Annotated in this window: 60 protein-coding genes, 1 riboswitch and 1 other annotated feature (2 of these 62 only partly in view); of the genes, 42 read left to right on the top strand and 18 right to left on the bottom strand. The window is 37.4% G+C overall.

The window, feature by feature from the left end; translation table 11 throughout:
• The 8 genes in view from ACMGGO_RS20310 to ACMGGO_RS20275 are tightly spaced (at most 18 nt apart) and all read left to right on the top strand, a layout consistent with a single transcriptional unit that may run on beyond the window.
• Window positions 1–568: the 3' portion of an ABC transporter ATP-binding protein gene (locus ACMGGO_RS20310; protein WP_319839889.1), read on the top strand. The gene continues 425 nt to the left of window position 1, outside the view; only the last 568 of its 993 coding nucleotides appear in the window; its start codon lies off the left edge, out of view; the stop codon is at window positions 566–568.
• On the top strand, window positions 561–1,526 hold the full coding sequence (locus ACMGGO_RS20305; RefSeq protein WP_048393399.1) for an ABC transporter ATP-binding protein: 966 nt from the start codon (window positions 561–563) through the stop codon (window positions 1,524–1,526). The genes ACMGGO_RS20310 and ACMGGO_RS20305 overlap by 8 nt, the downstream gene beginning before the upstream one ends.
• A gap of 18 nt (window positions 1,527–1,544) precedes the next feature.
• On the top strand, window positions 1,545–2,423 hold the full coding sequence (locus ACMGGO_RS20300) for a sugar phosphate isomerase/epimerase family protein (RefSeq protein WP_112117293.1): 879 nt from the start codon (window positions 1,545–1,547) through the stop codon (window positions 2,421–2,423).
• Window positions 2,424–2,436: 13 nt separating this feature from the next.
• The gene (locus tag ACMGGO_RS20295) at window positions 2,437–3,495 is read left to right on the top strand and encodes a Gfo/Idh/MocA family protein (RefSeq protein WP_048393404.1); all 1,059 of its coding nucleotides are present in this window, start codon (window positions 2,437–2,439) and stop codon (window positions 3,493–3,495) included.
• A gap of 1 nt (window position 3,496) precedes the next feature.
• A complete protein-coding gene (locus ACMGGO_RS20290; RefSeq protein ID WP_112117295.1) occupies window positions 3,497–4,378 on the top strand; it encodes a sugar phosphate isomerase/epimerase family protein in 882 nt (293 codons plus the stop codon).
• Between the two features lie 14 nt (window positions 4,379–4,392).
• Window positions 4,393–5,544, top strand: a complete 1,152-nt coding sequence (locus ACMGGO_RS20285; RefSeq protein ID WP_054549117.1) for an ROK family transcriptional regulator — start codon at window positions 4,393–4,395, stop codon at window positions 5,542–5,544.
• An 18-nt stretch (window positions 5,545–5,562) separates the two neighbouring features.
• Window positions 5,563–6,564 (top strand): asparaginase, encoded by a 1,002-nt coding sequence (locus tag ACMGGO_RS20280; protein WP_112117296.1) that lies wholly within the window; start codon window positions 5,563–5,565, stop codon window positions 6,562–6,564.
• Between the two features lie 12 nt (window positions 6,565–6,576).
• On the top strand, window positions 6,577–7,557 hold the full coding sequence (locus ACMGGO_RS20275) for an N-acetylglucosamine kinase (RefSeq protein ID WP_420282185.1): 981 nt from the start codon (window positions 6,577–6,579) through the stop codon (window positions 7,555–7,557).
• A 57-nt stretch (window positions 7,558–7,614) separates the two neighbouring features.
• Here ACMGGO_RS20275 and ACMGGO_RS20270 read toward each other — a convergent pair whose 3' ends face one another.
• Entirely contained in the window at window positions 7,615–8,790 is a 1,176-nt protein-coding gene (locus ACMGGO_RS20270) for an FtsW/RodA/SpoVE family cell cycle protein (protein ID WP_257961638.1), read from the bottom strand.
• A gap of 234 nt (window positions 8,791–9,024) precedes the next feature.
• Between ACMGGO_RS20270 and ACMGGO_RS20265 the strand changes: the two genes are divergently transcribed.
• The 3 genes from ACMGGO_RS20265 to ACMGGO_RS20255 all read left to right on the top strand — a co-directional run bounded on the left by ACMGGO_RS20265 (window position 9,025) and on the right by ACMGGO_RS20255 (window position 13,808).
• Complete coding sequence (locus ACMGGO_RS20265) at window positions 9,025–10,695, top strand: methyl-accepting chemotaxis protein (RefSeq protein ID WP_048393415.1); 1,671 nt, start codon at window positions 9,025–9,027, stop codon at window positions 10,693–10,695.
• Between the two features lie 351 nt (window positions 10,696–11,046).
• Window positions 11,047–12,000 carry an L-threonine 3-dehydrogenase gene (locus ACMGGO_RS20260; RefSeq protein WP_004225462.1) on the top strand — a complete coding sequence of 318 codons (954 nt, stop codon included), beginning with the start codon at window positions 11,047–11,049 and terminating at the stop codon, window positions 11,998–12,000.
• A gap of 188 nt (window positions 12,001–12,188) precedes the next feature.
• Window positions 12,189–13,808: a long-chain fatty acid--CoA ligase gene (locus tag ACMGGO_RS20255; protein ID WP_420282184.1), complete on the top strand. Its 1,620-nt coding sequence runs from the start codon at window positions 12,189–12,191 to the stop codon at window positions 13,806–13,808.
• A 43-nt stretch (window positions 13,809–13,851) separates the two neighbouring features.
• On the opposite strand, the gene trpB is transcribed toward ACMGGO_RS20255, so the two are convergent.
• Together trpB and ACMGGO_RS20245 are read right to left on the bottom strand one after the other, a co-directional pair.
• Window positions 13,852–15,015: a tryptophan synthase subunit beta gene (trpB, locus tag ACMGGO_RS20250; RefSeq protein ID WP_048393416.1), complete on the bottom strand. Its 1,164-nt coding sequence runs from the start codon at window positions 15,013–15,015 to the stop codon at window positions 13,852–13,854.
• A 58-nt stretch (window positions 15,016–15,073) separates the two neighbouring features.
• Window positions 15,074–15,273, bottom strand: a binding site (T-box leader).
• Between the two features lie 68 nt (window positions 15,274–15,341).
• Window positions 15,342–15,824 carry a QueT transporter family protein gene (locus ACMGGO_RS20245; RefSeq protein WP_048393417.1) on the bottom strand — a complete coding sequence of 161 codons (483 nt, stop codon included), beginning with the start codon at window positions 15,822–15,824 and terminating at the stop codon, window positions 15,342–15,344.
• 6 nt (window positions 15,825–15,830) lie between these two features.
• Window positions 15,831–15,875: riboswitch (PreQ1 riboswitch) on the bottom strand.
• A gap of 321 nt (window positions 15,876–16,196) precedes the next feature.
• Between ACMGGO_RS20245 and ACMGGO_RS20240 the strand changes: the two genes are divergently transcribed.
• From ACMGGO_RS20240 to ACMGGO_RS20230, 3 genes are all read left to right on the top strand, one after another.
• Window positions 16,197–17,213: an ABC transporter substrate-binding protein gene (locus ACMGGO_RS20240; protein WP_420282183.1), complete on the top strand. Its 1,017-nt coding sequence runs from the start codon at window positions 16,197–16,199 to the stop codon at window positions 17,211–17,213.
• A gap of 84 nt (window positions 17,214–17,297) precedes the next feature.
• On the top strand, window positions 17,298–18,326 hold the full coding sequence (locus tag ACMGGO_RS20235; protein ID WP_420282182.1) for an ABC transporter permease: 1,029 nt from the start codon (window positions 17,298–17,300) through the stop codon (window positions 18,324–18,326).
• A complete protein-coding gene (locus ACMGGO_RS20230; RefSeq protein ID WP_420282181.1) occupies window positions 18,319–19,113 on the top strand; it encodes an ABC transporter ATP-binding protein in 795 nt (264 codons plus the stop codon). Before ACMGGO_RS20235 ends, ACMGGO_RS20230 begins: the two co-directional genes overlap by 8 nt.
• A gap of 642 nt (window positions 19,114–19,755) precedes the next feature.
• Here the strand turns inward: ACMGGO_RS20230 and ACMGGO_RS20225 are convergent.
• Both ACMGGO_RS20225 and ilvA read right to left on the bottom strand, forming a co-directional pair.
• A complete protein-coding gene (locus ACMGGO_RS20225) occupies window positions 19,756–21,063 on the bottom strand; it encodes an IS1182 family transposase (RefSeq protein WP_420282180.1) in 1,308 nt (435 codons plus the stop codon).
• Between the two features lie 340 nt (window positions 21,064–21,403).
• A complete protein-coding gene (gene ilvA, locus ACMGGO_RS20220; protein ID WP_054549125.1) occupies window positions 21,404–22,666 on the bottom strand; it encodes a threonine ammonia-lyase IlvA in 1,263 nt (420 codons plus the stop codon).
• Window positions 22,667–22,955: 289 nt separating this feature from the next.
• On the opposite strand from ilvA, the gene ACMGGO_RS20215 reads away from it, so the two are divergent.
• On the top strand, window positions 22,956–23,699 hold the full coding sequence (locus ACMGGO_RS20215) for a TerC family protein (RefSeq protein WP_131520759.1): 744 nt from the start codon (window positions 22,956–22,958) through the stop codon (window positions 23,697–23,699).
• A gap of 41 nt (window positions 23,700–23,740) precedes the next feature.
• On the opposite strand, the gene bshB2 is transcribed toward ACMGGO_RS20215, so the two are convergent.
• The 3 genes from bshB2 to ACMGGO_RS20200 all read right to left on the bottom strand — a co-directional run bounded on the left by bshB2 (window position 23,741) and on the right by ACMGGO_RS20200 (window position 25,634).
• Window positions 23,741–24,430 (bottom strand): bacillithiol biosynthesis deacetylase BshB2, encoded by a 690-nt coding sequence (bshB2, locus tag ACMGGO_RS20210; RefSeq protein ID WP_115674186.1) that lies wholly within the window; start codon window positions 24,428–24,430, stop codon window positions 23,741–23,743.
• 13 nt (window positions 24,431–24,443) lie between these two features.
• Entirely contained in the window at window positions 24,444–24,794 is a 351-nt protein-coding gene (locus ACMGGO_RS20205) for a YojF family protein (protein WP_004225428.1), read from the bottom strand.
• 558 nt (window positions 24,795–25,352) lie between these two features.
• Window positions 25,353–25,634 (bottom strand): hypothetical protein, encoded by a 282-nt coding sequence (locus ACMGGO_RS20200; RefSeq protein WP_048393429.1) that lies wholly within the window; start codon window positions 25,632–25,634, stop codon window positions 25,353–25,355.
• 196 nt (window positions 25,635–25,830) lie between these two features.
• On the opposite strand from ACMGGO_RS20200, the gene ACMGGO_RS20195 reads away from it, so the two are divergent.
• On the top strand, window positions 25,831–26,379 hold the full coding sequence (locus tag ACMGGO_RS20195) for an acyl-CoA thioesterase (protein ID WP_420282179.1): 549 nt from the start codon (window positions 25,831–25,833) through the stop codon (window positions 26,377–26,379).
• Between the two features lie 44 nt (window positions 26,380–26,423).
• On the opposite strand, the gene thiD is transcribed toward ACMGGO_RS20195, so the two are convergent.
• Window positions 26,424–27,254: a bifunctional hydroxymethylpyrimidine kinase/phosphomethylpyrimidine kinase gene (gene thiD, locus ACMGGO_RS20190; protein ID WP_420282178.1), complete on the bottom strand. Its 831-nt coding sequence runs from the start codon at window positions 27,252–27,254 to the stop codon at window positions 26,424–26,426.
• A 175-nt stretch (window positions 27,255–27,429) separates the two neighbouring features.
• On the opposite strand from thiD, the gene ACMGGO_RS20185 reads away from it, so the two are divergent.
• The 5 genes from ACMGGO_RS20185 (at window position 27,430) to ACMGGO_RS20165 (ending at window position 30,371) form a co-directional block, all read left to right on the top strand.
• Window positions 27,430–28,107 carry a uracil-DNA glycosylase gene (locus ACMGGO_RS20185; RefSeq protein WP_281216979.1) on the top strand — a complete coding sequence of 226 codons (678 nt, stop codon included), beginning with the start codon at window positions 27,430–27,432 and terminating at the stop codon, window positions 28,105–28,107.
• Between the two features lie 75 nt (window positions 28,108–28,182).
• On the top strand, window positions 28,183–28,359 hold the full coding sequence (locus ACMGGO_RS20180; protein ID WP_048393435.1) for a hypothetical protein: 177 nt from the start codon (window positions 28,183–28,185) through the stop codon (window positions 28,357–28,359).
• A complete protein-coding gene (locus tag ACMGGO_RS20175) occupies window positions 28,359–28,625 on the top strand; it encodes a YwdI family protein (protein WP_420282177.1) in 267 nt (88 codons plus the stop codon). Before ACMGGO_RS20180 ends, ACMGGO_RS20175 begins: the two co-directional genes overlap by 1 nt.
• Before the next feature lie 26 nt (window positions 28,626–28,651).
• Window positions 28,652–29,032, top strand: a complete 381-nt coding sequence (locus ACMGGO_RS20170; protein WP_259949403.1) for a DUF423 domain-containing protein — start codon at window positions 28,652–28,654, stop codon at window positions 29,030–29,032.
• 163 nt (window positions 29,033–29,195) lie between these two features.
• On the top strand, window positions 29,196–30,371 hold the full coding sequence (locus ACMGGO_RS20165; RefSeq protein ID WP_311198640.1) for a M20 family metallopeptidase: 1,176 nt from the start codon (window positions 29,196–29,198) through the stop codon (window positions 30,369–30,371).
• Between the two features lie 82 nt (window positions 30,372–30,453).
• On the opposite strand, the gene gerQ is transcribed toward ACMGGO_RS20165, so the two are convergent.
• Together gerQ and ACMGGO_RS20155 are read right to left on the bottom strand one after the other, a co-directional pair.
• Window positions 30,454–30,789 carry a spore coat protein GerQ gene (gene gerQ / locus ACMGGO_RS20160; protein ID WP_004227629.1) on the bottom strand — a complete coding sequence of 112 codons (336 nt, stop codon included), beginning with the start codon at window positions 30,787–30,789 and terminating at the stop codon, window positions 30,454–30,456.
• Between the two features lie 22 nt (window positions 30,790–30,811).
• Complete coding sequence (locus ACMGGO_RS20155; protein WP_004227631.1) at window positions 30,812–31,237, bottom strand: cell wall hydrolase; 426 nt, start codon at window positions 31,235–31,237, stop codon at window positions 30,812–30,814.
• Window positions 31,238–31,482: 245 nt separating this feature from the next.
• Between ACMGGO_RS20155 and ACMGGO_RS20150 the strand changes: the two genes are divergently transcribed.
• Together ACMGGO_RS20150 and ACMGGO_RS20145 are read left to right on the top strand one after the other, a co-directional pair.
• Complete coding sequence (locus tag ACMGGO_RS20150) at window positions 31,483–31,653, top strand: hypothetical protein (protein ID WP_004227634.1); 171 nt, start codon at window positions 31,483–31,485, stop codon at window positions 31,651–31,653.
• A 236-nt stretch (window positions 31,654–31,889) separates the two neighbouring features.
• Window positions 31,890–32,072, top strand: a complete 183-nt coding sequence (locus tag ACMGGO_RS20145) for a hypothetical protein (protein WP_004227636.1) — start codon at window positions 31,890–31,892, stop codon at window positions 32,070–32,072.
• 43 nt (window positions 32,073–32,115) lie between these two features.
• Here the strand turns inward: ACMGGO_RS20145 and hemQ are convergent, their stop codons facing one another.
• Complete coding sequence (gene hemQ / locus ACMGGO_RS20140; RefSeq protein ID WP_004227638.1) at window positions 32,116–32,865, bottom strand: hydrogen peroxide-dependent heme synthase; 750 nt, start codon at window positions 32,863–32,865, stop codon at window positions 32,116–32,118.
• Window positions 32,866–33,021: 156 nt separating this feature from the next.
• Here hemQ and ACMGGO_RS20135 point away from each other — a divergent pair, with 156 nt between their 5' ends.
• Window positions 33,022–33,855 carry a lipoate--protein ligase family protein gene (locus ACMGGO_RS20135; RefSeq protein ID WP_259949409.1) on the top strand — a complete coding sequence of 278 codons (834 nt, stop codon included), beginning with the start codon at window positions 33,022–33,024 and terminating at the stop codon, window positions 33,853–33,855.
• A gap of 36 nt (window positions 33,856–33,891) precedes the next feature.
• On the opposite strand, the gene ACMGGO_RS20130 is transcribed toward ACMGGO_RS20135, so the two are convergent.
• A complete protein-coding gene (locus tag ACMGGO_RS20130) occupies window positions 33,892–34,542 on the bottom strand; it encodes an RsfA family transcriptional regulator (protein WP_004227650.1) in 651 nt (216 codons plus the stop codon).
• A 235-nt stretch (window positions 34,543–34,777) separates the two neighbouring features.
• Between ACMGGO_RS20130 and ACMGGO_RS20125 the strand changes: the two genes are divergently transcribed.
• The 3 genes from ACMGGO_RS20125 to ACMGGO_RS20115 all read left to right on the top strand — a co-directional run bounded on the left by ACMGGO_RS20125 (window position 34,778) and on the right by ACMGGO_RS20115 (window position 42,317).
• Window positions 34,778–35,002, top strand: a complete 225-nt coding sequence (locus ACMGGO_RS20125; protein WP_004227652.1) for a DUF1450 domain-containing protein — start codon at window positions 34,778–34,780, stop codon at window positions 35,000–35,002.
• A 202-nt stretch (window positions 35,003–35,204) separates the two neighbouring features.
• Complete coding sequence (locus tag ACMGGO_RS20120; protein WP_004227654.1) at window positions 35,205–36,512, top strand: HD domain-containing protein; 1,308 nt, start codon at window positions 35,205–35,207, stop codon at window positions 36,510–36,512.
• A gap of 369 nt (window positions 36,513–36,881) precedes the next feature.
• Window positions 36,882–42,317 carry a collagen binding domain-containing protein gene (locus ACMGGO_RS20115; RefSeq protein WP_420282176.1) on the top strand — a complete coding sequence of 1,812 codons (5,436 nt, stop codon included), beginning with the start codon at window positions 36,882–36,884 and terminating at the stop codon, window positions 42,315–42,317.
• A 55-nt stretch (window positions 42,318–42,372) separates the two neighbouring features.
• Here the strand turns inward: ACMGGO_RS20115 and ACMGGO_RS20110 are convergent, their stop codons facing one another.
• Together ACMGGO_RS20110 and ACMGGO_RS20105 are read right to left on the bottom strand one after the other, a co-directional pair.
• Window positions 42,373–43,041, bottom strand: coding sequence for a class A sortase (locus tag ACMGGO_RS20110; protein ID WP_054548575.1), 669 nt, complete (start codon window positions 43,039–43,041; stop codon window positions 42,373–42,375).
• A 101-nt stretch (window positions 43,042–43,142) separates the two neighbouring features.
• Window positions 43,143–43,328, bottom strand: a complete 186-nt coding sequence (locus tag ACMGGO_RS20105; protein WP_004231516.1) for a 2-hydroxymuconate tautomerase — start codon at window positions 43,326–43,328, stop codon at window positions 43,143–43,145.
• Between the two features lie 166 nt (window positions 43,329–43,494).
• Between ACMGGO_RS20105 and ACMGGO_RS20100 the strand changes: the two genes are divergently transcribed.
• The gene (locus tag ACMGGO_RS20100; protein WP_066036952.1) at window positions 43,495–44,013 is read left to right on the top strand and encodes a YwhD family protein; all 519 of its coding nucleotides are present in this window, start codon (window positions 43,495–43,497) and stop codon (window positions 44,011–44,013) included.
• 354 nt (window positions 44,014–44,367) lie between these two features.
• On the opposite strand, the gene ACMGGO_RS20095 is transcribed toward ACMGGO_RS20100, so the two are convergent.
• Entirely contained in the window at window positions 44,368–46,422 is a 2,055-nt protein-coding gene (locus ACMGGO_RS20095; RefSeq protein WP_048393764.1) for a transglycosylase domain-containing protein, read from the bottom strand.
• Between the two features lie 301 nt (window positions 46,423–46,723).
• On the opposite strand from ACMGGO_RS20095, the gene speB reads away from it, so the two are divergent.
• Entirely contained in the window at window positions 46,724–47,596 is an 873-nt protein-coding gene (speB, locus tag ACMGGO_RS20090; RefSeq protein WP_004231519.1) for an agmatinase, read from the top strand.
• A gap of 47 nt (window positions 47,597–47,643) precedes the next feature.
• Here the strand turns inward: speB and ACMGGO_RS20085 are convergent, their stop codons facing one another.
• Both ACMGGO_RS20085 and ACMGGO_RS20080 read right to left on the bottom strand, forming a co-directional pair.
• The gene (locus tag ACMGGO_RS20085) at window positions 47,644–48,849 is read right to left on the bottom strand and encodes a tyrosine-type recombinase/integrase (protein WP_420282175.1); all 1,206 of its coding nucleotides are present in this window, start codon (window positions 48,847–48,849) and stop codon (window positions 47,644–47,646) included.
• 50 nt (window positions 48,850–48,899) lie between these two features.
• The gene (locus ACMGGO_RS20080; RefSeq protein ID WP_420282174.1) at window positions 48,900–49,781 is read right to left on the bottom strand and encodes a helix-turn-helix transcriptional regulator; all 882 of its coding nucleotides are present in this window, start codon (window positions 49,779–49,781) and stop codon (window positions 48,900–48,902) included.
• A 117-nt stretch (window positions 49,782–49,898) separates the two neighbouring features.
• On the opposite strand from ACMGGO_RS20080, the gene ACMGGO_RS20075 reads away from it, so the two are divergent.
• The 13 genes from ACMGGO_RS20075 to ACMGGO_RS20015 all read left to right on the top strand — a co-directional run.
• Window positions 49,899–50,114 (top strand): helix-turn-helix domain-containing protein, encoded by a 216-nt coding sequence (locus ACMGGO_RS20075; protein ID WP_420282173.1) that lies wholly within the window; start codon window positions 49,899–49,901, stop codon window positions 50,112–50,114.
• A 53-nt stretch (window positions 50,115–50,167) separates the two neighbouring features.
• Window positions 50,168–50,437, top strand: coding sequence for a hypothetical protein (locus ACMGGO_RS20070; protein ID WP_420282172.1), 270 nt, complete (start codon window positions 50,168–50,170; stop codon window positions 50,435–50,437).
• A 58-nt stretch (window positions 50,438–50,495) separates the two neighbouring features.
• Window positions 50,496–50,813, top strand: a complete 318-nt coding sequence (locus ACMGGO_RS20065; protein ID WP_420282171.1) for a hypothetical protein — start codon at window positions 50,496–50,498, stop codon at window positions 50,811–50,813.
• Between the two features lie 39 nt (window positions 50,814–50,852).
• Entirely contained in the window at window positions 50,853–51,809 is a 957-nt protein-coding gene (locus ACMGGO_RS20060; protein WP_420282170.1) for a hypothetical protein, read from the top strand.
• Window positions 51,810–51,852: 43 nt separating this feature from the next.
• A complete protein-coding gene (locus ACMGGO_RS20055) occupies window positions 51,853–52,470 on the top strand; it encodes a hypothetical protein (protein WP_420282169.1) in 618 nt (205 codons plus the stop codon).
• A 58-nt stretch (window positions 52,471–52,528) separates the two neighbouring features.
• The gene (locus ACMGGO_RS20050; RefSeq protein ID WP_420282331.1) at window positions 52,529–52,996 is read left to right on the top strand and encodes an ERCC4 domain-containing protein; all 468 of its coding nucleotides are present in this window, start codon (window positions 52,529–52,531) and stop codon (window positions 52,994–52,996) included.
• Between the two features lie 298 nt (window positions 52,997–53,294).
• Complete coding sequence (locus ACMGGO_RS20045; protein ID WP_420282168.1) at window positions 53,295–53,591, top strand: hypothetical protein; 297 nt, start codon at window positions 53,295–53,297, stop codon at window positions 53,589–53,591.
• Window positions 53,592–54,119: 528 nt separating this feature from the next.
• Entirely contained in the window at window positions 54,120–54,434 is a 315-nt protein-coding gene (locus tag ACMGGO_RS20040; RefSeq protein ID WP_420282167.1) for a hypothetical protein, read from the top strand.
• Window positions 54,435–54,440: 6 nt separating this feature from the next.
• Window positions 54,441–54,872, top strand: coding sequence for a hypothetical protein (locus ACMGGO_RS20035; protein WP_420282166.1), 432 nt, complete (start codon window positions 54,441–54,443; stop codon window positions 54,870–54,872).
• Window positions 54,873–54,876: 4 nt separating this feature from the next.
• Window positions 54,877–55,506, top strand: a complete 630-nt coding sequence (locus ACMGGO_RS20030) for a hypothetical protein (protein ID WP_420282165.1) — start codon at window positions 54,877–54,879, stop codon at window positions 55,504–55,506.
• Between the two features lie 55 nt (window positions 55,507–55,561).
• Window positions 55,562–56,380, top strand: a complete 819-nt coding sequence (locus tag ACMGGO_RS20025) for a hypothetical protein (RefSeq protein ID WP_420282164.1) — start codon at window positions 55,562–55,564, stop codon at window positions 56,378–56,380.
• A gap of 134 nt (window positions 56,381–56,514) precedes the next feature.
• Window positions 56,515–57,360, top strand: a complete 846-nt coding sequence (locus ACMGGO_RS20020) for a MerR family transcriptional regulator (protein ID WP_420282163.1) — start codon at window positions 56,515–56,517, stop codon at window positions 57,358–57,360.
• A gap of 93 nt (window positions 57,361–57,453) precedes the next feature.
• Window positions 57,454–57,671: the beginning of a C45 family autoproteolytic acyltransferase/hydolase gene (locus ACMGGO_RS20015; RefSeq protein ID WP_008179078.1), read on the top strand. 766 nt of this gene lie beyond the right edge of the window; only the first 218 of its 984 coding nucleotides appear in the window; the start codon lies at window positions 57,454–57,456; its stop codon lies off the right edge, out of view.

Here is a 57,671-nt window from a genome sequence, read left to right as displayed (position 1 = left end):
CATAGGAAGAGCCGAGGAAATCATTTATGAATATCCACATCAGCTCTCAGGAGGAATGCGCCAACGGGTAATGATTGCAATGGCTATGGCCTGCCACCCTAATTTACTTATTGCCGACGAACCAACCACTGCGCTTGATGTCACGATACAAGCTCAAATTTTAGAGCTAATGAAAAAGCTAAAGGAAGAAAATGAGACAGCTATTTTATTAATTACACATGATTTAGGTGTTGTGGCGGAAATGTGTGATAGGGTAGTGGTCATGTATGCAGGGCAGGTTGTAGAGGAAGCGGATGTCTTTGAATTATTTGCTAGCCCCAAGCATCCCTATACAAAAGGTTTAATTGCATCTGTACCGAAAATTGGTGATAACAAAGAAGTATTAGATTCTATCAATGGTCAAGTACCATCCCCACAAAATATGCCGAATGGTTGTAAATTTGCTCCACGTTGTAATCAAGCGATGTCTATATGCCATCAGGAGAGTCCACCGACAGTAAAAATTTCGGCTACACGCCAATGTAGCTGCTGGCTATATGTGAAAAAGGATGTGGAAGTAAATGCCTAACAGTATATTAAAAGTGGAGAATTTAAAAAAGAGCTTTCAAATAGCCGGAGGGTTATTTCAAAAAAAGCAATATGTTAACGCAGTTATAGATGTCTCCTTTGAAATAGAAGAAGGTACGACATTTAGTTTAGTTGGGGAAAGTGGTTGTGGGAAATCTACTACGGGCAGATTAATTACTAGATTGATAGCACCAACGAATGGAAGTATCGTTGTGGATGGGAAAGAAGTAGCTACTGCAAAGCCATCTGAATTAAGGCACTTAAGGCAAACTGTTCAAATGATTTTTCAAGATCCATATGCCTCATTGAATCCAAGAATGAAGGTCAAGGAGCTTGTTGGAGAGCCTTTAGAAATTCATACAAAACTTTCGAAAGTAGAGCGTGAAAAACTAGTGCTTGAAATGCTGGAAGTCGTTGGATTAAATGCTGAACATGCTGATCGCTATGCACATGAGTTCAGTGGTGGACAAAGACAGCGTTTGGGTATTGCTCGTGCTTTAATAACAAAGCCAAAATTAATTATTGCTGATGAGCCTGTGTCTGCGTTGGATGTATCTATACAGTCACAAATATTGAATCTATTAAAGCAATTGCAGCAAGAATATAAAATATCTTATCTCTTTATTTCTCACGATTTAAGTGTTGTAGAACATATTAGCCATTATATTGGGGTTATGTATTTAGGATCCATTGTAGAAATTGGGCGTAAAGAAACCATATTTAATGAACCAAAGCATCCCTATACACAAGCGCTCATTGCTTCCGTACCGATTGCAGACCCAACATTACGAAAAAAGAAGATCGTTTTAACTGGTGATATTCCAAATCCTAAAAATCCGCCGAGTGGTTGTACCTTCCACACAAGGTGCCCCTTTGCATCAGATATATGTAAGCAAGCTATACCAGAAATGAGGAAAATTAACGAAGAGCAAAGTGTTGCATGTCACTTTGTTAACTAATGGAGAGGATGTTTATAAATGAAAATAGGGTTAAGCACATACAGCATGGTTAAAAAAATGAGACAGGGAGAGATGGATGTTCTAGATGTTTTACAATGGGTAGCAGACAACGGTGGTCAGCATGTAGAATTAGTGCCCTATGAATTTACGGTTGTAGATAACTATGAACTTGCAACTGAAATTAAAGATAAAGCAGCAGAGCTAGGATTAGAGTTATCTGCCTATTCGTTACCTGCTAACTTTATTCAGGATACGGAGGAAGCTTTTTTAGAAGAAGTTGAACGTTTAAAGAAACATATTGATGTAGTACATCATATGGGTATTCACATTATGCGCCATGACGTTACTCTCTTTACCTTACCAAAGGAGCAAACATCCATTCATTATTACAACGAGCATTTTGAAGAAATGGTTAGAGGCTGTCAGTTAATTGCAGATTACGCAAAACAATTTAATATTACGACAACGATTGAAAATCATGGCTTTAATGTTCAAACAAGTGATCGTGTACAACAATTAATTCATGCGGTAAACAGAGACAACTTTAAAACAACTTTAGATATCGGTAATTTTTTATGTATTGATGAAGAGCCTCTCATTGGTGTTATGAAAAACATTCCTTATGCTGCTACAGTGCATTTCAAAGATTTTTATATTCGTCCTTATTATGAAAATCCAGGTGAGGGCGAGTGGTTCCGAACAGTTCATAACAACTACATCAGAGGTGCTATTGTCGGGCATGGTGATATAAATATTCGAGAAATTATTAAACTCGTAAAAGGTAGTGGATATGATGGCTATCTTACTATTGAGTTTGAAGGGATGGAAGATTGCCAAGTTGGTTCAAAAATAGGGATGGATAATGTACGTCGTTTATGGAATGAATGCAAGCTCTAAAGGAGGAAAGCACATGGACAAATTAAAAGTTTGTGTCATTGGCACAGGTTCTATTTCAGATTTTCACTTAGGTTCCTATACGAATAATCCATACGTTGAATTATATGGCGTGTATGATGCCTCCATTGAACGAGGCAAAGCAAAAGCAGCCCAATTTGGAGCAACACATGTTTTTTCTTCAAAAGAAGAGCTATTCGCAGATAAAAATGTGGATGCTGTCAGTATTTGTACATGGAATAATACGCATGCAGAATTGGCGATTTTTGCTTTGGAAAATGACTTACATGTTCTAATAGAAAAGCCGCTATCTATGACTTATGCAGAGGCTCTAAATATCCAAAAGGTTGCAGAAAAGCATCAGAAAGTATTTCAAGTGGGCTATGTAAGACGATTTGCAACAAATACCAAAGTACTGAAAAGCTTCATCGACGATAACAAATTGGGCGATATTTATTATGCCAAAGCTTCCTGCCTAAGAAGATTAGGGAATCCAGGAGGCTGGTTTGCTGAAATTGATAAGTCTGGCGGCGGACCTTTAATTGATCTAGGGGTACATGTAATTGATATATGCTGGTACTTAATGGGTAGACCAAAGGTGAAACGTATAACAGGTCATACTTACAATCAATTAGGAAATCGAAATCATATAGAAAATTTATCCTTCTATAAGGCTGCAGACTATGATGCAACGAAAAACACAGTAGAAGACTTAGCAAATGCCCTCATTACATTTGAGAATGGAGCATCGCTAATGGTAGACGTTTCCTATACACTACATGCTTTAAAAGATGAAATAAGTATTAAGCTATATGGCACGAACGGTGGAGCAGAGCTAGAGCCTGAATTAAAAATTGTAAGTGAAGAGCATAATACGATTTTAAATATTCATCCTCAAATTAACGATCTAACTTTTGATTTTGCAACTGCCTTTCAAAATGAAATTAATTCATTTGTTGATTGTTGCCTTCATCATTATGATTCAGTTGCACCTGTGGAGGATGGGGTAGAAATTATGAAAATCTTAGAAGGTATTTATATTTCTGCAACTGAAGGAAAGGAGGTTGTTTATTAAAATGGTGAAATTGGATAATAAAATCGGTGTGATAGTAGACAGCTTTCGTTTACCTATTCGTGAAGGTTTGTTAAAGGCGAAAGAAGTTGGGGCACAGGGGGTACAAATGTATGCCGTTTCAGGTGAGTTGGACCCCGATAACCTAAATGCTGAACAAAGAGCAGAATTGAAGGCGTATATTTTAGGGTTAGGTCTAGAAATCTCCGCCTTATGTGGAGATTTAGGAGGACATGGCTTCCAAAATAAAGCAGAAAATGCCTGGAAAATCAAGAAATCGAAAGAAATACTGCAATTAGCCAAGGACCTAGGAACATCCATTGTTACAACCCATATCGGTATTATTCCTGAAGATGAAAATGACCCAATCTATCAAACAATGCTGGAAGCTTGTGAAGAATTAGGACAATATGCTACATCATTAGATGCTTATTTTGCGATTGAAACAGGGCCAGAAACGAGTAAAACATTAAAAGAGTTTTTAGATAAGCTATCAACGAACGGTGTATCGGTTAATTTTGATCCAGCCAATATGGTGATGGTAACAAAAGATGATCCTGTAGCTGGAGTCAAACTATTAAAGAAATATATTGTACATACACATGTAAAGGATGGTATTCAACTGCAGTCAACGAATCCTAAAGATGTGTACGGGTACTTAGGATACGATTCTGGAACATCTCATGATAAAATAGAAGAAATGGTGGAAAATGGAGAGTTTTTCAGAGAACTTCCATTAGGTCATGGAGATGTCAATTTCGAGCTTTATTTTTCAGCTTTACAAGAAATCGGATACAATGGCTATTTAACTATTGAACGAGAAGTGAGATCAAATCCCGAAAAAGACATCAAAGAAGCTGTACAATTCATAGAAAAGTTTAAATAGGGGTTGAATCTAATTTGAAAAAGCAAGATCAAGTACAAATGCGAAGACAAAATAAATATATTGTGCTTGACGCAATAAGGCAGATGGCGCCAATTTCAAGAATTCAATTATCAAAATATACAAAAATGAGCCCTACAACCATTACGCGTATTGTGCAAGAACTAGAAGCTGAAGGCTTTATTCTTGAAGGGGTATCGGAAGAAACAGCCATTGGTAGACGTCCTACGTTAATTCATATGCGCGAAGATGCTTTATATACGATTGGTATAGAAATTGACTGTTTTACTATTCGAATAGGTATATTAGATTTCTTAGGGAAGCTTATTGCCTTTCAGGAAGTCAAATGTAGCATCAAGCATCAATACGAAGAAGCTATATATCTACTTAAACGATCTATAGAAAATATCATGACAGAATATCAGATTGCTCAGGATAAATTACTAGGCATTGGGATAGGAATTCCAGGAGTAATCAATAACGAGGAAGGAATTATCGTTTCCTCTGAGCAATTGAAGTGGGAAAACTGCCATATAAGAGAAGATTTAAATGGTGTTTTTGGTTGTGAAGTCATCGTAGATAATGAATTAAAAATGCAAATCATTGCTGAAATTGGTGATATCTATACCCCACAGTATTCAAATTGTATTTTAGTGGGAATTGGAACGGGAATAGGAGCATCCATATTATTAAATGGAGAAGTGTATCGTGGCATTCAAAATAAAGCTGGAGAAATAAGTCATATAACGATTAATCCCTTTGGTGAAATGTGTCACTGTGGTAAAAGAGGATGCTTATCGATGTATGTTTCTGAAGTTACGCTGTTAAAAAGAACACCTAAAAATCTTAATATTCAATCAATAGAAGAGATTTTGCAGTGTGTTGATCAAGGTGAGCAATGGGCAATCGATATTCAACAAGATGTAGCTACTTTTCTAGCTATAGCCATCAATAATCTAGTTTGTTTATACGAACCAGAGGCTGTCATCGTCAGTGGAGAAATTATTGAGCACAATGTGACATTTCAAAAACTACTTAGTGAAAAGTGTAAACAGTATATATGGAAGGAATTACAACCCTACTTTGATTTGCAGTTTTCCAATCAATTAAAAGAAGGGGTTGTTAAAGGAGCGGCATTACAAGCACAAAAGCAGTTGCTGTCTGTTTAAAGAAAGGTTGGTTGATTCGTGGCTTACTCAGAATTTTTAAAGGAGTATCGTTCAGGATTAATGGAAAATGTGCATTATGGACAAATGAGTGCTGTGAATCTAACGAAGGAAGAATTCGTCTCTGTAGGTCAAGACTATGAGCCTGTGTATTTTCGTTCTGCAGCAAAACCATTTCAAGCCATTCCCATTTTTATGACTGATTTTATAGAAAAATACGGGATTACTTCAAATGAAAGTGCATTATTTCTGGCTTCGCAAAGAGGTGAAATTTATCATCAAGAGGCATTAGTCTCTTTGCTGGAAAAACTCCCTATTAATGAAAATGATTTAATTTGTGCAGCATCCTATCCATTAAATGAGGAACCTAAAACACAGTATATTCAACAGGGATTTGAAAAGAGGAAACTCTTTCATAATTGCGCGGGCAAGCATTTAGGATTTTTAACTGCATGTTTAGCAAATGGCTATGATGTCAAGCAATATTGTCATCCAGAACATCCACTGCAACAGATGATAAAAAAATATATTGCTTATTTAAGTGAATATGAGATAGAGAGAATTCGTACAGGGATTGATGGCTGTGGTGCGCCTGTCTTTGCGATTCCGCTAAAAAACATGGCCATTGCCTATTTAAAGTTAGCACGACCAGAATTGATTGATGATGAACTAATTCGTGAAGCAGTAATAAAACTTACAGCAGTAATGAATCAAGAGAGTCATATCATTGCAGCGCAAAACTTTATTTGTACGGCATTATTAAAGGACCCTAATATTGTGGCGAAGGGCGGAGCACAGGGTGTATACTGTTTTGCTCTAAGAAATGAAGGAGTAAGTTTTGCCTTGAAAATTATGAATGGCTCCGAAAGTCCGTGGCCCAATGTAATTGCTTCTGTATTGGAACAAATGCAGTATACAAATCAAGAAACAATTGAGCGTATTAAAGCATTGTCTCCTGCATTTGTGCGTAATGATGCAGGGGTAGAGGTAGGAGAAATTGTATCTACAATTAAAATTGTATAGAGGTGAAGGCACTTGCATGTTTTGGCAATAGATGGTGGTGGAACGAAAACGATTGCAACAATCTCAACATGTCATGGGCAAATTATGGCGCTAGCAGAAACAGGCAAAAGTAATCCCACATCCATGAGCTTCGAGCATTTTACAGAGACGATAACAGAATTAATAAATAATTTAAAAAGACAACAGCCTCACGAATTTCAACACATTACAAAGTGCCATGCGGGCCTGTCTGGTGTAACAGAAAATAATAATGAGAAAATTACCTATGCATTATTAACTTCGCTTTTACCGAAAGACTGTCAACTATCACTATCGAATGATGGAATGAACGCGCTGTATGCGGGAACCTTGGGGCAGCCAGGCATTGTACAAATTTCTGGTACGGGTGCGATTACACTCAGTATAGATGCATCTGGAAGAATTGAGCGTACAGCAGGATGGGGTTATATTTTTGATGATGAGGGCAGTGGCTATGATATTGGCATTCGCACATTAAAAGCGGTATTTAAAGCATTCGACAAAAGAGGTCCTGAAACGCTTCTAACAGCAGCGGTATTAGAATATTTTCGATTACAATCCGTTCCGCAGATAATTGAAGTGGTATATGGCGAAGGACATCCGCGGGATACCATATCACCTTTAAGTAAGGTTGCAATTGAATGCGCTAAACGTGGTGATGGAGAAGCCAATACAATTATTGATCAAGTGTGCCATGTTTTTTATCAAAGTATAGACGCTTGTTACAAAAAAAAACCGTTTGCACATAAGCAAGTCAAAGTAGTGCTAGCTGGTGGCGTTTTTAATGAATTGGAGCTATTTACTAAAAAATTAATCGCTATTGATAAAAAGAATAGTAATCAATATGACTTCGTGGGTGCTTATAGCTTACCGGTAGGTGGTGCCGCTTTAGCTGCTTTAAGATTACCATATAATGAGGCAAAGCTATTTATCGATCAATATAATGCAAGTATGAAGAAGTTTTTAACGAATTAATCCCCCCTTAACTTAGCAAGTAGAGAATAGCATATACATGTCTCTACTTGCATTTTGTCAGTCTCCTACTTTAAACATATACCCCTTATATGAATGATGAATGATCATGACGATTCCGATAAGCATAAAATTGGATAATAACGAACTTCCACCATAGCTTAAAAAGGGTAGGGTGACACCTGTGACAGGTAAAAGCCCAATGGTCATGCCGATATTTTGAGTAATTTGAAAGGCTAGTAAGCTTGAAATACCTGCCCCCATTAAAGTCATAAAGGGGTCTCGCGCTACTACCGTAATAACGACAATACGATAGATAACAAAAAAAAGTAGCGCGATTACAAATGCTCCTCCAATAAAACCTAGCTCTTCTGCAATAGCAGAGAATATAAAATCGGTATGTTTTTCTGGTACATAGACATTGTTATGTAGATAGCCCTTGCCCACAAATTCTCCTGACCCGATAGCCATAAAGCCTTGGCGTACTTGAAAAGAAGAATCTGTATATTCATAAGGCTGAAGCCATCCATAAATTCTAGAAATCTGATGTCCTGATAGAGCACCTAAAACCTTCTCTGTAAAAAATTCATTAAATCTGACATAGAGCACTACCAGCGTACTGATGATAACTAGAGGAACAGTCGTAAATACGACAAGAAGCTTTCTATGAATACCTGAAAAGAAAATCATCGGTAAAATCATTGCCATATACAACATGACCATACCTGTATCGGGTTGTCTATAAACAAGTAGCGTAGGAGGAAGGACAATTAGCCCGATTTTTATAAGTAACCAAAAATCTGCTAGATAGGAGGGGCGGACATTTTTCTCTTGATGAGCAATAATGACCTTACTCACAACTATTAAAAAAGCAAACTTTAAAAATTCCGAGGGTTGGAGAGAACCTAAAAACGGGATTTGATACCATGATTTTGCCTGATTGATCGTTCGAGCAATGCTTTCAGGAGCAACAATAAGACCAGCCGTTAAAGCAACTATTAGGAAGTAAAATGGCCATCCAATCTTCTTCAACTGTTCAATATCAAGCAAGGATATTCCAAGCATGATGGTTAATCCGATGACATAAAATAAAAACTGTTTGATAATAAAGGAGCTTGCATACTGTTCAAAATTTACACTACTAGAATGGACAAAAAGGCAACTAATAGCGCCGAGTAAAAGAAGACTTATTACTAAACTCCAATCTAACTTCTTGAATTGCGTCAAATGTAACACCTCCATTCTCTAGTATGAACGCTTACAATGTATGGAAGGTTGCGAATGTTTTTCTAAAAATAGTATGAATAAGTAGCGATAATCTGGCTAATTTAGCGAGTTAAATTACCTAAATAAAACTAAATGATGGGTATAAATTCTTAATATTTCGATTAAAATTTACAAAAATATAACACTGGCTTTATATCTCTATACTATCATTATTGGTAAGAGTTGGAGGAGGAGCCAAGGATCATGCATTTTTTCCGTTTCATTAAGGTGAAGGACAAGTTACTTGTACTCATGATTGTTTGTGTATTATCGAATGTATTGCTAGGTGTATTCAGTGTAGATTATTTAAGGAAAATGTCGTGGCATGCAAGTGAGAGTTACACACAGGGACTTGTCCCAATTGGATGGCTAAATGAGCTAGAAGAATCACAGCGTCGATTAGATTTTATAGTAGATTCGAAGGGTGACGATAAAGAAATGACAGCCATTTTACAAAACATGGCGCAGCCTTTAGATCATCTAGATAGCCAAGAAATTGACAAGAAGATGAGTCATCAAATTAAGAAGTATAAGTCATTGCTTAAGAAGCAGGAAGAAGCCATTGAGAACTTTAAGCAATTGAACCATGGTGAGCTAGATCAGTTTTATGTGCAAACATTTTTACCAATTAGTCAGGAGAGTCATGCATTATTAGAAGACACGCAAAATTATTTGGTTCAACGAGCAAAAGACCAACAGCAGGCTTATCAAAAAGATGTACAATTTGGCTACTGGTTACTAGGTGGCGTATGCTTAGCGGTTGTCTTGCTTGTTATCCTTATCGGCTTTATTGCAACGAAGGCAGTCAATGTGCCAACCCGTCAACTAAAGTCATTATTAAAACGAGCAGAACAAGGTGATTTCACTGCCAATGCAAGTTATGTAGCTCATGATGAGCTTGGTGAAGTAGTTCTGTCATACAATCAAATGGTAACAGAGGTGAAACGACTACTACATACTGTCACAGACAGTGCTTATGAAGTAGAAGAAATGACAGGCAAATTGCAGAAATCCTCTGAGCAATCATCAACAACGACATTAAAAATAGCGAAGGATGTACAATCTATTTCAGAGTCAACGTCTGCTTCTTCTAGTAAACTAGCTTCGAATACTGCTTCCTTAGAGGAGGTTTTAAATGATGTACAGGTTATTTTAGAAAAGGTTCAGGTTGTAGAAAGTTTTGCACAAAAAACGGCCAGAGATGCAGAAAGTGGAACTGAAATTGTACAGGCTAATTTAACACAAATGCAAGCTATTAAGCAGGCGGTTGAAAAATCTAATACAGCTATCTTTAATTTAGTAGAGCGGGCTGCATCGATTGATCAAATGATTGAAGTAATAGAAAGAATAACAGCGCAAACTAATTTACTGGCTTTAAACGCTTCCATTGAAGCCGCTAGAGCAGGAGAGCATGGTAAAGGCTTTGCAGTAGTGGCTAATGAGGTTCGTAAGCTTGCAGAGCAAACTGTTCAATCGACACAAACGATTACATCCATTGTACAAAACATCCATCTAGATTCGAGTTATGCGGTACAAATGATGGAAGGGGTTTTAGTAGCGACTGAAAAAGGTGTAGCTGTTACAGGACAAACTGCGTCAAGTTTTGATCAAATTTTAGAAAAAGTACATACTATTAAGCCATATATTATGGAAGTATCTGCTACGGTTCAAGAGATTGCCAATCACACGCAGAAGGTAAGTGAGGATGCGGGTATGCTGACAGCCTTATCCGATACGAATGCCGTGTCTACTAAGCATGTTGCTACGTTAACAGCTGATCAATTAAAAGCTCAGCAACAGTTCCATAATTATATTAAGGAATTGCGCAAAGTATCAAAAGTTTTGCAAATAGCTGTCAAACGTTTTTCGATATAATTTAATATTAAAGAATAATATTCAAAAAGGGTCTTCTTTGCAAAAAATAGCAAAGAAGATTCTTTTTTTGCATGGTTACAAAACTAGCTTATGAAAGTGTAAATGATTTGTGTTTTTGAGATGTACAAATGTGTTTTGTGTATTTTTGTAGCACAATATTTTTCTTGTTCTCATATACTGTGAATAAGGGATTGTATGTTCTTTGTAAGGAATATTATTAATATAATTGTTGTATTTTCAAAACGAACACATTATAATGAATTTCATTGAAAGTGTTATTAAATCAATGTTTATTAATGTATTTTTGTACTTTCAGAAAGTACAATTGTTCACATGTGGAGGTTTTGGGAAATGAAAAAGATTATTGTTACTGGAGCACTTGGTCAAATTGGTTCTGAGCTAGTAGAAAAACTTCGTGGTATTTATGGAGAGGACAATATACTTGCTACAGACATTAGAAAGCTTGAACATACTAAGGGCCCATTTGAAATATTGGACGTGACAGATGGACAAAGAATGCATGATTTAGCAAAGGACTTCGGTGCAGATACGATGATGCATTTAGCAGCATTATTATCAGCTACAGCAGAGAGAAATCCATTGTTAGCTTGGAATTTAAATATGGGTGGATTAATGAATGCGTTAGAAGTTTCACGTGAGTTAAATATGCAATTTTTCACGCCAAGCTCAATTGGTGCGTTTGGTCCGTCTACACCTAAGGAAGATACACCACAGGATACTTTGCAAAGACCAACAACTATGTATGGGGTAAATAAGGTAGCGGGTGAGTTATTATGCGATTATTACTTTAATCGTTTTGGTGTTGATACACGCGGAGTACGCTTCCCGGGGCTAATTTCTTATGTAACACCTCCAGGTGGTGGTACAACAGATTATGCTGTAGAAATTTTCTATGAAGCCATCGAACAAGGCAAATATACATCGTATATTCAGGAAGGTACATTTATGGATATGATGTACATGCCAGATGCCTTACAAGCTATTGTAGATTTAATGGAAGCAGACGGTAGTAAGCTTGTTCATCGCAATGCTTTTAATATTACAGCCATGAGCTTCGAACCTTCGCAAATCGCGGCTGAAATCAAGAAACACTTACCAAATTTCACAATGAGCTATCAGGTAGATCCTGTTCGTCAAGCCATTGCAGATAGCTGGCCAAACTCTTTAAATATTGAAGCGGCTCAAAAAGAGTGGGGCTTCAAAGCAGAATATGATTTAGCTAAAATGACGGTAGATATGTTAGAAAAATTGAAAATTAAACTGCATAAAAAAGCAATTTCATAATAGATAGGCAACGGGTGAAGACTAGACTTCATCCGTTTTTTTATATATAAAAGAAAATTATTGGAATATATAGATTAAATTATGAAATTAAAATATAATAATATTCGGAATATTAATAGTATTCAGTTAAATTGATGCTATGATAATTTCACAAGGGGAAATTCACAAATGAAGGGATGATGGGTTTTATGATGCAAGCACCATTAGTTTTAACTAGTTTTTTTAAACGAGCAGAGAGCTATTTTGCAAGAAAATCAATTATTTCACGGACAAGCCCACACAAAATACATCGTTTAACATATGGGCAGTGGGCAAAAAGAACGCGTCGTTTAGCAGATGCCCTTACGAAGCTTGGGATGACAAGAGGAACAAAAGTCGGCTCCTTTGCGTGGAATCAGCATCGACATTTAGAAGCTTATTTTGCTGTGCCTTGCTCAGGGGCAATCTTACACATGGTAAATATTCGTTTATCAGAAGAGCATTTGATCTATATTATTAATCATGCAGAAGATGAGATTTTAATGGTCGATGTAGATTTATTACCGATCATTGAAAATATTGCGCCAAAACTTGAGACAGTGAAACATTATATCATTATGACGGATGAACCAGCTTTGCCAAAGACTACATTACAAAATGTTTTATCCTATGAGGACATATTAGCTACTGCTGATGAAGAATTTCAATTTCCAGAGGATATTGATGAAGAAGCACCTGCTGGTATGTGCTATACAAGCGCCACAACAGGGAATCCAAAGGGGGTTGTCTATTCCCATCGGGGTTTAGTATTACACAGTATCATGCTGAGTATGTCTGACTCTATGGGAATTGCGGAAAGAGATGTCGTGATGCCGATTGTACCCATGTTTCATGCAAATGCATGGGGCTTGCCTTTTGCTAGTGTCAATGTGGGTGCTACACAAGTTCTACCAGGTCCGCAATTTACTTCAGCATTAATAATGGATTTAATCGAACAAGAAAAGGTTACATTAACTGCTGGTGTTCCAACCATTTGGATAGGTGCCCTACAGGAGCAGGAAAAGAAAGAACGAGATATTAGTTCTTTAAGAGCGATATGCTGTGGTGGATCGGCTTCACCAACTCGACTCATTCGGACATTTGAAGAAAAATATGGGATTCCTTATATTGTTGTCTACGGCATGACGGAAACTACACCAATCGTGGCATTGTCTAATTATATGTCATGGATGGAAGATTGGCCGATTGATAAACGTATTGAAGCTCGAGCGATGCAAGGGATGACAATGGCAGGTATCGAATCTAGTATTATTAATGAGGCGGGTGAGGTACCTTGGGATGGCGAAACAATGGGGGAATTACGTTTAAAAGGCCCATGGATTTCCAACGAATACTATCGTGATGAGCGAACAGCAGATGCCTATCGAGATGGTTGGTTATATACTGGTGATATTGCTGTACGAACAGCAGATGGCTTTATTAAAATTACTGACCGTACGAAGGATCTTATTAAATCAGGTGGGGAATGGATTTCCTCTGTTGATTTGGAAAATGCGCTGATGACTCATGATGCCGTTTTAGAAGCGGCTGTCATTGCCATGCCCCATGCTAAATGGCAGGAGCGTCCATTAGCTTGTGTTGTATTGAAAGAGGGACAATCAGTAACTGAACCAGAGCTTCTTGCTTTTTTAGAAAATCAATTTGCCAAATGGTGGGTACCAGATGCAGTCGTCTTTCTAGAAGAAATTCCAAAGACATCTGTCGGAAAATTCCTGAAAGCGAAGCTGCGAGATAATGTAGCAGAAATTTATCCTAAATCATTGGTATAGGTAAAAGAGCGATTTCCGTAAATGGAAGTCGCTCTTTTTTGAGTTATTTAGTTAGCATGTGGAAGACTTGTTCAACGTCTTTATCGCCACGACCAGAGATATTAATAATAATGCTTTCCTCAGATGATAAAGTTGGTGCTAATTTTAGAGCATGTGCGACTGCATGTGAGCTTTCAAGAGCAGGAATAATACCTTCAACCTTAGAAAGTACTTGGAAGGCATCTAAAACTTCTTCATTTGTCACGGTCACATATTCAGCACGACCGATTGTTTTCAAATGGCTATGCTCAGGCCCCGCACCTGGATAATCTAAACCAGCTGCTATTGAATAGGTAGGGAGTGGGTTGCCTTCTGCGTCCTGAAGTACTAAACATTTGAAGCCGTGTAGCTCTCCTGGTGTTCCTTCGTTTAAGGTAGCAGCTTTGTCTGGCTCTATTCCAATAAGACGAACATCTTCGTCTGCAATATAATCAGCAAATGCCCCAATGGCATTACTACCGCCTCCTACACAGGCAAGAACAGCTGTCGGCAGCTTTCCTTCCTTTTCTAAAATCTGTTCACGACTTTCGCGGCTAATCACTGATTGAAAATGTTTAACCATTGATGGGAAGGGGTGTGGTCCAACTGCTGAGCCTAATAAATAGAAGGTTGTTTCATAGTTTTCTACTAAGTCAGCGAATGCCTCATCTACTGCATCCTTTAAGCGTCCTTGCCCTTTATCGACAGCTACAACTTTCGCTCCGAGAAGTTCCATGCGAAATACGTTCAATGCCTGACGTTTTGTATCTTCCAAGCCCATATAAATCGTGCAATCCATTCCAAACATGGCACACGCTGTAGCTGTTGCTACACCATGTTGACCTGCCCCTGTTTCGGCAATCACGCGATTTGCTCCCATACGTTTAGCTAGTAAGATTTGTCCTAATACATTATTGATTTTATGGGAGCCTGTGTGGTTAAGGTCTTCACGTTTTAAATAGATTTTTGCGCCACCTAATTGCTTTGTTAAATTCTCTGCAAAATAAAGAGGGGATTTACGACCGACATATTCACGGAAATAGTAATCTAATTCTTGCTTAAAATCATCATCCTCTTTATACTTTTGAAAATTCTCATCTAGTCTATTTAAAACATTTTGAAGCTCCTTTGGAACAAAGCTTCCACCAAATTCACCGAAATATCCCTTTTTTTCTACTACTGTACTCATCTTAACTCGACTCCTCTATGCTAATTTTTCCAAAAAAAAAGCCACTCCAATCCCTCATAAAAAGGACGAGTAACCGTGGTGCCACCTTCATTCGCAATTTTTGCGCGCTTTCCTGCTCCGGTAACGGGGAGCGAAACGGCCTTACATTTGATAAGGCTGCTCTGAAGTCCATTCACAAGTCTGTACTACTGGTTTGCACCAACCACCAGCTCTCTAAAAGTAACAATGCTTGCTACTACTCTTCTTCCTTGCATTTATTAGAAAGAATTGTAGAGTATTTTCAGAATAGTGTCAAGAAAAAAGACGAATCTAAAAAGATCCGTCAGTTAAATCAAATTTTTAAAGTGAAGGCGTTTGTTTAATACATACATAATCGGTGCACCTACAGCTAATACAACAAATTCACCCGCCGCGACTGTTAGCCAAGTCCAGAAAAATGGCAACTCTAAAGCCAAGTTCAGCTCAAAGGCAATGATAAACATAGTACATGTAAAGAGCAATGTATTAATAATTAAACGTGCCCAAATATTTTTGACAAATTTACAGATTAAAATAAACAGGCCAAGTGTAATCATTGAATGACCTACACCAAAAACTAAATCGTAAATGCCAAGTGGTGAAAAGAGATTAGAGATCAATACACCAATAATAATCCCTACGGCAAAGCGTGGATTAAAGGCCACTAAATGGTTAAACATCTCAGATACTCGGAACTGTACCTCTGTAAAACCAAATGGGGCAACAAGCATGGTTACAGCTATATATAGAGCTGCAATGATACCACTTGCTGCTAAAAATTTTATCTTCATATTCATTTCTCCTTAGTTTTTTTTCGTGGGATGGTTACGAACCACGGTGCTTTCACACAAGTAAATATTCTATTATAGATATCTAGTAGAAGTCAAATGTCAGACTTTGTCTATAATGTCCTATCGTCGCAAAATTGTCATAAATATTTTTTACTATGTTGAAAAAAGAAATCGAATAACTAAAACAGCGTAGTTTAGCGGTTTAAAGCGCCGAATTAAATGAAAAACTAAAATATTTTGTCACTTTTAAAAGTCAGAACATTCATAATGTTGTTGACGGAGCTCGATAATAACGATAATATAGCGATACATTCACACTTTGTTTGGATAAAGTGCGATAGATATTCGAGAATATAATCGGGGGGATTATTTGTGAAAAGCAATGTAAAGAAGTTGTCATTCCTTCTTTTTGGATTAGTGTTGCTTCTTGCTGCTTGTGGTAGCAGTGGCTCAGGTACAACAGATTCAAAAGGAAATGAATCAAACAATGCAAGTGAGAGTGGAAATGATAAAACATATAAAATCGGGATTACTCAAATTGTTGAGCATCCATCGTTAAACGCAGCAACGGAAGGCTTTAAAAAAGCAATTGAAGATGCAGGCTTAAAAGTTGACTACGATCCACAAATTGCACAGGGAGATAATAGCCTTAACACAACGATTGCTAACAATCTAGTAAGTGCAAACGTAGATTTAATTTTTGCAAACTCTACACCTTCTGCACAAGCCGCTGCTACAGCAACAAGTGATATTCCAATTATTTTTACATCGGTTACAGATGCTGTTGGTGCACAGTTAATTGACTCAATGGAAAAGCCAGGGAAAAATATTACAGGCACAATCGATTTACATCCTGAAACGATTTCTAAAACAGTAGCATTCCTAAAAGAACTTGGGGCGAAAAAAGTAGGGATGGTCTACAATGCAGGTGAGCAAAACTCAGTTGCACAAGTTTCAGAAGTGAAAAAGGTTATGGATGAACAAGGTTTAACGGTGGTAGAAGCATCAGCATCCACTTCCGCAGATGTAAAACAAGCGACAGAATCTCTAATTGGTAAGGTAGATGCTTTCTATATTATTACTGATAACACAGTAGTTTCTGCATTAGAATCGGTAATTGATGTTGCCAATACGAATAAACTACCATTAATCGTAGGAGAACTGGATTCTGTGGCACGTGGCGGTTTAGCCGCTTATGGTTTTGAATATTTCGATATCGGCTATGAAGCGGGTCAAATGGCTGTGAAAATTTTAAAAGGTGAAGCTACACCTGCCGATACACCAGCACAATACCCACAAAATCTGAAACTATTAATCAATAAAAAAGTTGCAGATGATTTAGGCATCGAAATTAAAGATTCTTGGGGTGCCGAAATTCTAGAACAGTAAAACGAAGCGGGGTGCACTATCCCCGCTTTATCTTCATTTTACAAGTGATATAAATAATAAAGAGATTTAGGAGATGATTCAACGATGTTTTTAGCATTATTTGGCGCAGTGGAGCAAGGAATCATCTATGCAATTATGGCACTTGGTGTATATTTAACATTTCGGGTGTTAGATTTTCCGGATTTAACGGTTGATGGAAGCTTTGTAACAGGGGCGGCAACTGCAGCAACAATGGTTTTGCTTGGCTACCACCCAATCTTAGCGACTTTAGTGGCAATTGTTGCTGGATTTATTGCTGGATGTATGACAGGAATTCTTCACACGAAAGGAAAGATTAATCCGCTTTTATCAGGAATTTTAATGATGATCGCTTTATATTCGATTAATCTACGTATCATGGGGTTAACTGCAGAAAATACGATAGGTCGCCCGAATATTCCACTACTAAACTCTGAAACAATCTTTTCAAAGTTTCAATCTTTTTGGAGTAATTTAGGGATCGATGATGCTATCAATAACCTATTAAAAAGCATAGGCTTTCAGCATGTACCAGGTACATGGAGTGTGCTGATTGTTGTATTAATCATCACGATTTTAATTAAGTTAATAGCAGACTGGTTCTTAAAGACAGAGGTTGGGCTAGCTATCCGAGCAACTGGTGATAATAAACGAATGATTCGCAGCTTCTCTGCAAATACAGATACACTTATCATTTTGGGGCTAGGTCTTTCTAATGCGCTTGTCGCATTTTCTGGAGCTTTAATCGCACAATACTCGAAGTTCTCTGATGTTAGTATGGGGATTGGTATGATTGTGATCGGTCTCGCATCCGTTATTATTGGTGAAGCTATTTTTGGGACTAAAACTATTATCCGTACAACGTTTGCAGTTATTGCAGGAGCCATCATTTATCGTATTATATTAGCTTTAGCATTACGTGTAGATTTCCTTGATTCAGGAGACATGAAATTAATTACAGCGATCATCGTTATTTTGGCGCTGATCTTACCGCAATTTATAAATAAGAGTAAAGAACGTAAACGTAAAGCTAAACGTGCTGCAGAACTTTCACAAATAAAAAAAGTAGAGCAGGGAGGTAATGGCCTTGCTTAAATTACATGGTATTAATAAGGTATTTAATGAAGGAACACCTGATGAGAAGATTGCACTTGCGGAGATAAACCTACATTTAAAGCCCGGTGATTTTGTGACAATTATAGGTAGTAATGGTGCAGGTAAATCAACGATGATGAATATGATTTCAGGTGCTTTAACACCCGATTTCGGTACAGTATTGATTGATGGTAATGATGTGACAAGTTTGCCTGAATATAAACGCTCTCAATACATTGGGCGTGTCTTCCAGGACCCAATGGCAGGAACTGCACCTACGATGACAATTGAAGAAAATCTAGCATTAGCATACTCTCGAAATAAGCATAGAGGGCTACGCAATGGTGTGGACAAAAAGCGTCGTGAATTTTTTAAAGAATCGCTAGCGATGCTTGGTTTGAATCTTGAGAATCGTCTTTCTGCTAAGGTAGGCTTACTTTCAGGTGGGGAACGTCAAGCTTTGTCGCTCTTAATGGCTACCTTTACAAAGCCATCTATTTTATTACTGGATGAGCATACGGCTGCACTTGATCCATCACGTGCAGAGTTAATTACTCGTATTACGAAGTATTTAGTGGAAAAAGATAATTTAACGACATTAATGGTAACGCACAATATGCAGCAAGCATTAGATTTAGGGAATCGTCTTATTATGATGGACAATGGCCAAATCATTTTAGAAGTTGGTGAAGATCGCAAACATGAATTAACAATTCCTGATTTAATGTCCGAGTTTGAACGTATTCGTGGGGAAAAAATGAATTCAGACCGTGCTCTATTAGGTTAATATCGAAACGCTCATACACTTGTATGGGCGTTTTTTATAGTGTAAAAAATTTCATCAATAGTGTTTTTATGAATGGTGTAAATGAATGACCGTTGCAGGTTCCCTAATTTCACGTGTGGGGGGTGCCGATCTATCTTATGGGAGTCTAGTAGCCTTTCAATCCAGCACATTAATTTAGCAAAGGTCCTCACTACTCTTTATGGAGGAGCGTTGTCACACATCGTTTTTCCGCATTGTTAGTATGATAGAAAATGAAAGGAACAGTTTTAAAAGGGTTGATTGGAGAGGAGTTGCCCCTTAGGGGATTTAGCGGCTCATCAGACGCCACCTGGACGCTGGCGGAACAGATATCAATCCCTCGCCTTGCCAGAATGTCTCTTTCCGCAGACAATATTGTTTTTTCAACATCATATAAAACGCTCATGCACTAGTTTGAATAATTTTATTTAGGGAAATTAAACGATCAATAAACTTTATGCATAAAAAAGCCTCACTTTCAGAGAAGTGAGGCTCAGACTGTAGACAAAAGCCCATCGAGAAGTTCACTTTCGATGGGCTTTTGTCATTTTTCTTCCTATTTTATCTTTAACATTTGGTAATATACTACCAAATTCAACATACTCTTCGAGCATAGATACCTTCTTAAGCTGCCTGCCACGTCCAAGTAGCCAGTTTCTTTAAATTCATGGCAGCAAAAGTAAGCATCGCCTGCATGGACAATTTTTTCAGACCTCTTAAGGTTGTCCATCGCATACCATGCTTTTCTTTTGCATCGGCAAAGACACGCTCAATCGTTTCTTTGCGCTTTGCATAAATTTGTTTGATGTCATAGGAATGGCGTAAATGTTCAGCTTCCTCCACATACGACTCCCAGATATGGCGTTGAATGAGTTTTTGATGATGCTTACTTTCTGTACATTGGGAAAGGCTTGGACACTTCGCACAAATCAAAGGATTCGATTTATATTGCCGATATCCTTCTTTCGTCGTAGTTGCATACTTCAATATCTGCCCTTGTGGGCAAAGATAACAATTATAATGCTCGTCATATATATACTCATGCTTTCGGAAGAATCCATCTTTCGTTTTAGGTCGTGTATACGGAAGAACAGGCAACATTTGATTCTCTAATAAAAAGTTCGTAATCGCTGGTGTTTTATAGGCTGCATCTGCCGCAACAGCGATTGGTTTTTGAACGTTTTGAATGACTCTTTCAACAAGTGGCTGCAATACATGGCTATCGTGCACATTTCCCGGAGTCACAATGGCACCTAAGACAAAGCCCTTTTCATCTGTCGCTGCATGAAAAGAATACGCAAACTGTTTCGTACGTTCATCCTTCACGTAATATCCACTTTCAGGATCTGTCGTGCTTTCCTTTATTTCTTTCCATTCTTCTTTTTCAAATTTCTCCGGGGAAAAGGGCTTTTTTCCGTGTTCCTCACGATCAATATTTAACTCTAATTGAAGTTTCTCTTCATAAGCCCGTGTTTCTTTTCGCACAACTTTTTTATCATACTTTCGTTTATTCGCACTCGCTTTCACATGCGTAGAATCGATAAATAAATGGTCTGCATGGAGGAGTCCTTGATGCATAATCTCTTTTAATATACGATAGAATATCTGCTCAAATATATCAGTGTCTTGAAAGCGACGGACATAATTTTTACCGAAGGTAGAGAAATGCGGGACTTCTGCATGGAAGCCAAACCCTAAAAACCAACGATACGCCATATTCGTTTCAATTTCTTTGATGGTTTGACGCATGGACCGTATACCAAAAACGTACTGAATAAACGTCATTTTAAAGAGAACAACAGGATCAATACTAGGGCGTCCTTTAGCAGAGTAGAGGTTTTCTACTAAAGGATAGATAAATGAAAAATCAATAGCCGCCTCTAGTTTTCGTACTAAATGATCTTGGGGAACTAATTGATCAATCGTTAGCATTTCTAATTGTTCACGTTCATTGATTTAATTTTTCGTCATCATGGTTGATCACCTCGAAAGTGTACTTTTTATCAATAGATGAATAAGGAATTCTTTATGTAGAAGTTGATTGGAACGAAGGGTGGCGACTCCTGCGGGAAAAGCGGGAAAGTCGAGATCCTGGACTAAGCGAAGCGAGGGAAGCAGCTCGACCCCGCCCGCGGAAAGCGTCCGCCCGTAGTGGAAATCAACGGCTTTACTTTATTTTATTGTAAAAGAAAAAAGACTGTAGGCAAACTCAAAATTCATTGAGTTTGTCTACAGTCTGAGCCTCACTTTCAGAGAAGTGAGGCTCTTCATTTTAAACGAGTAAGCCAAATAGTTGAATATCGTTGTTTACTTCTTTGTATTTGAAGCCGAATTCATCCATTCGGGCAAGTAGTCCTTCATATTCAGCACGATCACCTAACTCAATGCCGACTAGTGCAGGGCCACTTTCTTTATTATTTTTCTTGGTATATTCAAAGGTAGTAATGTCATCGTTTGGTCCAAGTACACTAGTGAGGAATTGACGTAATGCTCCGGCACGCTGAGGGAAGCTGACGATGAAGTAGTAAAGTAATCCTTCGTGTATAAGTGACTTTTCTTTAATCTCCTGCATTCGTCCAATGTCATTATTCCCACCACTGATGATGACAACGACTGACTTACCTTTAATTTCTTCTTTATAAAAATCAAGAGCTGCCACTGATAATGCTCCTGCAGGCTCAGCGATAATCGCATGTTTATTATATAGATCTAGAATGGTCGTACATACCTTGCCTTCAGGTACAAGAACAATATCATCTAAATAGCGACGACAAACATCATAAGTGTGGTGACCGACACATTTTACTGCAGCACCATCAACGAATTTATCAATCCAATCAAGAGCAACTGCGCCACCTTCAGCAAAGGCAGCCTTCATACTACCAGCACCAGCAGGCTCCACACCAATAATTTTACTAGCAGGAGAGAGATTTTTAATGTAGGCAGACACGCCTGACATTAAGCCACCACCGCCAATACTTCCGAATACGTAGTCGATTGGCTCCTCCATATCATTCATAATTTCTACCGCTACCGTTCCTTGACCAGCAATGACATCAAAATCATCAAATGGATGAATGAAGATTTTACCATGCTCTTCACAATAGCTCAACGCGCTTTCAGCAGAATCATCGAATGTATCTCCTGCTAAAATAATTTCCACATATTCACGTCCAAACATACGTACTTGGTCTATTTTTTGCTTCGGCGTTGTTTGTGGCATAAAAATGCTTGCTTGAATTTTTAATTGGGCACAGGCATAAGCTACACCTTGTGCATGATTGCCTGCACTTGCACAGACAACCCCAGCATTGCGTGCTTCATCCTCGATTTTTTTAATTTTATAATAGGCACCACGAAGCTTGAATGAGCGTACATGCTGTAAATCTTCGCGTTTAATATAAATATTAGCTCCGTATTTCTCGGATAAATAGTCGTTTTTTTGTAGTGGTGTGTGCACAACTACATCTTTTAAAAAATGATGTGCAATCAGGACATTCTCCACTTGCACGGTTCTAGTATCAGCAACTTCCATAGTATTCATCCTCCGTTATACGTTTAAAACATTTATCTATGATAGCACACTTTATTTGCTTTTTGTGATTAATTTTTAGTAAATTCTAAATTTTCCGTGTCTATTTTATGATGTAAGCGTTTTATCTTGATATAGCTAATTATTTTATAAAGAAGCAATGTCTCAGACCTAGAATTAGCTCAATTTAAGGGGAGAAAATCTGTTGTTTCAAATCTAAAAAATACTACTCTCATAACAAAAATGGTCAAGCATATACTAGATTAGCTTAGGACAAGTAGGAGGGTATGTAGTGGAAATCATTCAAGGAATTTTATCAACATATTGGAAGTTTTTTGATTTGGCGATGTGGCAAGAAGTACTAATGGACCCTGTCTCCTGGGGACTAATATCCTCATTAATTATTATAGAAGGTTTGCTGTCGGCAGATAATGCACTGGTATTAGCGGTACTAGTGAAACATTTACCAGATAAACAGCGAAAACGGGCATTAATGTATGGTATGCTAGGTGCCTATTTTTTTAGATTTTTATTTATTGGCATAGGTGTTTATCTAGTAGAATTTTGGTTTATTAAAGTATTAGGTGCTTTGTATTTAGGTTGGCTTTGTGTAGCTCATTTCCTTCACATAGGGAATGAGGATAGTGTAAAAGAGGTAAAGAGGTCAGGATGGATGGTGCGTCTTTTCGGCACGTTTTGGGCAACTGTCATTTCTGTTGAGCTAATGGATATTGCTTTTTCAATTGACTCAATCTTTGCTGCGTTTGCGATATCAGATCAGGTCTGGGTGCTTTTAATTGGAGGGATGTTAGGAATATTAATGATGAGGACGATTGCAGGTGTTTTTTTAATCATCATTGAAAAAATACCAGAGCTTGAAGCAACAGCCTTCATAATTATAGGTGTCATCGGCTTAAAAATGTTAGTAAGTGTTTTCAATATCCACATCCCTCATTATTTATTCTTCCTTTTCTTAGTGATTGCTTTTTTCATCACGATCATTGTGCATATGATGAAGAGAGTAAGAGCTGCCTAATTAAAAAGTACTGTTCTCCAAAAATGAGAACAGTACTTTATTTATTTTACATATTTATCTGGGTCAACAATATAGAACTTTTCAACATTAAGCCAGCTCTCGCTCATTGGTTCGCCGTCATCAATACGTTTTTCAGTCTCCTGCATCATCCAACCAGTCTGAGACGCATGGGCTTGTAATGCTTTTAATTTGTCCATTCGCATTTCCCGAATATCATAGACCACATGTGGTTCACCATTTTTTTCAATCGTATCATTGGCGAATGCACAACCGAATATTTGTGGACGAGCAGCCTTTGGCATACGACGTACAGCTTCAACTACAGCACGTGCTGTTGCTTCATGGTCTGGGTGAACAGCAAAGCCAGGTAAAAATGTGAAAATTAAAGAAGGCATTAGTTCTTCGATTAGCCCTTCCACTAGTTTTACCATTTTCTCATCATCTTCAAATTCTATTGTTTTATCACGTAGACCAAGCATGCGTAAATCTTGAATACCCATTGCCTCTGCCGCTGCAACCAATTCCTTACGACGGATTTCAGGTAAAGACTCGCGTGTAGCAAAGGGTGGATTACCTAAATTACGTCCCATTTCGCCTAATGTTAAACAGGCATATGTAACAGGTGTATTCATTTTCTTTGTATAGTAGGCGATGGTTCCCGCAACTGAGAAAGCCTCATCATCTGGGTGAGGGTACACAATTAAAATATGACGTTGTGGTTGTAAATTCAAATAGTCGTCCCCCTTAGTAAGTAAATGGCGTTTCACTAATTTCAAGCGCAATCGCCAATTTTCCAGAGTAGTCTAGTCCAGCCATTAATAAACGGCCTAAATCATCTAATTCAAAATGTGTAATGCCTTGAGCATAAACCCAGCCATGAGGTAATTTTAAACCCACACGATGAGGTGCATTATCTACAACCTTAGCAAGCTCATAGTTAATTTTAGCATTGCGAATAAAAGCACCTGCATTAAAAAACTGTTCATCATAGTGTGCTGCATAAGATCCGTTTGTCGTCTCAAGATGAATATAAACGTCTTTGTTGGCGAAAGAATTCAGCAATTTTTGCAACGTCTCTACTTGTACTTCTTGCATCTTAACACTCCTCTCGATCATTTCTCCTTTAAGTATAGTAAAAAAAATTCGCAAAGGGAAATTGATTGCTTTGATAAAAAAATTGATGATTTATATTTACAAACCTTAGCGCCATTTGGTCCAAATTTTTGAGAGTGTGAAAATGAATCGTAGCATCCAGAGAAATAAATCATCATCTCTAAATCTATGACAAGTTCTTAAGCAATATTCTTGAAAAAATTATTGTAATGTATCAATATAGGGAGTGTGAAAATAAATATGTACAAACTGTGTCGTTTCGCATTGTATCCGTTTTCACATCTGAAAAGATATTGCAACCATGACTTCTTCCTAATTTGTGTGTGAAGACAGCTCCACCTGTTGAAGGTAGTATTATTTCAGAAATAATGAATTCTATCTTGGTACAATAGATGACGTTCCTTGAACAGGTTATGCAAGGTGGCTGTGAAAAAGGGAAGAAAAATGAAGCTCATTATCATAGTATAATAAAAACCGCGACTTTCTTTATGACGGAGAGTCGCGGTTTTTTATTGAAAATTAATGTAGGCTATGTATTTGTTAGTATCGATTGAGCTTTCGTTCTATTGTATCTAAACGATTATTAACATTTTGTAATTGTTTAAACATTTGCTTCATATAAAGATTTTGATCTTGGGTTTCAGTAGTTTTGGCTTGTGCCAATTCTTCCTCCTCCTGCAGAGCCAATATTGTGGCAAGGGTGGATAATGAGTAACCAAGTGTTAATATGATGGAGGCAATTACTTCAACTTTTGAAGAGGTGATTTCTCCAGCTAGTAAACCTGATTCTTCCGTTAAGTCTTCTACCTTGTTTTTTTTCATTTTTTCCCCTCCCATACAGCTAATATATGGGGTATGAGGCATTAACGTATCTTGTCCAATTTTAATCTTTATCGGATAAATACTCATCATTAAATAATTGTTTAGTATTTGTAATTTTCTAATAATTACATTGATTTTTCCATTTAAATATAGCATTATAGTAGGAATAAACAAGACGTTTAGAGGGGGAATTAGAGTGAATAAGGACTTTAAATATTGTAAGGAATCAAGAGTGATGCGTACAAGTCGTGTATTTCCAAACGATGTAAATAATCATAATACATTATTTGGCGGACGATTGATGAGCGATATTGATCAAGTTGCTTCCATTTCAGCTGCAAAGCATAGCAGAAGAGATTGTGTTACAGCCTCAACTGATTCAGTCGATTTCCTACATCCCATTCGCCCAACAGATTCGGTTTATTTCGAATCCTATGTAACTTGGACGGGAAGGTCTTCTATGGAGGTTTTTGTTAAAGTCATTTCTGAAAACTTGAAAACTGGGGAGAGAAAGGTGGCAGCGACTGCATTATTAACTTTCGTGGCATTGGATGAAAATAACAAGCCAGCACTGGTCCCACGAGTAATACCTGAAACAGTAGAAGAGACAAAATTGCATGAAACAGCTTCAGAACGAGCGAAGGCCCGTGCTGAACGTAAAAAGGAAAGTAAAGCATTAGCGCAATTTATATCTATGAATGATCCATGGGATTATCGGCTAGAAAAGATGGAGAATTATATGTAAAAAAGAGGGATGTCTCAAATGACTTTGAGACATCCCTTTCATCCTTATATTTCTGTTACTGTTACCTGTGGAGCACCAAAGCGTGATTTCGCTCCATGCATGACAGGACCTACATATTCATTTAGCGCCCAGCCATGTGCAATAGCTGCCGATACAAACTCTTTTGCTTCAATGACAGAATCTTTAATAGTAAGTCCATTCGCAAGATTCGCTGTGACAGAGGCAGCAAAAGTACAGCCTGCACCGTGGTTATTTGTAGATGCAACTTTTTCAGATTCTAATAAGTAGAATGTTTCACCATCAAAGAATAAGTCTATTGCTTTTTCAGTAGCTAGGGCTTTTCCACCTTTTATGACAACAGCTTTAGCTCCTAGTTCATGGATTTTACGAGCAGCAATCTTCATGTCGTCAATGTTTTTTGGTGTACCTGTGCCAGCTAATTGTCCAGCTTCAAAAAGGTTTGGTGTTGTTACCGCTGCTAGTGGTAAAAGATGCTGAATCATGGCATCTGTGTTACCTGGATTCAGTACTTCATCGTCACCTTTACATACCATAACAGGATCGATGACAACATTTTTAGTCCCTGAATTTGCAATAGCCTTTCCAGCAATACGAATAATTTCTTCTGTTGAGAGCATTCCTGTCTTAATGGCATCAATTCCTGTGGAAAGTGCTGTGTCAATTTGTTTTTGTAGTAAATCAGTTGGCAAAGGTGTGACGTTATGTGTCCAGCCGTTAGGGTCCATTGTTACGACAACTGTTAATGCCACCATCCCATATGTACCGTGCTCTTGGAATGTTTTAAGGTCAGCTTGCATTCCTGCACCGCCTGATGTATCTGAACCAGCAATTGTTAATGTTTTTTTTAGAGTCATGTAAAGGATCTCCTTTATCGTTAAGAGTTATAAAATTAACATCTAGTATAGTCCGATTCTGATTCTATAAAAATAGCCAGAATACTATATTTTTATATGGTCAGTTTCAACTGATGCTTGAATTCATCATTAATTTTTTGTACCGTTGTAAGAAGAGAAAGGGGCTTAAAGAACGATGAAACAAGTATTCCCGAATGATTGGCAAGAAGTACTCAAAGAAGAATTAGAAAAACCATATTATCAAAAACTACGTCAATTTGTCGCAAATGAATATTCGACACAAACTATTTATCCACCAATCAATGATGTGATGAACGCATTCTATACAACAGCATATCATGATGTGAAGGTTGTTATTTTGGGACAAGACCCTTATCATGGGCCTAATCAAGCGCATGGGCTAAGCTTTTCTGTTAAACCAGGTATTCCACATCCTCCTAGCTTACGGAATATGTTTCAAGAGCTACAGGATGATTTAGGCTGTCCAATTCCTCAAAATGGAACGCTAACAAAGTGGGCTGAACAGGGTGTTATGCTATTAAATACGGTGCTTACAGTTCGAGCAGGACAAGCGAATTCCCATAAAGAACGAGGGTGGGAGCAATTTACCGATGCTGTTATCGATCTATTAGCTGCAAGGGAAGAACCACTAATTTTTGTATTGTGGGGCAAACCAGCGCAACGCAAAAAGCAATTAATCCGAAAATATAAAACACCACATGTCATACTCGAAGCGCCACACCCAAGTCCATTAAGTGCTTATCGAGGATTCTTTGGTAGTAAACCTTATTCAAAGATAAATCAACAATTAGTGGAGTGGGGCAAGCAGCCGATTGATTGGTGTTTAGCATAGATTGGCACAAATCGTTTGCTTTATACGCTTTAGCAATCATGTTACATTTAATATAGAAGAAAGTGAGGGACATTGATGAAGGTGAATTGTTTTAAGTGTCAATTTTTTAAAGTAACCTGGGACCCTCAAAACCCACGAGCATGTGCAGCTTATGGCTTTAAAACAAAGCAAATACCATCCGTTGTTGTGAAGCAATCCTCGGGTGTAGATTGTTTAAAATTCGTACCAAAAGTAGAAAGTGGGAGAATGTAATGATTTCTTATCAAGCCGTTATACAGCAACTTGAAAAACAATTATCTTACGCAAAAAATGCGGGAAATGATCAGCAAATTCGTGAGGCACTTACAGCCATTCGAGCATTATGTGATGTGGTGTTAGATTCTTCGAGTGATGCACCATCTATCACTCCTCATAAGTATGTACCGCAAATGCTTGTATCAGAGTCAAAACCATCCACTTTATATACAGCAAAGATTGAAGAAGATGGAGCCAATGGCGATTCCATTTTTGATTTTTAATCCATTTTAAAGGTAGGGTAACGAAAATGAAAAGATTTATCGTGACAGGTGCTCTTCATGGCCTATTAGCAGTAGCATTCGGTGCATTTGGTGCACATGCTTTAAAGGAAATTTTAGATGAATATAGTCGAGGTATTTGGGAAACGGCTGTTCAATATCAAATGTTTCACGCTACAGGATTACTAATCATTGGTCTGTTAATGAGCTCTAAACTATTAGGTGAAGTGAAACAATTAAATCTAGCAGGTATTTTCTTTAACCTTGGTATTGTTTTCTTTTCTGGGAGCTTATATGTTCTGGCGATAAGTGGTATTAAAGTATTAGGAGCTATTACACCAATTGGTGGCGTACTATTCTTAGCTGGATGGCTACTTATTATTTTAACTGCTATCAAGCATGCTCGCTAATTTTAAGCTGACTCTCTTACATTATTTGTAGGGGGGTTTTTCTTTGTTATGAGTCATCTTTCAAAGATAGGGATTTAAATCCTATCCATTTTGTAAGAATTTATAGTACACTACTAATATTACTTGCAATATTTCGAAAATATCAAAAGTGAGGTTACGTAGTATGGAAAAACTATTTACATTACTGGATGCTAACTATAATGAGATGGTAGGGATTCGTCGCCATTTACATGAATACCCTGAATTATCCTTTGAAGAAGTCGAAACGCCATCCTATATAGCTACTTTTCATAGAGAATTGGGTCATGTGGTTCGAGAAGGAGTGGGAGGACGTGGCGTCGTAGCGATATTACGTGGCGGAAAGCCGGGCAAAACGGTGGCTTTACGAGCTGACTTCGATGCATTAGCGATTCAAGAAGAAAATGATGTACCTTACAAATCTAAAATAGCTGGAAAAATGCATGCATGTGGACATGATGGACATACAGCTACATTGCTTGGGCTAGCTAAGGCATTAAATGCGATGAGGGACCAAATTGAAGGCAATGTCGTATTTATTCATCAGCATGCAGAGGAAGTGGCTCCAGGTGGAGCTAAGCCGATGATTGAGGATGGTTGTTTAGAAGGTGTAGATGTTATTTTTGGTACACATTTATGGGCACCTACACCATTAGGAGAAATATTAGTGAAAGACGGAGCCATCATGGCTGCCGCGGATAAAGTAGAAATAACGGTACAAGGAAAGGGTGGTCATGGCGCAGAGCCTCATCATTCTATTGATGCAGTTACCCTAGCCTCCCAATTTGTCGTTAATGCTCAACAGCTTGTTTCAAGACGAATTGACCCATTGAAATCAGCTGTTTTAACAATCGGTCATTTTGAGGCAATTAATCCGTTTAACGTTATAGCTGATCGGGTAGTTTTAGCGGGGACAATTCGTACATTTGAAGAAGAAGTACGCATACAAATGGAACAAGAGTTAGAAGCAGTATTAAATGCGACTTGTCTGGCATTTGGGGCAAGTTACGAATATCGTTACACAAGGGGTTATCCACCTGTTTATAACCATCTGAGAGAAACCGAGTTTTTGGCACAATTGGCGTCGACTGTACCAGGGGTAGATCAAGTAATAACATGTCCGCCATTTATGATTGGGGAAGACTTTGCGTATTATTTAGAAAAAGTACCAGGCACATTTTTCTTCACAGGAGCTAAAAAGCCAGAATGGGAAACGGCCTATCCGCATCATCATGCACGCTTTGATTTTGATGAACGTGCTATGCTAATTGCAGCAAAAACCTTAGGTAAAGCAGCCTTAACGTATTTAAAAGAAAATTGAACATAGCCAATGATAAAAATCCGCATACGCCCATCGACTTTTGGTCAGTGAGTGTATTGCGGATTTTTACTTAGAGATAGAATTATGGATTTTGATTAAAGTAAGCCATTTCCTCATCATACTCAGCAAAATCGAAATAAATCATAGGGAAAAGAAAACGATGATTAGACTTAAGCTCACGAATAATGACATGATCTCGACCAGCTGCTTCTACCACACCACGAACAGTTTTTGTGTTTTTTCCCTGCTCTACTGCGTGCTCAAAAGAAAAATGGAAGGTAGCTGGTTTTCCACGGTTCAAACGTAAAATATTTTCTATATAGGACTCCTCACGGCCGGGTGGTCGTCCGCTCGGAAGTGTGACTGGAGGAGGAGTCATTTGTTGTTGCGTTGTTGGTGTCCAATAATAAGGCATCATCAATTATCAACCTACTTTCTTTTTAAATTTGAGGACAATCTTGTTCAGTTGGCGAGAAAAAACAATGGGATTTGAACCTGCCAGTATTCCATTGGCCATACCATTGTGCAGGACAATCACCTGCTGGCATGAAAAACCACAAAGAGCGAGTAGCTGGATGAAATCTTTCACCCTGAATTACTCTTTTAGCTAACCGGATATCTTGATCACGTGCTCTTTGATAAAAATAACCCTTTTGTGTTGCCTCAAAGCCTCCCGGACGCTGATAAACCATTTGTTCAATTGTTCGAATATCACCAAAATCTAAACAATCACCTCTTACACGATTAACGCCAACATTCCCAACCATCAGCATACCTAACTCTCCTTCGCCTTCTGCTTCGGCACGCATTAGTCTTGCAAGTAGGGCTGTCTGTGCATCATTCGTCTTAATAACAGCGATTTTCATACCTCCTCGCAGACAGTATATGCACGAAGGTATAGTAGTCATGTTCAATTTTGTTAAGAAAGACAATCACATATTAAAGTTACTATGCATATAGTAGTAATAACGACAAGTACGTAGAAAATACTTCAAATCCTGCAAGGCCCGATAGTTTTTATAGCAAAAAGGGTAAATAGAAAAAAATAGATTTAGGGGAACGTGAGATCAATGAATTGCATGTGTATCTAATACATGTGAGGTGATGGCTTATGGAAATTGGCGTTTGGTTTGGGATCTTATTAAGTGCAGTACTGGCCTTTCTATTAGGGGAGTTTTATGGACAGCCGCTCCACTGGTATCTCTTTATTGTTATTATAGTGATTGGTTTTTTTATTCAAACGGTTATCTTAATTTTAAAAGTAAAGAACGAGAGCTCTTAATGAGGTATATAGAAGAAACGTGTTGAGGTTAAGAAAGTGTCATCGCTAAAAGATGGCACTTTTTTATATTGTGAGTAAAAGGGTGGAAAGCAGGGCATCAGGAAAAATGCCTTTACAATGCTTGTTTTAGCTGAAATCCAATAAGACATAATTATTCTTGCCTAGTAAGTATATTAAAAATATAGCGTGACATACTAAAATTGACTTTATTTTTGCTTTTATGAAGGAGCGTTTCCATGCGTATTTTTAGTATGTTTGTAGCGATCATCATCAGCGCTTTTCTGGCAGTTGGAATAGCAGAATATTATCATCAACCATATAATTGGTATTTAGTTTTTCTTATGATTCTAACTGGGATTTTTATTCATATTATTATTTTAATATTCGAATCTGAGAATGCAGAAGAAAACGAAATTTAAAAATGCGAGTCCGTCAATATGGACTCGCATTTTTAATTAGATATTAAACAGTTAAGAATTTAACCAATTTATCTTTATCAAGAAGGTTTCCGACGAAAAACTCCCCGAATTCGCCATAGCGTGCTGACACTTCGTCAAAGCGCATTTCATATACTAATTTTTTGAATTGCAGTACGTCATCAGCAAATAAAGTTACGCCCCATTCGTGATCATCGAAGCCTACAGAGCCAGTAATAATTTGTTTTACTTTACCAGCATAGCCGCGACCAATCATTCCATGTGAACGCATTAATGATTTACGCTCATCCATTGATAGCATGTACCAGTTGTCGTTCCCTTGACGGCGTTTATCCATTGGATAGAAGCATACATATTTAGCGCGCGGAAGTTCAGGATATAGACGCGCACGTACATGTGGATTTTGGTAAGGATCTTCATTTGACTCGCCAGCTAAATAGTTTGAAAGCTCTACCACAGATACATAAGAATATGTAGGAATTGTAAAATCTGCAATAGCTAATTTATTGAATTCTGCTTCAAGCTCTTGTAACTCATCCATTGTTTCACGCAATGTCATAATCATAAAGTCAGCTTTTTGACCAACGATTGCATAGAAAGCATGAGCACCTGTTTTAGCTACGTCTGCTTCGTTCAGTTTTTCTAAATAAGCTATAAATTCCTCTACTGCTGCTTGACGTTCCTCAGCAGAAACAAGTTTCCAAGATGCCCAATCAATTGAGCGGAAATCATGTAAAGCGTACCAACCATCTAACGTAATTGCTGCTTCATTCATTATTGAAAACACTCCTTTATAAGTGAATACCATTCAAAAATTAGTTTATCATAGTTTGTACAAAATCCCTAAGTTCATGATAGTAATTCACGAATTTGACACCATCTAAAGATCATGTATTCTAAAGAGAAGAGATGTAATAAGAGGAGTACCGATATGAAACATATTTTACAACAGCCAATTTGGCGTTATTATGATCAATCCATTAGTGCGAAGCAAAGATCACCGCTTGAATCTTTTGCGACGGACGATACATTGTGCCAATTAGTCGGCCAATTGATGTCTCCTCCAACAATTCGTACATGGGTTCATGAGGCATCTGTTGTGCTAGGTATTCAAGACCATCGTTTACCTTATGTTCAGCAAGGTATGGAATTACTAGAATCTAGAGGCTATCATCCTATTGTTCGTAATTCTGGTGGACTAGCGGTTGTGCTAGATGAAGGGATTCTTAATATTTCCATTGTATTGTCTGAACAAAAAGAGTCGCTCAGTATAAACGATGGCTATGATGTAATGGTAGACCTTGTGAAGGGATTGTTCCCAGAAGTAGCTGAAAAAATTGAGGCTTATGAAATAGTAGGCTCTTATTGCCCAGGTTCTTATGATTTAAGTATTGATGGGAAAAAATTTGCTGGTATTTCACAAAGACGCTTACGTCAAGGGGTGGCAGTGCAAATTTATTTATGTATTGAGGGGAGTGGCTCACAACGCGCGGCACTTATCCGTGACTTTTATGAAGAAAGTTTGCAACAAGAGGAAACAAAATTCACTTACCCTCAAATCGTGCCAGAAGTCATGGCTTCGCTATCAGAGCTTATAGACCCTCATTTAACAGTAGAAGCGGTTGTTATTCGTCTACAGCAACTACTTAATCAGTGGGCCGAGGAAGTACGTCCACAGTCCTTTTATGACGAAGAATTAACGTTGTATGGTTTTTATTTACAGCGCGTTTTTGAGCGCAACACCAAAATGCTTGAACGTAAGTAAGCTGGTTGATTATATGAAACAGAAAAAGCGATGCGGCTAATTTAGCGCATCGCCATTTTCTGGTTGATAAATAGAACTGCTAGTTACAAGATTTCCGTTCTTCTCCATTTTAAAAACAGGTGCAATTCGCTCTTCCTCTTCATCAAGCGTAACAAGACGTCTAGCACGATTCATAATTTGTACAAATTGCTCGTAATCTTTGCGAATCGCTCGATTTTCCTCTTCTAGTTTTGTAATGGTTTTCTCTAGTTTTTTATTTTTCTCAGATGTTACATGTACAAGTTGTCGCCATTTTGAAGATTCATTTCCTACTTCACCAGAATGCTGTAAACGTAGTAAATAAGCTATGACAATATCAAGAGAAAGGGCAGATAGCGGAATTGATTTTCCTTCTGCAGCACTATTATTTACGGTAAACATACTAGAAGCACGGCGTCTTGCTGGCGCTCCCAACACTCGCATTCTCTCTTTTCTTTCCTTTTTAGCTTCTGCTAATTGTTCCTCGTATTCTTTACGAACAACGGCATTCCAACGAAAACCACAGGCTGCCGCAGTACGATTTAATGCATCGCCTGCTTCCTCAAAGGCATTAAGCTGTGTGCTTCCTTCTGTTACATGACGGATTACAGCCTCTGCTAGTAATTCATCGTTTTCTTTTAACCAAGCATCTTGTCTTACTTTACTCATATTAAAATCCTCCCACCTTTATCTGGAACTTGTTATTTAAGACTAGCATGACCAATCTTTTAACCTTTTATTCATCTATGTAGAAGGAATTATGCTTGAATAGAAGGGGAAAAGTACGATACAATACCCGATGTAGGTTTGTGCACATGCTGCATACTTAAATATGTGAAGGTCATGTGTGCAATAGAGCGAGATTATGTTTGAAAAATACTATATAGAAAGGGTTGTTGACAAAATGGCAAACGAATTTAAAGTTTGCGATGAATGTCAGGCCGTTAACTTAAAAACGTTAATTCCAAAATTAAAGGAAATCGATCCTGATGCAACCATCGAAATTGGCTGTCATTCTTACTGTGGTCCAGGACGCAAAAAGACATTTACCTTTGTAAATAGCCGACCTGTTGCTGCATTAACAGAAGATGAACTAATGGAAAAGGTTTTAGCAAAATTAAAAAAGTAAAACTAAAAGCTATCTCTACTTGGGGGATAGTTTTTGTTTTGCTTTTTTTATATGTTGAGAAATTAGACCAATATAAATATAAAAATAATGATAAAGGTAATCGAAATAGGTTGTTAATATCTATAGAAAAATGGCAATAAGTATGCTAGTCCTAGATTTATCGCATATAATAGAACTATAACAAAATGGGGGTGCTATCCAAATGACATATGCAAACGCTAAATTAGAAGAAGAAAAGGTATTTAAAGATCCAGTACACCGTTATGTACATGTTCGAGATCAAGTGATATGGGATTTAGTGGGTACAAGAGAATTTCAGCGTTTACGTAGAATTCGTCAACTAGGTACCACATTTTTAGTATTTCATGGAGCAGAGCATAGTCGCTTTAGTCATTCTCTGGGGGTTTACGAAATTGTACGTCGCATAGTAGATGATATCTTTGTAGGGCGTCCAGATTGGGATGAAAGTGAAAGATTATTAGTGTTATGTGCAGCCCTTTTACATGATTTAGGTCATGGCCCATTTTCCCATGCCTTTGAAAATGTATTTGAGCTTGATCATGAATATTTTACAAGGCAAATTTTGTTGGGAGATACAGAAGTAAATGCGATCTTAAAAAAAGTGGCAGCTGATTTTCCTGAAAAGGTATCCCAAGTAATTGAAAAGACATATCCAAATAAGCAAGTAATTAGTTTAATTTCGAGCCAAATTGATGCAGATCGTATGGATTACTTACAACGTGATGCTTATTTTACAGGTGTAAGCTACGGTCATTTTGATATGGAACGGATTTTAAGAGTAATGCGTCCAAGAAAAAACCAAGTAGTAATCAAAGCAACAGGCATGCATGCGGTGGAAGACTATATAATGAGTCGCTATCAAATGTACTTACAAATTTATTTCCATCCTGTTTCACGAAGTGCAGAGGTAATATTAAATAATATATTAAAAAGAGTAAAACAATTAAGCTTAGCGGGCTATACATTTAAGCATGAGCCTACTCATTTCCTAGCATTTTTCCGAAATGTTATTACATTAGAGGATTATCTTGCGTTAGACGAGAGTATACTTTTTACATATTTTCAGTTATGGATGCAAGAGGAGGATGCCATTCTAAGTGATTTAAGCCGCCGCTTTGTGAATCGTAAGCTATTTCAATACATTGATTTAGACCCTGGAGTAGAGCTCAATAAATATCAAAAACTCCAAGAGCTTTTCAAAAAGGCAGGATTAGACCCCGATTATTATCTTGTACATGATACAACAGCAGATCTGCCATATGATTTTTACAGACCAGGTGAGGAAGAAGTGCGTGTACCAATTTTTTTAGAAATGAAAAATGGTGAGCTACGGGAGCTTTCACGTGAATCCATTATTGTGGATGCTATCTCAGGGCGTATGAAACGAGATCATAAAATCTATTTCCCATTAGATTTCTTAGAGGACGATTCAACAAACTCAACTGTAAAAAAACAAATATTAATGTTATTAAGGAAAGACAATAAATAAATATAAATTTTAAAAATAATAAAGCAGTAAACACGTTCCAGGGGGATGTTGTTTACTGCTTTATTATTTTTAGATAATTGTTTAGAAACTGTTAAGTTGAATTAGATATAATTAATCAATAATTTTGAAATGGAGGTGGTGCCCATTGATTGTTGTAATACAAAAGTGCCGTAAAGATATGTGGAAACATCTGTGAATAATTCTAATGACCTATATTAAGATAATGGTTGAATTTTATTTGAGATGTTTCCATAAAAATTAAAGGAGAGAGTGTGACCTATTGTTTGTTCATTCCTTTCCTAAACCTGAAAGGATCAATCTTGTAGCAAACAGTATCAGGTATCTCTCTAACTAAAAAAGGAGAGAAACATGAAAAAATTAAACATAGCGATAATTATATTGCTACTTGTATTTCAAACAGTACTTTCACCAATTTCAGTGTTTGCCGACGAGAGTCAACCACCTGTGACTCCTCAAAATGAATCTAGCGAAAATACTGTGATTGATTCTAATGGAGAAGTAGGAAACCAAAATACTACAAGTGAAATACCAAGTGAAGATGCTGCTGAAGTGACAACTCCAGAAGATGAAACAAAATCAGAAGAGCAAACAGAAGGACAGCAAGAAGAGCAGCCAGAAGAACAACAAGAAGAGCAACCAGAAGAACAGCAAGAAGGACAGCCAGAAGAACAACAAGAAGAGCAGCTAGAAAACCAGCCACAGTTAATAATACCATTAGGTGCGCCAGTAGGTTACCCTGTTGAAAATATGCAAGCAGATGTGACGATGTCATTTAGTGGCTTAAAGCTCTTTTCACAAGGTGGAACATTAATTACAAATGCTACAGATTTAGCAAATTATTCAGGGCCAAAACCTAAAAAGGGTGATGTAGTATATCTAAACTACACATTCTCTTTGGATCCAACAATTGATTATGGAATAGGTTCTACGTTCACATTCCAATTACCTGCCAATATGATTGAAGAGTACACAGCAGGTTCTTTTAATCAATCAAGAACATTAACAGAGACTGGTGATTGGTTAGCCTATTCGTCAAGCTATAACAGTGCTACAAAAACAGTAACAGTCACAATAGATAGTGAATTAGAACAAGGACAATCAGGTAGTATGAACTTTGAGTTTATGGCGAAATTTGATAATTTTGCTGATGAAAGTGAACTTGAACAATCATTAATAATCCCTGTGCTTGGAGGAGCGGATGTTCAACTAGACTTTGAATTTGCACCTACAGATAGTGGGGAATTACTAACTAAAAATGCTGGTTCTATTACACGAGACGCAAGTGGTGAAGTAACGATTCCCTGGACAGTTTGGGTGAATACTGGTGGGCAAAAACTTGAAAGTGCAAGTTTGAATGATGTACCAGATGCAAAGCATGAGCTGGCTGGAAATATTACAGTTGAGCGATACAAAATTGGATTGAATGGGTTTAATTCAAATAGCCCAGGTGCTGTAGACGATACAAGCATTGAAACCTCATTCCCTATCTCATTGACAGATGGATACTATGCATACAAAGTAACATATAACACTGTTGTAACAGCAGATCCAACTGCATCAAGTATGTCCTATACAAACGTAGCTACTTTGACAGGGACAAATATTCCTGCTAACACAACAGCCAATGGAACACAAACTGTACAATATGGACCGAGCTTAGATAAAACAAGAAGTGGCGATAAATATAATTCGACATGGACAATTAAGTATAACTGGCTAGGTCAAAAAATACCTGCTGATAAAGCGAAATTAACAGATACACTGACAGGCTCGTCGCCAACAACTGGTAAGCATAAAATTGATTACAGTAGTTTTAAAGTATATCGTGTAATATTATCAAGTGATGGTCAAAGTGAACAATCTTCAACTCTTTTAACTAAAGACACAGACTATGCTTTAACTGAACATGACTATGATTTTGAGATTGACTTTGATAAATCAACTAACACCTCAGGTCCAAATGGTGAAGTAACATCTGCCTTTAAAATTGTTTATGATTCGGAGCTGGAAGATGAATTTGTTACAGATGCAAATACGGGCACGATTACAAATACTGTAACAAGAGGAGATAGTGGTTCAGACACAGCAACTCTAGACCTGGCTTCAAACATCTTTAATAAAGCACGTGGGGCAATTGACTATGTAAACAAAACAATTACATGGACTTTAACCATTAATGCTGAGAAAGATTTGAAAAACTTTGTAATAGAAGATGACTTTACAACCACAAATAAAGCCGGAGAAACGTTAAAACACACATTAACACCATGGAACGGTACTGACTTCTATGAGGTTACTGGTGCAAATGGTTTAACGTACTCGATTACAGATAAAGCGGGTAATGCCCCAACTATAGGCAACGAAGGTTTTAAAATGGAAATTTCAAGTGACATTCCAAAAGACCGCACAGTTACTATTCGATACAAAACAAAGTACGATATTAAGCCAAACGGAGGTGTAGCAACCTCGTATATTAATACGGCTGATGCAACATGGGATGGCGCAATAGATTCTCATAACCAAGCATTAGATAGAACTGCTAATTATACGCCAGATTCTACTTCTCCAACAAACAATAATGGCTACAAAAAAGTTGTCGTAGATAACCAGACACAAGAGTTTTCTTGGCGTATTGGGGTTAATATCAATAAACAAGATATAAACAGTGCTACCTTAACAGATACATTAGGTGCGGGTCATTATATTCCTGTTCCAGATGGTCAAACATTAAAAGATCAAATTACCATATCTAAGCTAAACTTAACAACAGAAGAGGGAACAAAAAATGGTACATTAGATCCTGCTAAATGGACTGTTACAGAAACACTAACAGATAACAAGGTTACAGGTTTTGAAATTACGTTTATTAACCTAGATCCAATTACTGATAACAACGAAGCGTATTTAATTGAATACAAAACAAAAGATGCTGACGATATTTATGGTCAAAACTCAACTACTGCTTCACGAGAATACACAAATACTGCGACACTAGATACACCATACAATGGTAGCTATAATTATAATGCAACAGCAAAAATTAGTAATCTTGCAAATGAGTTAATTAAAAAAACAGCGACACCTGTTCCAGCCAGCGATATTATTAATTGGGCAGTTACAGTAAATGCTTCTAATTCAAAATTAGGAAATATTACATTAACAGACAAACCATCAAGTAACCAAAAAATATTAACAAATACGTTCAAGAAACAAGAGATTAAACTAAATGCAAATGGGACTTCTCAAAATATAGGATCCCCTATTACTGTGGATGCTAGCGAAATTGTCTTAAATCAAGATGGTAGTTTTAGTCTTAATTTGGGAGAATTAAATGGCAAAGGTTATGTTGTTACGTATTCCACATTCTTTATGGGGGATGGTAACGCGGGTGAAACAATTTCTAATAGTGCCTCTATTGGTTACGCTGGAGCAACAGCTGCAGGTACAAGTGACCACGGTGGCGATAGCAAAACATTTAAATATAGCTCATCTGATACAAGTGCATCAGGTGTTAAGGGTACATTGCAATTAAAAAAATATAAAGTAAATCCTTTAACAGGTAAACGTGAAGAGTTTGCTGGTGTTAAGTTTGAATTATGGAATAAAAATAACACAATCAAACTTGATGAAGGAACAACAGACGCAGATGGTACATTGACATTTGAACAAGTGCGTTATGGAAAGTATACGTTAAGAGAGGAATCACCAGGAGGCTATATTGCGATTGCGCCAATCACGATTACAATGGGAGCAAATATAGATATTACTCCAGGTGTGGATGGTAAAGCATATGTTATTGATAACATTGAGGATGTTAATTTAACAAATGCCTGTCCTGCATTCACATTAACAGTGAAAGACATTGATGGTAATGCTATTGCTAATAAAAATGTTAAATTAATTGATAGCAACGGCAACGCAAAATACACGGGCACAACAAATGCTGCGGGGCAAGTATCAGATATTAAGCGACCTGGTACAGGTGGTAAAGAAGTCCAAGCAGGCGTGTATACATTAGTGGACGAAAATGACATTCCTTTAGGTACTGTTACCGTTAAATATGGTACTGGAGAATGTCAAGATACAGTCCAACCTACAAATTCATGTCCTAACTTTAAAATTACTGTAAAAAATGAGAATGGAAATCCACGTCCAAATGTATCAGTTACACTTAAAGATCTAAGTAATACTGTTATAGCTACTGGCACAACAAATAGTGATGGTCAATTCATCATTGATAAAACAACTCCAGCAGGAAAATATAAGCTATATGAGGGTACCCAGTATTTAGGTGAAGTAAATGTTACGTATCACAATGATAATTGCCAAAGTGAAGTACAGTTAGCACCAAAATGTGAAACGTTTGAATTAACTGTCTATGATGTTGATGGTAATTTAGTTGCAGATGGTACTTCAGTAACGGTTAAAAATAAAGATACAGGTAACATTATAGCTACAAAAACTACAAAAGACGGTGTAATTGAATTAAGTGATTTAGAGCCAGGTGTTTACACAGTTGTAGTTGATGGAGAAGAAATTGATGAGTTTGAAAGCAATATCGATTGTAAAGAGAGCGTTCAACCAACACCAAAATGTGAAAACTTCACAGTAATAATCAAAGATAATACTGGCATCATCAAGCCAGGTAACAATGTCATTATTAAAGATAAATCTGGAAAAGTAATCTCAACAAATAAGGATAAAGATGGAAATTTAACGTTTGTATCTAAAACAACTCCTGCGGGTAAATATGATGTATATGATAAAAATATTTACTTAGGTGAGATAGAAGTTTCTTATGCGAGTGTTCCTTGTGAAATTACATTATCAATTGCACCAGTTTGTCCAGCCTTTACATTGACAATTAACAATATGTTTGGTCAACCACGTGTAGGCGTAAAAGTAACAATAACAGGTGAAGATGGTATACAGGTTGAAGATAATGGTTCAACAGAGTTTATAACAGATAGTAAGGGTCAAATTACGATCAATAATTCAATTATTAAGCCAGGTAAGTATATTGTAAGAGAGAATGGTAAGACAATTATTGGTACAGTTATCGTGGGTAATACATGCGAGGCTAAAATTCAGCCAAGTCTACCAGTAACACCTCCTACAACTAATCCAGGAAATCCAGATCCAGACCCAGAAAAACCAGTGGATCCGAACAAACCGAATCCAGATCCAGAGAAACCAGTGGATCCGAACAAACCGAATCCAGATCCAGAGAAACCAGTGGATCCCAACAAACCAAATCCAGATCCAGAGAAACCAGTGGATCCGAACAAACCAAATCCAGATCCAGAAAAACCGGTGGATCCGAACAAACCAAATCCAGATCCAGAAAAACCGGTGGATCCGAATAAACCAAATCCAGATCCAGAGAATCCTGTAGAACCAAACAAACCAAATACAGATTCAAACAATTCGGCCAATCCTGGAAAAACTGAGGGATCTAAACCTTCTGTTCAAGGTGTCATTGATCAAGGGAAAAACTTACCGCCTTATAATCCAACTAAAGCTACAAAAGATACACTAGATGCTTATAAGGATTTCTTGAATAAATATAGTCAATTAACTAAAGAGGAACAGGAAGCTGTTGCAGAATCACTTGATATTAACAAAATTAAATCGGATGCAAAACGATTAGAAGCTCAATTAAAAGCACAAGGTAAATTACCTCAGACAGATGGTGCCGATCAAACAGCACTAATGCTGATTGGAGTAGCACTTATTCTTGGTGCATTATACTTCTTACGTCGCCGCAACGCTGAAGTTAAATAATTACTTAAAAGAAGAAGCCCCTAAGACTCTTAAATCTTAGGGGCTTCACCTATTTCTAAAATGCTTCTGATAGCTTTTCAGGTGCTTTATCAAATGGATATTGTTGAACAAAATCAGCTTGTATGGCAAGACGCTTTGATCCATTATCAGCACATGTAATGAGTGTTAAAACAGTTTTATTTGGAATATCATCGATTACATAAATATCTGTTGCCGCAATGACTTTCTTAGAAGCTAAATGATATTCATAAATATTGGTTAAATCCGTTACATAGACTGTATCTCCTATACTTGCTTTATATAGAGGACTAAATAAGATATCCTTTTCTTCAAAATAATGTCCTGCTAAGGCGTAATTTCCCTGCCCGAGGCTTTGATTTGGCTTCATGGTACCTGCCCCTACGGCAAGTGCAGCATTTCCAACACCTTTGACAATCGGAAGTTGCATGTCAACACTTGGTATGGCGATACTACCAATTATGGGCATTTTATTGGCCTTTGTTTGAGCCTTTAATACCTCCGCTATGGACAGCGATTGTACATCCTCAAATACATAATCTGCATTAACCTGATTATTCTTTTCAATCTCTTCTACACTGATTTCAGTAGTATTTAATTGATGGCTTAAATGGGCAATGATCGCATTTTGAATGGGGCTGATAAATACAAGTATTAGGCCAAGGACGAGCATAGTGATGAGCAATATTATCTTCAGTTTATTCATGTCGTAGATCACATCCTTGTTTTTGAAATAGAAGGTTTTATTCCAGCAAAAGATGGTTAACTTATGACCATTTCAAGATGCTTGCTCTATCCATCTTACTACTATTTGTCGCTAAAACGCACGCCTGCAACGCCGTAATGATTTTTAGACATTTCTTCAATAAAAACTGTTACATTTTCTGCAGGTGCATTAACTGTGCGAGATACTGCTTCTGTTACTTCTTTTACAAGAGCACGTTTTTGTTCCTCTGTACGACCTTCAAGCATTTTCACTGTTACGTATGGCATAATATTGCCTCCTTTATAGAATAATGTTGTATAGTTAGTTTATAAGAAAGTATAAACTTCTTACTTGCGTTGAGGCATATACGCAATGGCGAAAATAGTGATTGTTTCGACAAAATATGCGTTGATATGCTTTCCTTTATAATAGCAGAATGGAGGATATTTAAGTATGACAAATGAAGAAAAACCAAAACAAAAAATGGGTTTTACCATTATAAAAAACGATCCAACAGATGGACATAAAGGGTTTGGTATCGGTTCACTTTCATTAGAGAATGTATCGCCTGTAATAGTGGACGTAGAAGAGGGGACGGCTTCTGTTGAAATTGGTGCCATGCATGCAAGAAGTGACGTAGAGCGTGGTATTAAATTTACAATGGACCGTGCTGATTCAGAGGGCGGGAAACTGTATTGGCTCGTGTGGGTGACGATAGACCATAAAGAAAATGGGCCATATTATGCAGGAGTTACAGCCTGTGAGATGGTTGTAAATCGTGAAAAACGACGTGGCTATAAAATTCTAGCTGATCATGTAAATAAAATGGATAAATCCATGAAACGTCATATTATTGTAGAGCATATGGATGCACCGTCTAAAAAAGTGTTAGCTTCTTTCCTTAAACAACTTAATCCAGAATTGTGGGAACGTAGTGAGGAGCAATTGCGTCAAGACTTATTTGTCGAATAGACTCGTAATGATTGAACAATCTGTGACATTTTGCAATCGCTTTCGATATTAGGTTGAAAGTGTGTTTGAAACAAAGTACACTTGATGCAGAGCTTACATTTTAGTAAGCTAGGACACTTGGTATCGCGAATGTGATGAGCGCTATGCGGCATTTGAACAACCCAAACCCAAGCCAAATGCCCCATGATGCTCATACTTCGCGGACCATAAAAAAAGAAAAGCTTTCTGTTCCCACGGACACGTCTCCGGGGAAGAGAAAGCTTTTCTTATTTTTAGTATATCAGTTACTTTGTCGAGAGCCTTCATAGCTAAAAACGTATTAGGATTAAAAAGGTTTCCGAAATTATCTTGTTTTTAGTCCTTAAATATAGAGAATGGTAGCATATTCCAAAATTCTCCCCATGTATTACTGTCGAGAATATCGAAGTTTGTACATTTTTCAGTAGGTACATCCTTCGACTCTACATAGACTAGACGTTGTTTAGGACAAGCGTCAGTCGCTAATTTACCTGTTTCAATATCAATGACAACGCCCTCTACACCTTTAGGTTTTTTGAAATCCTCATTTTTTGTACCTTTGTTGACAGTTTCCATAAAGTCAATCCAGATTTGCTTTGTTGCAGCAGTATCTTCCTTCGTGGTAAGGTTTTTACCCTGATCATAGCCATTCCATACACCAGCAGTTAGTTTTGGAGTAAAACCAATTAACCATTGATCACTATTCGTAGAACCTGATTTAGCAGCATATGTGTGTGTCATACGTGAACGAATACTGATTCCTGTAGCGGGTGAATAGTCACTGAAAACAGGATCAAAAATACCTGTCATCATTTCTGTTAAGATGTATGCATTTTCTTTAGAAATGGCTGTTTCAGCTTTGCTTGCTACATCTTTGTTTTCATAAATAACATCTCCATGTGCATTTTTAATGGATACAATGGTTGTTGGTGTTGTTTGCTGTCCTTGCGACGCCAAAATATTATATGCATTTGTCATTTCGTATAATGTCGTTTCAATCGTTCCTAGTGCAATGGATAAATTATCCTTCGCACCAATTCCTACATTAAAACGGTTTGCCATATCATGAAACTCTTTGAAGCCAATGTCCTCTAAGGTTTTTACTGCGTAAATATTATCTGAGATAGCAATAGCTTGTGCCATCGTCATATCATGATCTGCAAATTGACCGTTGACGTTTTTAGGTGCATAAGTGCCACGCCCATTATCATACGTAAAAGTTGTTTCACCAACATCTAAAAAAGTTAGTGGCGTGTAACCATTTTCTAGCGCCGCTGCATATAAGATCGGCTTAATAGTAGAGCCTGGTTGACGTTTGGCTTGTGTAACTCGGTTAAATGAGCTTACTGAATAATCACGACCACCGACTAGTGCAGTGACAGCTCCTGTTTTAGATTCCATACTTACAAACGCAGATTGCAGATCATTGGCAGGCATATTTTTGGCTACTGCTTCTTCAGCTGCTTTTTGATGCTCCAGATTAAGCGTTGTTTGAATTGTCCAGCCACCTTCACTAATATCAAGGTTTTTTGATTTTAAGATTTCACTGGCTTCTTGCCAAGCCACATCCAGGAAATAAGGGGCAACAGATTTGGTTGCAACCCAGCTATCATTTTTTAAGACGAGCTGTTCATTTTCAGCACGCGTTTTTTCTTCTTGTGTAATGGCACCTTGGTCTGCCATAAGTTTTAAAATAACGTGTTGACGATTGGTAGCCTTATCTAAATTGGCAATTGGTGAGTAAATACTTGGTCCTTTTGGTACGCCTGTTAGCATTGCTGCTTCAGCAAGCGTTAAATCACTGGCAGATTTTCCGAAATAAAAACGACTTGCAGCTTCTACTCCATACATGCCATGACCGTAATATACCGTATTCAAATAGCCCTCTAGTATTTCGTCCTTGTCATAAAAAACTTCTAATCTATAAGCATACAGGGCTTCGTTTAATTTACGTGTCCAAGACTTTTCATGGGAAAGATAAAGGTTACGAGCATATTGTTGCGTAATGGTACTAGCTCCTTGAACCTTACCACCAGCCTTAATGTCCACTAAAATGGCACCAGCAATACGTGAATAGTCGAAACCGCCATGTTGATAGAAATCTTTATCTTCAACAGCAACAACTGCTTCCTTTAAATAAGGTGACATCTCATCGAGGCCGACCCAATATCGTCGTTGATTTGTAAAGTGATCCCCAATTTGGTTCTCATTTTCATCTAAGAAAATAGAAGCCTTTGGTACGGTTAAAGGCGGTGCACCAGCCACTTGAACATAGATGCGGAGTGCGACAAACGCTACGACAATTGCAGATGTAAAGGCCACGAATAACGTAAGGCTTTTGCGTGTGCGCTTTACACGTTGTTGCTTTCGATGATAGCTTTTTCGTTTCATCCGACTTCACCTCGTTTTCTCACAACTTCGAACTTAGCTTTAGTATGTGTTCGAACATTCATCTTTAATCGAAATTCTAACTAAAAACTATTGCACTTTATTCAAAAACATCTATACTTTTTTTGTACTACTTGAAATGCTGGCATTCGACAAAAAAATTGCACCTTGTAGATTTTAATCGAAATTTGCTAGACGTTCCAATAATGTATACGAGGATAAAAGGATACAGGTTTCATTACAATCCTGTAAGCCATAATAGAAGAAGACGAAAAATGATGATTAATTATATGGAGGGCTAGCAATGAGATTTGATGAAGCTTATTCAGGAAATGTTTTTATAAAAAGTCATCCTACATATGACGACGCACAGGCAGTAATTTATGGTATGCCAATGGATTGGACAGTAAGTTACCGTCCAGGATCACGTTTCGGTCCACAGCGTATCCGTGAGGTATCCATTGGTCTTGAAGAGTACAGTCCATATCTAGATCGTGAGCTTGAGGAAGTAAAGTACTTTGATGCAGGGGATATTCCACTACCATTCGGTAATGCACAGCGTTCTTTAGATGAAATTGAGAAATTTATAGAGAAATTATTAGCAGATGGCAAGATTCCTGTCGGCATGGGTGGCGAGCATCTAGTGTCTTGGCCAGTAATGAAGGCTGTATCAGCTAAATATGATGATCTTGCTATTATTCACTTTGATGCACATACGGATTTACGTGTGGAATATGAGGGAGAGCCACTTTCGCACTCCACACCAATCCGTAAAATTGCGGAACATATAGGACCAAAAAATGTCTATTCATTTGGTATCCGTTCAGGTATGAAAGAGGAATTTGAATGGGCAAAGGAAAACGGCATGCATATTTCAAAATTTGAAGTACTTGAACCGTTAAAAGAGGTCCTACCAACACTAGCTGGACGCAATGTGTATGTAACAATTGATATCGATGTTTTAGATCCAGCACACGCACCAGGCACTGGTACAGTAGACTGTGGTGGTATTACTTCGAAAGAATTACTCGCTTCCATCCATGCTATTGCAGCAAGTGGTGTAAATGTAGTAGGTTTCGACCTAGTTGAAGTAGCACCGATCTACGATTCTTCAGAAATGACAGCAAACACAGCTTCAAAATTATTACGGGAAATGATTTTAGGCTGGGTAAAATAAGTAAGGATTTATAAAGGTTGATATGAAGCGGTTTGAGTGGGGTTTAGCTATGAGCTAGCCCCACTTTTAGCCCCACTTGCCCTTAAACTCTCACTAAAAACGGATACAGTTTGTGCCTCCATCTCTTGGAGAATGTGGCCATAAACGGTATGGATCATTTCAGGAGTATTTCCTAATCGTTCGGCAATCGCCTTGACAGGAATACTGTTATTCATAAGTATGGTGGCATGTGTGTGCCTTAAACCATGTATCGTTGTTGCTGGTAGCCCAGCCGCCTCTACAAAGCGATTGAATATTACGTTTAACCCTGTGGAAACAAAAGGCTCTGCTGTGTGTGGTGATAAAAAGATAAATGAATCATCTTTTGCTATATCAATGTGCAGCTTACGGCCATGTGAAAGTAACAACGCTTTAACAGCTGTTCGATAGCTCTGTAATTGCTCTAACACCATATCATCTACTTTTATGGTACGCTCACTGTTTTTTGTTTTAGTGGAACCTACACCGTTATTTCCTCTAGTTCGCTCAATAGTTATTGTTTGACTGGCAAAGTCGACATTTCGCCATTGAAGCCCCAATGCCTCGCCTTTACGCATACCTGTATAAGCAATCGTTAAAAATAAGCTGTAGTAGGCAATATCCCCATACTGCTTAATATGATTCAGTAATATACTAAGTTGGCCAGGTGTGAGATAGTTCTTTTCTGTTTCCTTATCTCTTAGAGAGGGAAGGGCGGCTCCATGTAGCTTATTTCGAATTATGATTTCTTCCGCCACAGCTGCATTCATAGCAATCCTAAAAATCGAATGCAAAGCACGAATTGTGGAGGGCTTTAGCTTGTCCTCTAACACATTGATAAACGACATCTGATAAATAACCTTATCGAGCTTCTGCAACTTGTAGGAGCCAAGAAGGGGCTTAAAATAAAGCTTTATAAAGCCCTCGCGTTGAGTAACAGTAGAAGGTTTCCATTTACCTTTATTCATGTCAAACCACATGTCTAGCCATTGAGAGACGGTTAAGTTATCATGTTCTATATGTTTTGTTTCACCACGCAGCGTTGCAGACTTCACTTCCAGCAGGGCTTTCAATGCTGCTTTTTCTGTTTTAAAGCCACTTTTCTTCTTTTCTCTTCGCTTTCCTGAGGCATCATAATACTTATGCCGAAACATCCATAATTTCTCTTTATTCGCATTGAAATAGTGATATATTTCAGGTTCTTTTGCTGATTTATATAGTTTCACCTTGTCCATTCCTTTCATGCTTGGCGGCGTGTGTACAGGAATAGGTGAGTAGTCGAGTATTATTTTGTAGGACCTTCCATAATCTCTATGACTTTTTCAAAAATCCTCATTTTTTGATCAGCACTTAAAGGTTGCCCTTTGTAGTTTATATTTTGGTTAAATAAAATTAAGTTTCCTATTTCATTATTTCTTAAAATATATTGATCATCAGCACTACCTTCTAAAGTAGAATCACTTTCTTTGGGTTTCATGACTCCTATATCCCTTAATGTTTCTGTTACTTTTGAAAATTTTTCAATAAACATATCTTCTAGGGAATTTATTTGTTGTATATTATCAAATATTTTTATTTTATCAGCATTAGAAACATCAGTTGCTGTTGCTTTTTGTATTAATTCTTGTCTTGCGAAATCACTTAATTCAAATGTAGTGGGCAAATCGTGGGCAGCAATCTTTAGTTTATCCTCCAATGAAATTTCGAGATTATTTTTAATATCAGGCGTTAATAATAGAGAAAAAGGAACTTTAAAAGCCTTACATAAAATAAGAATTTCGTTTTCTGTAGGATTTTTAATTTCTCCCTCTTCAAATTTGCTCAATCGATCTTTTGTTATAAAAGATACTATCTCCCCATCTTTATTTTTAGAAATAGTCTGGTTTTCCAACTCATCAAGGGACCAATTGTTTTTATCTCGCAAATTCCGAATAGTATCACCAAAAGTTTTAATATATCCAGCTTTAATCATTAAATCTTCGTATGGAACATCCAATATGTTTGAAAGTTTTTGTAATACATCGGGTGAGGGTTTATTATTTTTTCCTGTTTCCAGTTGAGATATATAAGGTTGTGATACACCTGATTTTTCAGCTAGTTTTCTTGCTGATAAGCCTTTCTGTTTACGTAACGTTTTTATAAACTCACCAATATTAATTTTAATCACCTTCTTTTTAATACAGTTTACTTATTATTGATAGATAAATCAATAAAGTGATTCAAAGTGATTGACATAACAATCACTTGAGGATTAATATTGAATGTATGGAAGGCGGTGATGAGATTGAGAGCAGTATTAAAAAATGCAAATACTACTCGACTTCTTATAGCTGAAAAAGGTATGAGTTTAAGAGGTTTTTCGAAAGAAATCGGTATTTCGCAAGGATATCTATCTCAAGTATTAAAAGGCGATAAGATTCCTTCACCGAAAATTGCTTTTAAGATTGCAAGAGGGCTAGGCCAGGATGTAAACGAATTTTTTTTTATCTATAATGATTGATATAACAATCACTTTGGGTGGTTAACTACATTCTGAAATGAGGGGGGAGTAACATGTTAGAAACAAAAGTTGAATTGCAGTTAGATAAACAGGCAATCCAGCAGCACATAGAAAAGCAACTAGATAATGCTATTCAATCACAGTTATGGTTCGTATCAGTGGAACGTCTTGCACAACTAACTGACATGTCAAAGCGCTGGTTAGAGGATGAAATACTTTGTGATCCGCGTATGAGGGCTATTGAACGTAAAAAGAATCGTAAGCGTTGGTATTTGGCGCAACAGGCTTTTGAGGTAATAAACGAAATCACATCAGATTGGTAAATCAAACGCTGGCGGCGTGTGTATGGAAATAAGTATAGGGGAACGGAGGGCAAATAGAATGTATGAAAATCTAACAAACGATGAATTACGTGTATTTCGCATTTTAGAGGGGTTAGGAGATACTGAGAGTTTAACAGGTTCACAAATTATGGAGCAATTAATGATTAAGGATCGCCGTTTTTTCCACCAGCTAATTTTTGAATTACGGCTGAAAGGAGTACCTATTGTAAGTATTAAGAGTGGCAGTCATTCAGGCTACTGGTTAGCGCGAAATAAGGACGAGCTCGCATCCTATTTACATGACAAGGAACTATATATAGCCACTCATAAGAAAATCATTGAAGCCATGAGGGGAGCTGCAGAAGCAATATTTTAGCTTCAACATTATGAAAAGGGAAGGGAGGTGTATTAATGGATGCTTGGTTGGATTAGTTTGCACAGGAAATTACAAGAACATGAAATATATGCCGATCCTTATATGTTGAAATTATGGATCCATTGTTTACTAAAGGCATCCCATAAAGAACGAAATCAACTAGTGGGAAATCAGGTAGTTAATTTAGAAGTCGGGCAATTCATAACAGGTAGAAAAGCACTTGCGAATGAGTTTAACAAAGGCGCTAAAGATACCCATATTATTTCAGAAAGTACATTGTGGAGATGGTTATTATTATTTGAACAGTTGCAAATGTTGAACATCAAAAAAACAACGAAATATAGCGTTGTTACTGTGGTTAACTGGTGTGAATATCAAGGAACTGAACAACAAATGAACAGCAAGTGGACAGCAGATGAACAACAGATGAACAGCAGTAGAACAGCAAGTGGACAGCAACTGAACAACAAACGAACAGCAGATGAACAACAGATGAACACAAACAATAATGTTAATAATTTTAATAATGTTAATCATGATAATAATTCAAATAACGATAACAACGACAACAATGATAATAATGAAAATAATGCTAATGAAAGAGAAAGACCGACAGACAAAGATCTTAAAGACTCTTTTCCCGCCTCTAGTATTACTAATAGCGTAAATAGAGAGGCGGTAGAAGAGACAAAAGAAAAAACAGTCGTCGGTCGGTCTGTTCCTTCTTCTGATACTTCAGATCAATTAAAACAAGTTATCAAAGCCTGTGAGTTTACTTTCGGGTCTGTAAATCAGAATGATATGGATACACTTAAGCGGTTGATTGGAATGTATAAGGACCATAGACTGATTTCGGCAGCTTTAAACGAAATGGCGCAACATGAGGATATTAGTGCTAAGTCAGTTAATGACATACCAGCACATATTGCTAAATGGCGTAGTCAAGGCATACACAGCTATGAGCAGTTAATAGCAAAGCAGGAACAAACAGCCTGATTCGTCATGAAGGTTAAAAAAGAATAGTAGAGGGGTTGAAGAAATGCCGATAGTGAGAGACGAGCATAAGTACAGCTTATATATAAATGCTTATATCCGCACATTAGAAGCATTACCGGTATATGAAGGAGCTGACCAGACTTCACACCTTCAAAAGATGGTGTACTACGGTGTGAAGGCAATAGGCACACATCCCAAATTAAAGAATTATCAAGAAGCAGTTGCATGTTTTGAATTCATATCCAGTTTAAAAACAGTTATGAGCCTTTTAACATTGCATGAGTTCATGAACATATTCCCGATTGAGAAAGTGTTTGATGGCGCTAAATATGAAATGAAGGACTATTATTCTACACTGGAAGCCATCAACGAATTAGATCTAGAGCTTCATAAGCAAGTAGGTGAAAGTATCTTGGAGTTAATCATGGAGTACATGAATGATGATATTATGAATTTCGCTGTTCAAGGTATGGTAGCCATGAGTGCTATGAGACGTTTTGATGGTCACCTAGACTTGATGGAAGAGTTTATGGCATCAGAAGGGCATAAAACACCTAACACCTTTAAAAATGATAAAGGACAAGTTTATTATGTGCAACATGGAAAGCCACAAAAAATAAAAACGAGCAAGTCGAACCACTTGCGTCTAGTAAAGGGGTGATAAGTTGTTAGCAACATTCAAATATACCGATACGGAATTGAAAAAGCTATTAGCTTCTATGATCGTGCTGATAGACACAAGAGAACAGGTCAACCAGCACATTACAAACTATTTTCAGCTTCATAATATCCCATATACAGCTATAAAGCTAGATACAGGGGATTATAGTGCTATGATTCCCCAAAATTTAGAGCTGGGGATATACCGAGACACCTACTTTCCATTCACTGTGGAACGTAAGAACAGCATTGACGAATTAGCCAGCAGCATTAAAGAGGAACGGTTCGAACATGAGTTGATCCGATCACAAAAGTCACATTTTACTCTTTTGGTTGAAGGTAGTTACTCCGACTTGGTAAACGGTAACTACAGAAGTCAATACAATCCGAAAGCATTACTCGCGCGAATCAAAACATTTGAAGCACGCTACAGCTTCTCCACCACCTTTTTGAATGATAGGCAATTTAGTGGGAACTGGATATATAACCATCTTTATTATCATGTTCGAGCCGCATTGAAAGGATAGAAATTTAGTTCTGAACGTTGGGTGTCAAATTGGGCTCTCACTAAAAAGTTAGTAACCGGACAAATCGGACATCTTAAAAAGAGAAGTTGTTAACCTTTGTTAACGTCTTTTATATAAAGCACAATTTTTCTAGTTACCAATTTGCAGAAGATGTACAGAGACATTCGGTGGAGATATAGCTTAAAACGCACAAGAAGTGACAGGAGTATTTTAAATCTAGTTTGTTAGAAAAAAATTATGAACACGAAACAGATGCTCTAAAAAGGGCAGTAAAACATGTTTTAGGGGTGATGGCATTTTGAATAGAAAATATGATTGGGATTGGATGCGAGAATATTACGCACGCTCTCAGAAAAATAGCCGTACATCGTTAAAGGATGTTTCCCAGCTCTTTGAGGTACCTTATCAAACTGTTAGAAGAGTAGCAGCAAAAGAAAATTGGATAGGCAATGTAGCTGTTTGCCGATGCGCTGAATTGATCGAATACTTTCCGAATACGGAATACCAAGAAAAATATTTGAAATTGGCTGTTTCACTAGCACATCGAGATTATGAGAAGTTGGAAGAAATGCAACGACTTGATGACTGGTTTTGAATAGTAACATTACGAAACAAACAACTTTCTTTTTGAAATTTCTTGACCGTCAAATATGACGGATAGCTTTTTACGAAAAGGAATAACGTTTTTTTGGAAGGCTACAAAACACAGGATTAAATACAATTTTCAATTTACTGGTACATGTTAAGAAATGCTAAGGTTGCAACGTTCCGAAACGGAACTCAATTCACTTTCTCAATCGGTACAGATAGTGAGATAACTTAAGGTATTTGTGATGTTAGAGCCTTGCGAAACCTAATGTTTAAACGGAGTACTCCATTGTAGTACACCAATCAACTACGACAATTCTTCGTAGTACTACCATAATGCATATCAGAAAGATTATGCATCCAAAAGTGTGCGTACTAAACGATAAAGGATGCAACCTTTTCATACGGTGGTTGCATCCTTACAGAACCAAAAATTAAATGCACCATGCTAACTTTTGCTAACATCTTTCATTATGAGGATCCTAAGGTTACCAGACTTTTTCCCGAAACGAACACCGTGAATGGGGTGATACTAATGCAACGACAAAGAGACGAATTTGGCCGCTTTGTAATAGGTAATACAGTGGCAGTAGGGAACAAGGGGAACTGTTATGCGAAATATGGAAATAAGAATGCAAAGAAGCATGGTCTATTTGCAAAAGTGCTTCATGGTCAAGAAATTGTTGGAGATGACTTGATTTTATACGCTTTTCATAAAGGTATAGCTATTCGATTTTATAAAGGTGAATGGCAGGATCATGGAGATGGTTTCACTATCTTTGGAGATAAAGCAGAGAGAGCAGCTTCTTTGCTAGGTATGCAATTTAAGCGAGTGAAGGTTAAGGGGTAAAGGACAATGACATTAGATGAACTAAAACGCCTCTTCAAAAAACAAATACCAGTCGCTTACGAATCACTGAGAGAAGCAGAAACAATGCCAGAGGGTGAGGTAAAGCGTTATAAAACATCGGCTGCTATTGAGGTAATTGAAAAGGCTCAGGGTATTCTCGAAAGTTGTTGTAACGATTTGAAATTTAAGGATGAGCTTATCCTAGCCCATAGAATCGAGAATGTGCCAAGAGAACGTACAGCCATGATTTTCTTTGATTATGTAAATACCGAACCCCAAAGGGCTATAAAAAATTTAAAAGCATTAGAGAATTTAGCGTACAAAAGACTACTTAAGCTTTTAAACGATCAGGAAGTGCATTTAGAGGATGTTTCAAACACTAGCCAACAAAGCATGGCTGATCGCTTAAAAGCGAGAGAACAACGAATGGAAGGGTGATAGCATGTTAACAGACAGCCAATTTTGGACGTATTTACAAGCACAACGAGAATTAGAAGAAATCGAACGAGTATATCAAGCAGAGCGACAAGAAGCCTATGAAGGTATTGCTCCGACGATAACTGGTTTCGATTATGGTAGTGGCCGTATCTACAAATTGGCTTGTCATGTTGAAGACTATGCTATTTACCTGGTAGAGCTTTATGAAAAACGAAATCAACGAATGAAACAAGTAAAACAACGTGTAGAAGTATTAGAAGAAGCGGTTTCCCTTCTCTATGATGATGAGAGGGCACAATACGAGGCGTGGAGGGCGAATCCTGTTGGTTTATACCCTGACGTATTAAAAACGCTGAGGGAGTGCTTGAACTACGTTTTAGAGCGTGGGCAAATCAAAGAATGTGCTCATGAAATGTCAGTGACAGCATGGGATGCTCAAATAGAGGCGATGGATGATGAAGAGCTATTCTCAGATTACTGGGATCGTGATGGTTTATTTGACGAGGAAATTAAGAAGCGACGAGAGAAAGAAAAACAGTATGGCCGAGTCGACTTATCTGGTAGAGCGTTACAGAACTATGCTGATAAGTTTACGATAAAAGACCGCTTCCGTAAGGCGATAGCGTGTTATTAGCATTGTAGGTACTATGTATGTTCTGTAAGTAACTACATAGAAAGGAGCAGCGTACATGTTTTGTGTCATTCAAAAAATACAAAAGAAAAAGCAGGATCCGTATGGCACACACAAAGAAATCATTGTCAACGAAACCAAATTTGGTTTTGTTGGTGAAGAGCCTAAGACATCATACGGTTACACATACAGCGATGAACGTTTTGAAAGACCTATATTAGACGCTTATAAAATTAGTATTCATCACAGCTATCGAGAGAATGGCAAAGTGAAAAAGAAACAATGGGTTATCTGCACCATGGGCTACTATGATTTCATAGACTCCTGGTATGGCGATCATTATATAGATTGTACATTAAAGGAGAAGCTAAATGAAATGGGCATTGATGAAGATACCTTTCATGAAATGATCAACGCTAAGTTGGAACCATTAGTTAAACAAATTGAATTGGAGTTCCAGCAGACAGAAGAATATAAAGTGAAGAAAGAACAAGAAGCGATTCTTGCAGCACATAGGGCAGCAGAAGCAGCATTTAATAAAGAATACGGTCAGGGAGAATATGAGTACTGTTATGATGTATTTGGTACGTTGCGTAATCCAGTTTACTTAGAGGAGCTAAAGGTTAAGAAAAAGGTGGAGGAAGAATATGCAAGGCGTAGTTACGAGGAAAGTTTTAAGCGTAACTACAGTAATTATTCGGGTGAGGGCAGTAGTAGTTACTACACTGCTTCACAAAGTAACTACACAGATGATGAAAAGAAAGTGCTGCATGAAATCTATCGTATGGCATCTAAGAAATTTCATCCGGATGTGTCTGGGGATGATGGTAGCAAGATGAAGTTTTTGACGAAGTTAAAAGAGCAATGGGGGTTATAAGAGAGAAGGAATATCTATAGATTTCTTCCTTCTTATTCCCTTGACGAAGACTTTGTTTTATCACAGACTAAAGAAAATTGGCAAGGGTTTACTAATTTAAAATAAATATTTTGTAATTGGAAAGGGAGAATATAATGTACTCTATAGGTAAATTTTCTAAAATATGTAACATCCCCATTAAAACAATACGCTATTATAGCGACATTGGATTACTAAAACCTTCATACATAGATCCTGTAACAAACTATCGGTATTATGACTATGACAAAATTCAAATAATGAAAAAAATTATGCTTCTAAAAAGCTGTCAATTTTCTTTAACTACAATTAACGAATTTATTAACAGTTCAGAACAAGTACAACTGAAAAATATATTAGCATATAAAATTGAGGAACTCGAGAATCGAAAAGAACAAATCTCCAAACAAATAAAAGAATTGAAACGATTAGACATGCAAATAGACAAAGAAGTTCCTATAATCCCAGGGCCTTTTCTATCCGATTGCTATATTGAAAACCGAGAGGGAATCCTAGTCTACACCATTCGTGAGAAAATAAAGGTCCAATTTATTGATGGGTTGGTTAAAAATTTATTTGATCGAGTTTACGCTTTTAATCTAATGATTACAGGGAAACTAATGGCTATCTTTCATGAAAGAGAATCGAGTCAAAAAGAGGCAGACATAGAGCTGCTTCTTCCAGTAGAAGATACGAATAAAATAGACGGCTGTAGGATTTTATCCAGTGGGATATACGCATGTATTACTGTTAAAGGCCCCTATTCGGAGTTGGATGAAGGATATAAAAAATTGAAAAGTTGGATCTTCGAACAAAATCTAACTCAGATAGAGAAAGAGGTCGAAATTTATGAAGAAGGTCTTGTACCTGCCAATTTTAATATTAGAGAATTAAGACCAGATTTAAACAGACACCCATCAGAATTCGTTACTAAAATATGTATGCCAGTAATTAAGAAGTAAAGTTAACTTATAATTTTATATAAATACAGGGTAAACTCTCCACCTACTGGAGGGTTTATTCTTTTTATATACTAATAAAAGGAGGGAATTACAATGTATCATCCGAGATTAAAAGGAGATGCTTACGAGGCAGGAAAGCATTATGCAGAAATTCTTTATAAAAATGGATTTCGGTTTCCGAACGTATCTGAAGAAAAATTAAAATTTGGAGAGGCATGCAAACATATTCTTACAGAATTTGATCCTAATATTGTGAAAGAAATACAAGGATTTGCAGAAGGCTGCCATTCTTCTTTTGAAGAAGTAAGTTC

It is taken from the genome of Lysinibacillus sp. BNK-21, assembly GCF_048684915.1.
Classification (GTDB): Bacteria; Bacillota; Bacilli; order Bacillales_A; family Planococcaceae; genus Lysinibacillus; species Lysinibacillus capsici.
Note: the sequence above shows the minus strand (reverse complement) of the source record. Positions and strands in the feature narration are given on the sequence as shown.

Bases quoted from the DNA above. Each gene is read 5' to 3' on its own strand.
- ACMGGO_RS20305 (WP_048393399.1), top strand. From the start codon at position 561: ATGCCTAACAGTATATTAAAAGTGGAGAATTTAAAAAAGAGCTTTCAA.
- ACMGGO_RS20300 (WP_112117293.1), top strand. From the start codon at position 1,545: ATGAAAATAGGGTTAAGCACATACAGCATGGTTAAAAAAATGAGACAG.
- ACMGGO_RS20295 (WP_048393404.1), top strand. From the start codon at position 2,437: ATGGACAAATTAAAAGTTTGTGTCATTGGCACAGGTTCTATTTCAGAT.
- ACMGGO_RS20290 (WP_112117295.1), top strand. From the start codon at position 3,497: ATGGTGAAATTGGATAATAAAATCGGTGTGATAGTAGACAGCTTTCGT.
- ACMGGO_RS20265 (WP_048393415.1), top strand. From the start codon at position 9,025: ATGCATTTTTTCCGTTTCATTAAGGTGAAGGACAAGTTACTTGTACTC.
- ACMGGO_RS20260 (WP_004225462.1), top strand. From the start codon at position 11,047: ATGAAAAAGATTATTGTTACTGGAGCACTTGGTCAAATTGGTTCTGAG.
- ACMGGO_RS20255 (WP_420282184.1), top strand. From the start codon at position 12,189: ATGATGCAAGCACCATTAGTTTTAACTAGTTTTTTTAAACGAGCAGAG.
- trpB (WP_048393416.1), bottom strand. From the start codon at position 15,015: ATGAGTACAGTAGTAGAAAAAAAGGGATATTTCGGTGAATTTGGTGGA.
- ACMGGO_RS20245 (WP_048393417.1), bottom strand. From the start codon at position 15,824: ATGAAGATAAAATTTTTAGCAGCAAGTGGTATCATTGCAGCTCTATAT.
- ACMGGO_RS20235 (WP_420282182.1), top strand. From the start codon at position 17,298: ATGTTTTTAGCATTATTTGGCGCAGTGGAGCAAGGAATCATCTATGCA.
- ACMGGO_RS20225 (WP_420282180.1), bottom strand. From the start codon at position 21,063: ATGCTAACGATTGATCAATTAGTTCCCCAAGATCATTTAGTACGAAAA.
- ilvA (WP_054549125.1), bottom strand. From the start codon at position 22,666: ATGGAAGTTGCTGATACTAGAACCGTGCAAGTGGAGAATGTCCTGATT.
- ACMGGO_RS20205 (WP_004225428.1), bottom strand. From the start codon at position 24,794: ATGCAAGAAGTACAAGTAGAGACGTTGCAAAAATTGCTGAATTCTTTC.
- ACMGGO_RS20200 (WP_048393429.1), bottom strand. From the start codon at position 25,634: ATGAAAAAAAACAAGGTAGAAGACTTAACGGAAGAATCAGGTTTACTA.
- thiD (WP_420282178.1), bottom strand. From the start codon at position 27,254: ATGACTCTAAAAAAAACATTAACAATTGCTGGTTCAGATACATCAGGC.
- ACMGGO_RS20185 (WP_281216979.1), top strand. From the start codon at position 27,430: ATGAAACAAGTATTCCCGAATGATTGGCAAGAAGTACTCAAAGAAGAA.
- ACMGGO_RS20180 (WP_048393435.1), top strand. From the start codon at position 28,183: ATGAAGGTGAATTGTTTTAAGTGTCAATTTTTTAAAGTAACCTGGGAC.
- ACMGGO_RS20175 (WP_420282177.1), top strand. From the start codon at position 28,359: ATGATTTCTTATCAAGCCGTTATACAGCAACTTGAAAAACAATTATCT.
- ACMGGO_RS20170 (WP_259949403.1), top strand. From the start codon at position 28,652: ATGAAAAGATTTATCGTGACAGGTGCTCTTCATGGCCTATTAGCAGTA.
- ACMGGO_RS20165 (WP_311198640.1), top strand. From the start codon at position 29,196: ATGGAAAAACTATTTACATTACTGGATGCTAACTATAATGAGATGGTA.
- gerQ (WP_004227629.1), bottom strand. From the start codon at position 30,789: ATGATGCCTTATTATTGGACACCAACAACGCAACAACAAATGACTCCT.
- ACMGGO_RS20155 (WP_004227631.1), bottom strand. From the start codon at position 31,237: ATGAAAATCGCTGTTATTAAGACGAATGATGCACAGACAGCCCTACTT.
- ACMGGO_RS20150 (WP_004227634.1), top strand. From the start codon at position 31,483: ATGGAAATTGGCGTTTGGTTTGGGATCTTATTAAGTGCAGTACTGGCC.
- ACMGGO_RS20145 (WP_004227636.1), top strand. From the start codon at position 31,890: ATGCGTATTTTTAGTATGTTTGTAGCGATCATCATCAGCGCTTTTCTG.
- hemQ (WP_004227638.1), bottom strand. From the start codon at position 32,865: ATGAATGAAGCAGCAATTACGTTAGATGGTTGGTACGCTTTACATGAT.
- ACMGGO_RS20135 (WP_259949409.1), top strand. From the start codon at position 33,022: ATGAAACATATTTTACAACAGCCAATTTGGCGTTATTATGATCAATCC.
- ACMGGO_RS20130 (WP_004227650.1), bottom strand. From the start codon at position 34,542: ATGAGTAAAGTAAGACAAGATGCTTGGTTAAAAGAAAACGATGAATTA.
- ACMGGO_RS20125 (WP_004227652.1), top strand. From the start codon at position 34,778: ATGGCAAACGAATTTAAAGTTTGCGATGAATGTCAGGCCGTTAACTTA.
- ACMGGO_RS20120 (WP_004227654.1), top strand. From the start codon at position 35,205: ATGACATATGCAAACGCTAAATTAGAAGAAGAAAAGGTATTTAAAGAT.
- ACMGGO_RS20115 (WP_420282176.1), top strand. From the start codon at position 36,882: ATGAAAAAATTAAACATAGCGATAATTATATTGCTACTTGTATTTCAA.
- ACMGGO_RS20110 (WP_054548575.1), bottom strand. From the start codon at position 43,041: ATGAATAAACTGAAGATAATATTGCTCATCACTATGCTCGTCCTTGGC.
- ACMGGO_RS20105 (WP_004231516.1), bottom strand. From the start codon at position 43,328: ATGCCATACGTAACAGTGAAAATGCTTGAAGGTCGTACAGAGGAACAA.
- ACMGGO_RS20100 (WP_066036952.1), top strand. From the start codon at position 43,495: ATGACAAATGAAGAAAAACCAAAACAAAAAATGGGTTTTACCATTATA.
- ACMGGO_RS20095 (WP_048393764.1), bottom strand. From the start codon at position 46,422: ATGAAACGAAAAAGCTATCATCGAAAGCAACAACGTGTAAAGCGCACA.
- speB (WP_004231519.1), top strand. From the start codon at position 46,724: ATGAGATTTGATGAAGCTTATTCAGGAAATGTTTTTATAAAAAGTCAT.
- ACMGGO_RS20085 (WP_420282175.1), bottom strand. From the start codon at position 48,849: ATGGACAAGGTGAAACTATATAAATCAGCAAAAGAACCTGAAATATAT.
- ACMGGO_RS20070 (WP_420282172.1), top strand. From the start codon at position 50,168: ATGTTAGAAACAAAAGTTGAATTGCAGTTAGATAAACAGGCAATCCAG.
- ACMGGO_RS20065 (WP_420282171.1), top strand. From the start codon at position 50,496: ATGTATGAAAATCTAACAAACGATGAATTACGTGTATTTCGCATTTTA.
- ACMGGO_RS20060 (WP_420282170.1), top strand. From the start codon at position 50,853: ATGCTTGGTTGGATTAGTTTGCACAGGAAATTACAAGAACATGAAATA.
- ACMGGO_RS20055 (WP_420282169.1), top strand. From the start codon at position 51,853: ATGCCGATAGTGAGAGACGAGCATAAGTACAGCTTATATATAAATGCT.
- ACMGGO_RS20050 (WP_420282331.1), top strand. From the start codon at position 52,529: ATGATCGTGCTGATAGACACAAGAGAACAGGTCAACCAGCACATTACA.
- ACMGGO_RS20040 (WP_420282167.1), top strand. From the start codon at position 54,120: ATGCAACGACAAAGAGACGAATTTGGCCGCTTTGTAATAGGTAATACA.
- ACMGGO_RS20035 (WP_420282166.1), top strand. From the start codon at position 54,441: ATGACATTAGATGAACTAAAACGCCTCTTCAAAAAACAAATACCAGTC.
- ACMGGO_RS20030 (WP_420282165.1), top strand. From the start codon at position 54,877: ATGTTAACAGACAGCCAATTTTGGACGTATTTACAAGCACAACGAGAA.
- ACMGGO_RS20025 (WP_420282164.1), top strand. From the start codon at position 55,562: ATGTTTTGTGTCATTCAAAAAATACAAAAGAAAAAGCAGGATCCGTAT.
- ACMGGO_RS20020 (WP_420282163.1), top strand. From the start codon at position 56,515: ATGTACTCTATAGGTAAATTTTCTAAAATATGTAACATCCCCATTAAA.